The organism is Paracoccus nototheniae (assembly GCF_004335005.1).
GTDB classification, from domain to species: domain Bacteria; phylum Pseudomonadota; class Alphaproteobacteria; order Rhodobacterales; family Rhodobacteraceae; genus Paracoccus; species Paracoccus nototheniae.
In genome coordinates, this window is record NZ_RQRT01000002.1 from 1 (window position 1) to 56,772 (window position 56,772).

A 56,772-nucleotide genomic window follows, 5' to 3' on the forward strand; every position below is an offset into this window, starting at 1 on the left:
GTTCATCATGGTGCCCGCGATGATCTATCTGCTGGGGATGCCGACCAAGGTCGTGGTGGGCACCTCGTTGTTCCAGATCACCTTCGTGACCGCTTTCACGACGCTGATGCATGCGGTCAGCTATAACACCGTTGATGTGATGCTGGCGCTGCTGCTGATCGTGGGCGGCGTGGTCGGTGCGCAGATCGGCACGACGCTTGGCGCGCGGCTGCGGGCGGAACAGCTGCGCATCCTGCTGGCGCTGCTGGTGCTGGCGGTCTGCGGCAAGCTGGCGCTGGATCTGTTCCTGCGGCCCGACGATCTGTTCGCCATCACCACAAGGGGGCAATGATGCGCGCGGTCGTCCTGTCCCTGATCCTGTCGCTGACCGCCCCGGCGGCTTTCGCGCAAGGCGCGGGATCGACCATGCCTGCCGATCCGGATGCGGGCCTGATCCCGCAGGTGCCCGCGACCGACACATGGCTGCTGTTCCCCGATTCCGGCAGCCGCGCGGTCCCCGCCACCGACGAGGTCGAGGCCCCGCCCGAACAGGTCGTGGCGGGTCTGTCGAACAGCTCGGTCGCGATCACGACCAGCTTTGACGGGTCGGACATCCTGATCTATGGCGCGGTCAAGCGCGAGACGCCGATCCCCGGCGGCCCGCTGGACGTGATCGTGACGATCGAGGCGCCCTCGCAGCCGCTGACGATCTGGCAAAAGCAGCGCCGCGCGGGCATCTGGATCAACACCGACCGGGTCGATGTCGGGGCAGCGCCCAGCTTTTACGCGGTGGCCACGACCCGGCCTCTGGACCAGATCCTGTCCAGCGATTGGGACAACCGCTATCGCATCTCTCTGCCTCTGGTGCTGCGTGCCTTTGCGGGCGCCCCCGAGGTCACCGACACGCTGCCCTATACCGAGGCGCTGATCCGCCTGCGCGAACAGAACGGCCATTACCGGCTGGAGGAAGGCGCCGTTACGCTGGTCGAGGATACGCTGTTCCGCACCGACATCCGCCTGCCCGCCAACCTGATCGAGGGCGATTATCGCGCCCGCATCTTTCTGCTGCGCGAGGGGGCGGTGATCGACGCCTATGGCGCCGCGATCGAGGTCCGCAAGGTCGGGCTGGAACGCTGGCTGTACCGTCTGGCCTTCGATCAGCCGCTGCTTTACGGCCTGATGTCGCTGGCCGTCGCGGTGTTTGCGGGCTGGGGCGCTTCGGCGGCATTCAGGAAACTGAGGCGCGCGTAAGGGCAGGGCGCATCCCCGGCCATCGGACCGGCAGGGGGCCCCACGGCATCGGTCAGGGGGGCGATGGGTCCGATGGAGGGTGCAGGCCGGACGCTCTCGGGCAGCCAGATCCCGTGATTCTGCTGAAACCACGCGAAACACGCCTCATTGGCATTGCCCCGGCCGCGCCCCTTCAATGCATAATCCAGCAGCGCCGCGCGGCGGCCCACGCGCCCTTCTGCCGGATGCAGCCCTTGGGGATTCAGCCAGATCCGGACCCCGTTGACGGCCAGACAGCCCGACAGCCAGGGATCGTCGACGGTCCAGATCAGCTCGGGGATGTCGAAGGCGAAATCGGGAAGGAAATCCGGGCGCAGCAAGGCCCCGCCATATCCCTTGAACACATCGACATGGCCCGAACGGGTCCATGCGGTGGGCTTGTATCTGCCGCAGGTCACGATGCGCTTGCAGCGATAGGCGATATCCTTTTTCCGCGCCCCGGCCTTGGGGTCGGCGGTCCCGTCATGGCCGGGCACGAACCGACCGGCCTCGGCAATGACGCAATCGGGATGCTGCCGCCGCGCTGCCAGAAACCGCGCCGTCCATCCGGGATCATAGATCCGGTCATCGTCGCACAGCAGCAACTCGACATCCTGCCTCCGGCCATCGCGCAGGGCGGGCAGGATCTTGGTGGCGGGGCCGAAATCCGCGTCGCAGCGCGTGATGGTGATGCCGGGCGGAACCTGGGGCAGGGTGCCGTCCCAATCGGGAAAGCGGCGATAGCGCGCGGGAATGTAAAGCCGGATCTCGTCCGGTGCGACGGTCTGCCCCAAAAGGGACTTCAGCGTCGGGCCAAGCCCCGAAAAGCGCGGCGGGATCGAAGACAGCGTAACAACTAGCGACAATCGCGCCCCCAGAGACTGCGGGATTTCTCGATCTTCTCCTTAGCGCAAGCCGCGCGGCTGACCAGCGTCAAAATGCCACCCCCGGACACGTTCCGGCGAGAAGCCGCCCTGCGCGCGCCGGAAAGGCGCTTCGCCGCCCGGAAGGGCAGGGCCCGTCGCCTTCACTGGCCACCGGCCCCGCCCGACGCCCGGCAAAACCAAACCGGCCCCGCGATCGCTCGCGGGGCCGCTCCTCCCTCATGTGCAGCCTGTCCCCCTCCACTGGTCCGGGCTGCGGGGGTCTGTCAGGCGCCGATCAGATCGGATTGGCGCAGCGTGACTTCGGCCTGCTTGATCGAGGCGATATCGACCAGACGACCCTTATAGACGGTGGCGCCCGCGCCCTCGAACCGGGCCTGTTCCATCGCGGCCAGAATTTCGCGCGCCTCGGTCACGGCGGCCTCGCTTGGCGAAAAGACCTCGTTGGCCAGGGCGATCTGGCTGGGATGGATCGCCCATTTGCCGACCATTCCAAGCGTGGCCGAGCGTCGCGCCTGCGCGACGAACCCTTCGGCATCGCTGAAATCGCCAAAGGGGCCGTCGACGGGCAGCAGCCCATGCGCCCGGCAGGCGGCGACGATGGCGGTCTGCGCCCAGTGCCAGGGATCGGGCCAGTATTTCTGCCCCTCGCGGATCATGTAGTAATGTTCCTGCGTGCCGCCGATGCCGGTCGTGGCCATGCCCATCGAGGCCGCGAAATCCGCAGCCCCCAGACTGATCGCCTGCAGCCGGGGCGAGGCTGCGGCGATCTCCTCGACATGGCAGATCCCGGCGGCCGATTCGATGATCACCTCGAAATTCAACGCCTTGGTCCGGCCCTTGGCCCGTTCGATCGCGGTCACCAGCGCGTCCACGGCATAGATATCGGCGGCGCAGCCCGCCTTGGGGATCATGATCTGATCCAGCCGGTCGCCCGCCTGTTCCAGCAGATCGACCACGTCGCGATACCAGAAGGGCGTGTCCAGCCCGTTGATCCGCACGGACAGCGTCTTGGTGCCCCAGTCCACATCGCCGATGGCCTGAATGATGTTGCGCCGCGCCTGATCCTTGTCGCCGGGCGAGACCGAATCCTCCAGATCCAGATTGATCACATCGGCCGCCGACCGGGCCATTTTTTCAAACAGCGCCGGGCGCGAGCCGGGCCCGAACAGCTGGCAGCGGTTCAGTCGGGCAGGGGGCAAGGGCTGCAATCGAAAACTCATGGCAGGGTCCAGTTCGACAAGGGATGGGCCGTCCGGCGGTAATAATCTTGCGCGATGGCTACGGCAAGTGTTTTTTCCGCACTGCAGCGCGGGGACCGCTTCTTGACCCCTTGGCGCTTTCGGCGCAGGTGTCGCTGCGCGATCATAACGGAGGCGACGATGACGCGGACGGTTTACGTGAATGGCGACTATGTTCCCGAGGATCAGGCCCAGGTGTCGGTCTTTGACCGGGGCTTTCTGATGGCGGATGGCGTCTACGAGGTCGTCAGCGTGCTGGGCGGCAAGCTGATCGATTTCGACGGCCATATGGTGCGGCTGAAACGGTCGCTTGCGGAATTGTCGATCACCAACCCCCTGACGGACGAGGCCTTTCTGACCGCCCATCGCGAGCTGCTGACGCGGAACGCGATCACCGACGGGCTGGTCTATCTGCAGGTGACGCGCGGCAATCCCGGCGACCGCGATTTCGTCTATCCGCCCGCCGACACGCCCCCCACGCTGATCATGTTCACCCAGGCCAAGCCCGGCCTGGCCGATGCCCCGGCGGCAAAGACCGGCTGGTCGGTCGTCAGCGTCGAGGATCTGCGGTGGGGCCGGCGCGACATCAAGACGGTGCAGCTGCTCTACCCTTCGATGGCCAAGATGGAGGCGCGGGCGCGCGGCGCCGACGATGCCTGGATGGTCGAAGATGGCCATGTGACCGAAGGCACCTCGAACAATGCCTATATCGTCAAGAACGGCACGATCATCACCCGCCAGCTGAGCCATGACATCCTGCACGGCATCACCCGCGCCGCCGTCCTGCGCTTTGCCCGCGAGGCGCAGATGAAGGTCGAGGAACGCCCCTTCACCATTACCGAGGCGCAAGAGGCCGATGAAGCCTTTATCACCTCGGCCTCCTCTTTCGTGATGCCGGTGGTCCGCATCGACGACGCGCCCATCGGGGGCGGCAAGGTCGGCCCGGTGGCCACCCGCCTGCGCGAGATCTATCTGGAAGAAAGCCTGAAGCTGGGCGTCTGACCCCGTTTGCGCCCCGCGCCCGCCGGGGGCTTCGCGCACGGCGCCGGCTGGTTCAGCCAAGATGAAGCCGAACGCGGCGCCGCTTTCATCTTGGCTGAAATATCCCGGGGGGAATCGCGGAACGCGATGGGGGGCTGGCCCCCTCCTGCGACTGTGACGTCAAAGCCCGCTGTCGGTCAGAACGCGGTCGATCACCGGGGCCAGCCGTGCCGCCCAGATGGACTGACCTTCCGGCGTGGCGATCAGATCGTTGCGAAGCTCGATCAGCAGGTTGGGACGCCCATGGGACAAGGCGTGGCGGTCGATGCTGTCACCCTGCAAATGGCCGTCATAGGGCTGGTTGTCGCCGGTGATCCAGCCCTCGTTCCGGCAGGCGGCAACCATCGCGGGGCCAAGCCGGGCATCGGCGTGGGAATAGAGGATGCCGACCTGCCAGGGCCGGGGCGGGCGACCGCGCAGCTGCGGGGTAAAGCTGTGGATGGCGCAGATGCCGCGGGCCGGATGATCTGCCGCCAGCTGTTCCAGGGCTTGGTGATAGGGTCGGTGCAGGCGGGTCAGGCGGCGCTCCCGCTCGGCTGCATCGGCGTTCTTGTTGGCCGGGATGACCGTTCCGTCGTAAAGGCGCATCAGCAGCGTCGGGTCGTCCTCGCCCCGGTTCGGATCGATCACCAGCCGCGAGAAATCCGACAGGATCGCGGGCGCGTCCATCAGGGCCGACAGCGCCTCGGTCAGGCCCGCCGCGCCCACGTCATAGGCGATGTGGCGCGCCATGTCGGCGGGTGCGATCCCCAGATCGCCGCCCGCCACCCAGTCCGGCACGCGGTTCGTCGCATGGTCGCAGGTGATCAGCCAGCGCGAGGCGCCGTTCCTGTTCAGGCTGCGAAACGGGCAATTGGTCATCAAGGGGTCATCGGTCATGATGCAGGCTGTCTACGACGGATGGCGGGCAGACGCCAGTTGCCGCCACGTCGCTTATGCGGCATAGCTAGCGCTAAACCTGAGACGAGGGCAGGACGAATGAGACGACATCGCAATGTGAAGATCGTGGCAACCCTGGGACCGGCCTCTTCCACCAAAGAGATGATCCGGGCCCTTTTCGACACCGGCGCCGACGTGTTCCGCCTGAACATGAGCCATGGCAGCCATGCGGACCACCGCGCCCGCTATGACACGATCCGCGAGATCGAAGCCGAGACGGGGCGCCCGATCGCCATTCTGGCCGATCTTCAGGGCCCCAAGCTGCGCGTCGGCCCCTTTGCCAAGGGCGCCCATGATCTGGCCGTTGGCGACCGGTTCCGGTTCGATCTGTCGCCCGAGCCGGGCAGCCAGACCCGTGTCAGCCTGCCCCATCCCGAAATTTTCGCCGCTCTGATCGAAGGGTCCGAGCTGCTGGTCAATGATGGCAAGATCCGCCTGACGGTCGATGCCTGCGGCGCTGATTTCGCCGATTGCACCGTGACGGTCGGCGGCACGATCAGCGACCGCAAGGGCGTGAACGTCCCCGATGTCGTGCTGCCGCTGGCCGCGCTGTCGGACAAGGACCGCGCCGATCTGGAATTTGCCTGCGAACTGGGCGTGGACTGGCTGGCCCTGTCCTTTGTCCAGCGCGCCGAGGATGTCGAAGAGGCCAAGCTGCTGGCCAAAGGGCGTGCCGCGATCCTGTCCAAGATCGAGAAACCCGCCGCCGTCCGCGCCTTTGACGAGATCCTCAAGGTCTCGGACGGGATCATGGTCGCGCGGGGCGATCTGGGCGTGGAGCTGCCGGTCCATTCGGTGCCGCCGATCCAGAAACGTCTGGTGCGCCTGTGCCGCAGCGCCGCCAAGCCGGTCATCGTGGCGACTCAGATGCTGGAATCGATGATCGACAGCCCGATGCCCACCAGGGCCGAGGTCAGCGATGTCGCCAATGCCATCTACGAGGGCGCCGATGCGGTCATGCTGTCGGCCGAAAGCGCTGCGGGCAGCTTTCCGCTGGATGCCGTGCGCACGATGGACAATGTCGCACGCTCGGTCGAGGCCGATCCCAACTATCGCTCGATCATCGAGGCGGCGCGCAAGGCCAGCCTCTCCTCGGTTCCCGATGCGATCGTGACCGCCGCCCGCGAGATCGCCGAGACGACCGAGGTCGCCGCCATCTGCGCCTTCAGCCAGTCGGGCACCACGATCAGCCTGATCGCCCGCGAACGTCCGCGCGTGCCGATTCTGGCGCTGAGCCCGGTCGAGGCGGTCACCCGCCGCATGGTGCTGACCTGGGGGACGCATTGCGTCATCACGCCCCGCCTGTCGCGCTTCAAGGAGGCCGTGGTCAATGCCACCCGCGCCGCCCGCGATTACGGCTTTGCCGACGAGACGCAGCAGATCGTCGTGATGGCCGGTGTGCCCTTCAACGTGGCGGGTTCGACGAACATCCTGCGCATCGCACCCTGCGATGACCGCTTGATCTTCGCCACCGACCCGGAATAACGCTGAAGGCTGCACGAAACCTGACGGGGTGATCCATGTCCGATGTTCTTTTGCTGGCAGGGGTTGCCCTGTGTCTGTCGTCCATCGTGCTGGCGGTGGTCCAGCTGCTGCAGACGCAACCGCCCCGCGCGGCGGCGCTGGCCTTCGTGGCGGGCGTCTTTCTGCTGTTCGTGGGCGCCTGGACCAGCCCCGAACCCTTTGGCCCCGGCACGATTCCGGCGGCGCTGCAATCGGTCACGGGCGGCGCAGTCACGCCCTGACCCCTCTTGCCAATCCCGGCGGGCGCCCCTATACGGCGCGCTTGCCTAACCCGTGGGGCCGGCCGATCTGGCATTGCCGAGCCTCATGTTCACGTCGACGAAGGAGATGAAAATGCCGAAGATGAAGACCAAATCCGCTGCCAAAAAGCGGTTCTCGATGACAGCTTCGGGCAAGGTCAAGGCAGGTCAGGCCGGCAAACGCCACGGCATGATCAAGCGTTCGACCAAGTTCATTCGCGACGCGCGCGGCACCACCATCCTGTCGGATGCGGATGCCAAGATCGTCAAGAAATACATGCCCTACAACCGCTGATCCGAGGACTGAAACATGGCACGAGTTAAATCCGGCAAGGTCACCCACGCCCGCCACAAGAAAGTCCTTGAGCAAGCCAAGGGCTATTATGGCGCGCGGTCGCGCAACTTCCGCACCGCGACGCAGGCGGTCGACAAGGCCAACCAATACGCCACCCGCGACCGCAAGAACCGCAAGCGCAACTTCCGCGCGCTGTGGATCCAGCGGATCAACGCCGCCGTCCGCGCGTTGGACGCCGAAATGACCTATTCGCGTTTCATCAACCTGCTGGCGAAAGCCGGGATCGAGGTGGATCGCAAGGTTCTGGCCGATCTGGCCGTCAACGAGCCCGACGCCTTCGGCGCGATCGTGGCTCAGGCCAAAGCCGCCGCCTGATCGCGGCGATCTCAAGACCGGAAGGCCCGTTCCCGCAAGGGGGCGGGCCTTTTGCATTGGTGCCTGCGCGGGCTGGCCGCCGGGGCGGGGCAGACGGGCATGGCGGTCCTGTGCGAAGTGCCGATCGCGCTTTTTCAGAGCCGCGCCGTCGCTCAGCAATTAGGCGCGGCGCGCGCGGATGAGGCGGCAGGTCTGGCTGATGCCACAAGGAGGTTGTCGGCGGCAAGGCGGTCGAGCTAGCCTGTGGGTTGCAGACTGGGACAACAGGGTATGAACGTGAAAGCATCTCAATTCTTTGCCGCCGTCGCGGTGGTGGCCTCGCTTGGGGGCATGGCCGCCGCGCAGGACATGTCGTTTTTCCGCATCGGCACGGGCGGCACCGCGGGCACCTATTATCCGATCGGGGGGTTGATTGCGAATGCCATCTCGAACCCGCCGGGATCGCGGGCCTGCGATGATGGCGGGTCGTGCGGGGTGCCGGGGCTGGTGGCGACGGCGGTGGCCTCGAACGGGTCGGTCGGCAATGTCAACGCGATCAACGGCGGCGCGATGGAGGCCGGGTTCAGCCAGTCCGATGTCGCCTATTGGGCGCAGACCGGCACCGGCCTGTGGGACGGTCAGCCCGCCGTCGAAAAGCTGCGGCTGATCGCCAACCTCTATCCCGAAAGCATCCATCTGGTGGCCCGGGCGGATGCGGGGATCGCTTCGGTCGCGGATCTGGCGGGCAAGCGCGTGTCGCTGGACGAACCCGGATCGGGCACGCTGGTGGATGCCAAGATCATCCTGGAGGCCTTCGGTTTGACCGAGGCCGACATCACCCCCGAATATCTCAAGCCCGATCAGGCGGCAGACCGGATGCGCGACGGGGCGATGGATGCATTCTTTTTTGTCGGTGGTTTTCCGGCGGGCGCGATTGCCGAACTGGCCAGCCAGCAGGACGTGACGCTGGTGCCCATCGAGGGCCCCGAGATCGACGCCCTGTTCGAAACCTACAGCTTTTTCGCCACCGACACGCTGCCCGCTGGCACCTATGAGGGGCAGGAGGCCGATGTCGCGACCGTCTCGGTCGGTGCGCAGATGGTCACTTCGGCCGATCAGCCCGACGATCTGATCTATGCGATCACGCAGGCCATGTATAACGACAGCACGCAGGCGCTGTTCGCGGCAGGCCATGCCAAGGGCGCCGCGATCACGCTGGACAATGCCACGACGGGCGCGGGCATTCCCTTCCATCCGGGCGCCGAACGGTATTACCGCGAGGCGGGCGTTCTGGAATGATCAAGGCCCCGACGGCCTGAGCCGACCTTGGAACCAGACCGGACAGGCGGGCCAGCGGGCCTGCCTGTCCCGACCCCTGCCTGTCCCGACCCATGACACCAGTTTTCAGGACGACCCCATGACCGATGCCGCCCGCCCGCTGTCCGAGGCCCAATTGCGCGCGGTGGAGGAGGAATACGACCCCGAGGCCCGGTTCCGCACGGTCCTGAAACCGGTTGCGCTGCTGACCGGGGCGATCCTGTTCCTGCTGTCGATCTATCATTTTTATACCGCAGGCTATGGCATCCCCCGCGCCACGACGCATCGCGGCGTGCATATGGGCGTGTCGCTGTTTCTGGTCTTTCTCAGCTTTGCGGCCTTTCCGGGGCGGCGGCACCGGACGGACGGCTTCGCGGTTCTGGGCATTCCCGTCACCGACTGGATCATGGCCGTGACCGCCCTGATCGCGGCGCTTTACGTGCCATGGATTTATGACCAGCTGGCCTTTCGCGTCGGCAATCCGCTGCCCATCGACATCGCGATGGGCACGCTGCTGCTGGTGACCCTGCTGGAGGCCGTGCGCCGATCGATGGGGTGGCCCTTGCCATTCATCGCGCTGCTGTTCATCGCCTATGCCTGGTTCGGGCGGTCGATGCCCGGCATCCTGGTTCATCCGGGGGCGGATTGGGCCAATATCATCAATCACTTGTACCTGACATCTCAGGGCATCTATGGGACCGCGCTTGGCGTCATCGCGACCTATGTGTTCCATTTCGTGCTGTTCGGGGTGATGGCGCAGCGGATCGGGCTGGGGCAGCTGTTCATCGATCTGGCCACCGCGCTGACGGGGCGGTTTTCGGGCGGCCCCGCCAAGGTGTCGGTCCTGTCCTCGGCGCTTTTGGGAACCATCTCGGGGTCGTCGATCGCCAATACGGTCACGACCGGCGCCCTGACCATTCCTGCGATGATCAGGATCGGCTTTCAGCGCCATTTCGCGGCGGCGGTCGAGGCGGCCTCGTCCACCGGTGGCCAGATCACCCCGCCGGTCATGGGGGCGGTGGCCTTTCTCATGGTCGAATATCTGGGCATTCCGCTGCGCACGATCCTGATCGCCGCGGTGGTCCCGGCCTTCATGCATTTCTTCGGCGTGCTGGTGCAGGTCCATCTTGAGGCGAAACGCCTTGGCATCCGTGGCCTGACCAAGGAAGAACTGCCGCGGGCCGGAAAAGTCCTGCGCGAGGGGTGGCTGTCGGTGGCGCCGCTGATCCTGCTGGTCTGGATGCTGATGTCGGGCCGCACGCCGTTCCTGTCGGCTTTCTGGGCGATCACCGCCTGCATGGCCGTTTATCTGATCCAGCGCATCCGGGACGAGGGGCTGACGGGTGGCATCCGCGCCACCGCCACCGGCATCTATGACGGCTTTGTCGCGGGCGCGCGCCAATCGCTGGCGGTCACGGCTGCGGCCGCGCTGGTGGGCGTGGTCATCGGCGTCGTCACCCTGACCGGCGTGGGGTTCAAGATCGCCTTCATGGTCACCTCGGTCGCGGCCGAGTGGGCCGGGGACGTTCACGGCCTGCTGGGCTTTCTGCCGTTCGAGCTGTTCACGATCGACACACTGACCTTGCTGTTCACGCTTGTCATGACGGCGGTCGTCTGCGTGCTGATGGGCTGCGGCGTGCCCACGACGGCCAATTACATCATCATGGTGGCCGTCGCGGCCCCGGTTTTGGGCCTGCTGAATGTCGAACCGCTGGTCGCACATTTCTTCGTCTTTTACTTCGGCGTGCTGGCCGATGTGACCCCGCCGGTGGCGCTTGCCGCCTATGCCGCCGCCGGCATCGCCGGGGCGAACGGGTTCAAGGCAGGCAATACCGCCTTCCGGCTGTCGATGGGAAAGGCCATGGTGCCGTTCATTTTCGTCTTTTCGCCATCACTGCTGATCGTGACCGAAGGGGCGACGCTGCAGGGTTTCCTGCTGGCTTTTACCGGCGCGGTTCTGGGCATCGTGGCCCTGTCGGCGGCGATCACGAACTGGCTGCTGGCGCCTTTGTGGCGGATCGAGCGGATTGCCCTGACCGGCGCTGCGCTGCTGCTGATCGCCCCCGAGGTCGTCTCGACCGCCCTCGGCGCAGGGGTTCTGGTCGCGGTGCTGGCGCGGCAGATCCATGCCACGCGCAAGGGGCCTGTGGCAGCCGTTCAGGGGCAGGGCTGACGCAAGCCGCCTTTGGGGCAGGGGTCGTTGGGCGGTTGCCTTCGGCAGATGAAAAGCGGAACAAGGCGCCATGAACAATCCCGAACATTCGCGCCGCTTCGGCCTTGTGGGTATCCTGCCCGCGGGGGTGATCGCGATGATGGTGGCGTTCGAATACACCGCCTCTGCCCCCTTCGCATGGGCCGCCTCGGTTCTGGCGATTGCCACCGTCGCGATCCTGACGCCCAAGGTGCGCGCCTCGCGCAAGGCCTTCGTGCTGATCGGCATCGCGCTGGTGATCTGGTCCGCGCTGAGCCTTTCGGACTGGGGACAGGCCACCGCCATCGCCGCGCAGCGGGGGGCGATGGTCATGGCGCTGTTCACCGCGCTGACCGCGATCCGCAATGCTGCCATGACCTCGCCCCAGATCATCGAATGCGGGCGGTTTCTGGCGCGGCAGAGGCCGGGGCTGCGCTATAGCGCGCTGACCATCGGCGGGCATCTGTTCGGGCTGATCCTGCTTTATGGCTCGATCTCTCTGTTGGGCACGCTGGCCACGGAAAGCACGGCGCGCGAGCCGGACCGCCGGGTCCGGGTCCAGCGCACCCGGCGCATGATGATTGCGATCCAGCGCGGTTTCGCCTCGACCCTGTGCTGGTCGCCCCTTGGGTTTTCGCTGATCGTCACGATTTCGGTCGTGCCGGGGGCCAGCTGGGCGGCGGCGGCTGTGCCGGGGATCGTCACCGCGCTGATGATGCTGGTGATCGGATGGGGTCTGGACGCGCTGTACAAACCGCAGCGGTTGGCGCCGGTCAACGCCGCCCCGGCGACCGACACGGGCCGCTGGTCGGTGCAGCTGCGCCCGCTGCTGATCCTGCTGGCGGTCGTGCTGCTGGGGGTGGCTGTTCTGCATTGGGTGACCGGGGTCGAGGTGATCGGCGCGGTCATGTCGCTGGTCCCGGTAGTCGCCGCCCTGTGGGTCGCCCTGCAGACCCCGCCCGAGGGCGCCAGCCGGGCCGCCCATGTCGGCCAGCGGGCGGTGCAATTCGTGACCCGCGAACTGCCCTCCTATCGCGGAGAGATCGTGCTGTTGTTCATGGCCGGGTTCATCGGCTCTTTGGGGGCGTTTCTGCTGGTGCCTCTGGTGCAGGGGCTGGGGCTGGACCTGCAGGGCATCCCGGCCTGGATCATCGTCGCCGCGATGGTCTGGATCATTCCGCTGACCGGACAGCTGGGCATGAACCCGATCCTTGCCGTGTCGCTGCTGGTCCCGGTTCTGCCCACGCCCGAGACGATGGGCATTCCCCCCACGGCCCTTGTCGTGGCGATCACCGGGGGCTGGGCGCTCAGCGGCGCGACCTCGCCCTTCACCGCCTCGGTGCTGCTGGCTGCCGCGCTTGGCAAGGTGTCGCCGCAGCGGGCGGGCATCGGCTGGAACGGCGTCTATGCGCTGGTCGCGGGCAGCGCGATCACCCTGTGGGCGCTGGTATTGCTGATCGCATTGTAAGGGCCTCGGGGACCGGCGCGTCCGGCCCCCGAGGCATTTGGTCCCCGTCCCTGTCCGTCAGACGCCCGGCATCCGGATCTGGATCTTGACGTCGGTGTCGCGGGCCTCGACGGCGCGGTCGAAGGCCTCGATGCTGTCGGCAAAGGGCAGCGTCGCCGAGATCAGCGGGTTCAGATCGACCTTGCCCGCCGCAATCAGCGAGATCGCCCGGTCATAGACATTGGCATAACGGAACACCGTCTCGATCCGCAGTTCCCTGGCCTGCAGGCCGACGATATCGACCGGAACCGGATCGACCGGCATGCCGACCAGCACCACCGTCCCGCCGGGCCGCGCCAATCCGGGCAGGCCCAGGATCGCGGGCGCTGCGCCCGAACATTCAAAGACCACATCGGCCCCCCATCCGCCGGTGGCCCGGGCAATCGCCTCGGCAGCCGGGGTCTGGCGGATGTTGATCGTCTCGATCCCCGGATAGGCGCCGATGATGTCCAGCTTGGGCTGGGCCAGATCGGCGACATAGACCTTGGCGCAGCCCCCGGCCAAGGCGGCCAGCGCGGTCATCATGCCGATGGGACCGGCGCCGGTGACCAGCCCGATATCGCCCGGCGTGATGCGCGCGCGGGCGGCGGCCTGCATGCCGATGGCAAAGGGTTCGACCATCGCGCCTTGTGCAAAGGACACCGCATCGGGCAGCACATAGGTATAGGCCGCCGGATGCACGACCCGGGGCGTCAGGCAGCCATGGATGGGCGGCGTCGCCCAGAACCGCACCGCAGGATCGACGTTGTAGATCCCCAGTTTCGCCGCACGCGATGTCGGATCGGGGATCCCCGGCTCCATGCAGACGCGGTCGCCGACCTTCAGATGGGTGACCTGATCGCCGACCTCGACGATCGTGCCAGACGCCTCGTGGCCCAGCACCATGGGTTGATCGACGACGAAGGGGCCGATCTTGCCATGGGTGTAATAATGCACGTCCGATCCGCAAATGCCCACGGTATGGACCGCGATGCGCACATCGGTGGGCGTCATCGTCTGATCCAGCGCGATCTCGCGCAGGGCCAAGCGGCCCTTTTCTTCCAGCACCAGTGATTGTTGCATGTCCTCTCCCTCGGATCGCGGCGCGTGCAGTCCAACCCGCCGCACCGCCCGGTGTAAATCCTTTCCCGCCCCGGTGCCCGTAAAATAGTGCAGGGCGGACCAAACCGAGGATCGCAGGAGGGGTCCGGGATCGACCGGCGTCAGGGGCGGATCGGGGGCCTTCGGGACGGGCAGGGCGCCCGGTCTCACGCAGTGTTGAGCGGGCGGGGCGGCACTGTTGATCACGGGCGCCTCGGATTTGGGCGCAAAGGCGGTATGATTTCCCGACAGCACGCCCGGTCGCCCCGACCGGACCCGCAGGGAGACCGCAAGATGAGCGACCGTCTGACCACCCGCCGGACCCTTCTTTGCGCGGCGGGGGCCGTCGCGGCCACGGGCCTGTCCGGCCTGATCGTGCCCGCCCGCGCACAGGGCCTTGCGCCGACGCCGACGATGCGCGGCGGGGCGAACAATTACCGCCCCGGCGCGCCCGTGGTGAACCGGATCGGCGGCGGCGGGTTCTGGATGACCGGCACGGTGCGCCGCGCGGGCGACGGCGCGCCGCTGGCAGGCCAGCGCATCCAGATCTGGGCCCACACAACCGAGGGGCAAGAGCGTGACCCCCAAAGTCACGGTGCCACGCTGACCGATGCGGACGGGGTCTTTCGGCTAGAGATGCCGCAGATCATCCCGGCCTTTGGGCAGGCCCACGGGCATCTGGCCTATGACAGCGGCGACTTCCAGACCGTGTTCCTGCGTCCGGTGATGGCATCGGCCAGCGATACCAGCCTCAGCGCCGATTTCGTCCTGCAGCCGGCCTGAGGCCGCGTGGCGTTGCACGGCACCGGTCGCATCGTTCTGATCTGGGGTGCGGTCGGGCTGGCCATCGCGGTGCCGGTGGTCATTGCCGCCACCAGCCCGCTGCTGGCATGGCGCGATCCGGTCTATATCCTGGCCGGTCTTGCCGGTGTCATCGGGCTGGCGTTGTTGCTGCTGCAACCGCTGCTGGCCGCAAGGCTGCTGCCGGGCCTGTCGGCCATGGCTGCCGCGCGGGTGCATCGCTGGATCGGGACGGCGCTGGTCGGGGCGGTCGTGCTGCATGTCGCGGCCCTATGGGTCACCAGCCCGCCCGATGTGGTCGATGCGCTGCTGTTCCGGTCGCCGACGCCGTTTTCGGTCTGGGGCGTCATCGCCATGTGGGCGGTCTTTGCCTCGGGCCTGCTGGCGGTCGGGCAGCGGCGGCTGCGCCTGCGTCCCCGGACATGGCGGCGGGCGCATGTCGCGGCGGCGGCGGTGATCGTGGGCGGGACCGTGCTGCATGCGCTGCTGATCCAGGGAACGATGGGGGTCATCTCGAAAACGGTGCTGTGCCTGCTGGTGCTTGCGGCAACGTTATGGGTGATCGCCGCACCCTTGCGGCGGCGCTGACGCCCGCCTCGGCCCGCGACCGACACCCCGGCAGGGGGCGCCGTTCGCGGATGATGGTCCGGGTTGACCCGTTCAGAACGCGATCTGAACCTTCATCGCCCGACTGCGGTCCGAGGCCAGCGCGAACCCCTCGGACGCGCGCTCCAGGGGCAGGGTGTGGCTGATCAGCGGGGTCACGTCGATCAGCCCCTGCCGCATCAGCGCGACGCCGGTGGCGAATTCGGTGTGGAACCGAAAGCTGCCGCGCAGGTCCAGCTCCTTGGCGGTCAGCATCATCATCGGCAGGCTCATGTCGCCGCCTAGACCCAGCTGCAGCACGATGCCGCGCGGGCGCATCGCCGCGATCCCCGCAACCAGCGCAGGCTGCGCGCCCGAGCATTCGTAAAGCACATCGAAATGGCCCTTGCCCGCCGCATAGCCCGCCAGCCCGTCCGGGGCGTCCTTCAGGTTCACGGTCGTGTCGGCGCCGACCTGCCGGGCCAGATCCAGCGTGTAATCCGACAGATCGGCGGCGACGATCTGCGCGGCCCCCGCGCGGCGCGCGGACAGGATCGACAACAGCCCGATCGGCCCGCAGCCGGTGACCAGCACACGTGCGCCCAGCATGTCGCCCGCGCGTCTGGTGGCGTGCAGGGTGACGGCCAGCGGCTCGGCCATGGCGGCCTGTCCCGGTGTCAGCCCGGTCGCATCCACGCATTGCGCCACATCCGCGACCAGCAATTGCCGGAAGGCACCCTGCACATGCGGAAAGGGCATGGCCGAGCCGTAAAACCGCATGTTCAGGCAATGGTTTGGCAGCCCCTGATGGCAGAACCCGCAAGCCCCGCAGGGCCGCGAGGGCGACACGGCGACCAGCTGGCCCGGCGTGAACCCGGTCACATCCGCGCCCAAGGCCTGCACATGGGCCGAAACCTCGTGCCCCAGAATCATCGGCTCGCGCAGGCGGATCGCACCAAAGCCGCCGTGATTGACGTAATGCAGATCGGACCCGCAGATTCCACCCATCGCCAGGCGCAGCAGCAGCTGGCCGGGGCCGGGAATGGGGTCGGGACGGTCCTCGATGCGCAGATCATGGGCGGCGTGGATCACAAGCGCCTTCATCACAAGACCTCCGAAATCAGGGGGCGGCCGGCAAAATGCGCCTCCAGATTGTCGCGCAGCAACTGGCCCATGGCGTGGCGCGTCTCATGCGTGGCCGAGCCGTGATGCGGCTGCAGCAGCACGTTGTCCAGCGCCGCGAAACGGGGGTTCAGGGCGGGTTCGCCCTCGAACACGTCCAGCGCGGCGCCGCCGAGGCGACGCTGTTCCAGCGCGTCCAGCAGGGCGGCCTCGTCAACATTGGCAGCGCGAGAGATGTTGACCAGCATGCCGTCGGGGCCAAGCGCCCCGATCACCTCGGCGTCGACGATATGGCGGGTGGCGGCGGATGCGGCCAGCGCGACGAACAGCACATCCGATTGCGCGGCCAGCGCCACCGGATCGGCCACGAACTGCCAGTCGGGCGGGGCATCGTCATGGGGCGTGCGGGCGCCATAGGCGATCTGCATGTCGAACCCCTGCAGGCGCCGGGCGATGGCGGTGCCGATCCGGCCCAGCCCCAGAATGCCCGCGCGCTTGCCCCAGACCCGGCGCTGCAGCGGATAGGCTCCGCGGCCCGCCCATGATCCGTCCCGCACCCATCTGTCGGCGCCGGTCACGCCGCGTCCCTGTGCCAGCATCATCGCGACCGCCAGATCGGCGACATCGCCGGTCAGCACATCGGGCGTGTTCGTGACCCGGATGCCGCGCGCGCGGGCCGCGTCCAGATCGACCGCATCGGTGCCCACGCCATAGACGCTGATGATCTCCAGCTGCGGGCAGGCGGCGATCATCGCGGCACCCGCGCCCAACTCTCCTCTTGTGGCGATGGCGCGGATATGGGGGCCGTGCCGGGCCATGAAGGCGGCGCGATCATCGGCCTGAAACAGGCGGTGCATGGTGAACCGGGCGTCCAGCGGACCCTGATCCCATGCGGGATAGGGGCCGGTCTGCAGGATCTGGGGCAAGATCTGGGGCAGGATCTGGGACTGGGTCATGGCGTCTCCGGGCGGCGTGGCTTGACAGGGATTGGTATCGATACCATAACCAGTTGACGCCCGCCCTGTCGAGAGGCAACTGTAGGGCCGGGCGGGATATCGGAGGACATCATGAGCCACGCAATTTTCGATCTGACCGGGCGCCGCGCGCTGATCACCGGTTCCTCGCAGGGGATCGGGCTGGCTTTGGCACGGGGTCTGGCGGATGCGGGCGCGCAGGTGGTGCTGAACGGGCGCGACGCGGCCAAGCTGGCGCAGGCGCAGGCAGGCATTCCCGGCGCGCAGGTGCTGGTCTTTGACGTGACCGACCATGCGGCGGTGCGCGCGGCGGTGGACGGGTTCGAGGCCGATCACGGCCCCATCGACATCCTTGTGAACAATGCCGGCATGCAACACCGCGCGCCTCTGGAGGATTTCCCGGCCGATGCGTTCCAGCAATTGCTGCAGACGAATGTCGCCTCGGTCTTCAATGTGGGGCAGGCGGTGGCGCGGCACATGATCGGGCGCGGCGCGGGGCGCATCATCAATATCGCCAGCGTCCAGACGGCGCTGGCCCGGCCCTCGATCGCGCCCTACACGGCGACCAAGGGGGCGGTGGGCAACCTGACCAAGGGCATGGCCACGGACTGGGCGCGGCACGGGCTGACCTGCAACGCCATCGCGCCGGGCTATTTCGACACGCCGCTGAATGCGGCGCTGGTGGCCGATCCCGAGTTCACCGCCTGGCTGGAAAAGCGCACCCCCGCAGGCCGGTGGGGCCGGGTCGGGGAACTGGTCGGGGCCTGCGTGTTTCTGGCCTCCGACGCCGCCAGCTTTGTCAACGGGCATGTGCTGTACGTCGATGGCGGCATCACGGCGTCGCTGTGATGCTGCGCGTCGTGATCATGGGTGTGTCGGGGACCGGCAAGACCAGCGTCGGGCACGCGCTGTCGGCGCGTTTGGGCATTCCCTATCTGGACGGCGACGATCTGCATCCGGCGGCGAATGTGGCCAGGATGGCGGCGGGCATTCCGCTGACCGATGACGACCGCTGGCCGTGGCTGGACCGGGTCGCCGCGATGCTGGCGGACCGCCCGCCGGTCATCATCGGATGCTCTGCCCTGCGCCGCGTCTATCGCGACCGGCTGCGGGCGGGGGCGGGGGGCGCGGTGCAGTTCCTGCATCTGACCGGCCCGCGCGACATTATCGCCGCCCGCATGGCCCTGCGTCAGGGGCATTACATGCCCACCGCCCTGCTGGACAGTCAGCTCGCCACGCTGGAACCGCCCACCGCGCTTGAGGCGACGCCGCTGGACATCACCCTGCCGCTGGAGGCGCTGGTCGAGGCCGCCGCCCAGGCCCTGCACAAGGATCACCCATGACCCTGCCCGAATTTCTGACCAAAGCCGAATCCCTGACCAAAGCCGACGCGACGGATGCCGCGCCCCGCACCGTCGCCCTGATCGGGGCAGGCGCCATGGGCGGTGCCATCGGTGCCCGGCTGGCCCAGACCGGCACCATCCTGCGCGTCTTCGACCGCAACCCCGCGCAGATGGCGCCGCTGAGCGCCCTTGGCGCCACCGCGACCGCCAGCGCCGCCGAGGCCGCAACAGGCGCATCCGCCATCATCTTGTCCCTGAACGCGCCGCAGATCGTGCATGCGGCGGTCTTCGGCCCCGGCGGCGTGGCCGAAGGCGCGGCACCCGGCACGCTGATCATCGACATGTCCTCGATCGATCCGACCGCCACGCAGGATCTGGCGCGCGAGGCCGGCGCGCGCGGGCTGCGATGGGTGGACAGCCCGCTGTCGGGCGGGGCGCCCAAGGCCGCCACCGGCCAGCTGACCCTGATGCAGGGCGGGGCGCCGGGCGACGTGGCCGAGGCGCAGCAGGTGCTGGCCCGGGTCGCCGCGAACCAGACCCGGATGGGCGATGCGGGGGCGGGCCAGACGACCAAGCTGATCAATCAGGTGCTGTGCGGGCTGAACTTTCTGGCCGTGGCCGAGGCGACCGCCCTGGCCGAGGCGGCGGGCGTCGATGCCGCCGCCATCCCCGCAGCGCTGGCCGGGGGCCGCGCCGACAGCGCCATCCTGCAGGAATACATGCCCCGGTTCAGCGCCCGCGATTACCGCCCCACGGGCCGGATCGACAATATGGTCAAGGATCTGAACGGCGCACAGGATCTGGCGCGGCTGTCCCACACCCCCATGCCGCTGACCGCGCTTTGTGCCGAGGTTCATCGCCTGCTGACCGCCAAGGGCCTGGGCGATCAGGATCAGGCCGCGCTGATGGAATTCTTCCCCAACCCGCTTGCCAGAGAGGCCACCCGATGATCACCCGCTTTGCCCTGTTCGAGGGCCGCATCCATGACGGCCAGACAAAGGCCTTTCGTCAGGCGATCCTGGACCGGGTGCTGCCCGAATGGAACGCCTTTCCCGGCGCGCTGGCCGTGCGGGTGAATTTTGCCGAGGCCCGTGACGAGGGCGCGCCGGAATTCCCGATGATCCTGGCGATCAGCTATCCCGATCTGGCGGCGGTCGAGGCGGCTTTGGCCAGCCCGGTGCGCGCCCGTGCCAAGGCCGCGACCGAGGCCGTGCTGGCGCAGTACTTTGACGGCCGCATCCATCACCATGTGACCACCGCGCATGACCATGATCTGACCGCTTGAAAAGCCCCGCGATCCCGCTCTAGTGGCGGGATCGTTACCATCACGCCCCCGCCCGTCAGAAAGCCCCGCCATTGCCCCGCCGCGCGCCCACCATGATCGACATCGCCCGTCTGGCGGGGGTGTCGCCGATGACCGTAAGCCGCGCCTTCAAGGCCGACGGCACGGTCAGCGAGGCGGCGCAGGCCGCGGTGATGAAGGCCGCCGAGGAACTGGGCTATGTGTTCGACAGCACCGCATCGGCCCTGCGGTCGCAGCGCTCGGATTTCGTGGCGGTGACGATCCCCTCGATCAACAACGCCAACTTTGCCGACACGCTGCGCGGACTGTCCGAAGGCTTGCGCGCGCGGGGCCTGCAGATCCTGTTGGGCTATACCGATTACGACGTACTGGCCGAGGAAACGCTGATCGCCCAGCTGCTGCGCCGCCGCCCCGAGGCGATGGTCGTCACCGGCGGCACCCATACCGACCGCGCCCGCGCCCTGCTGGACAAGGCCGCCATTCCGGTGGTCGAGATCTGGGATCTGCCCGCCCGGCCCATCGGCCATGTGGTGGGCTTTTCCAATGCCGCCGCGATGGGCGCAGTGGTCGATCATCTGGTGGCCGAGGGTCGGCGTCGCATCGCCTTCATCGGCGGCGACGCGGCCCGCGACACCCGCGGCACCGACCGCAGGCGGGGGTTTGTCGCCGCGATGGATCGCCATGGGCTGGATGCGACGCGGCTGATCGATGCCGGCCCGCCGCCGATCTCGATGGCCGAAGGCGCGGCGGCGATGGCCGATCTGCTGGCGCGCCTGCCCGATACCGATGCGGTGGTCTGCGTGTCCGACCTGTCGGCCTTTGGCGCGCTTACCGAATGCCAGAGGCAGGGCATCGCCGTTCCCGACCGCGTCGCGGTGGCAGGCTTTGGCGATTACGAGATCGCCGCGATCTGCGTACCCCCCCTGACCACGATCAACCCCTTTCCCCACCGCATCGGGCAAGAGGCCGCAGCCCTGATCCTGCAGGCGCTGGACGGGAAATTGACCGCCGCAACCACGATGCGGATCACACCCGAATTGCGGGTCAGAACCAGCAGCGACGGGGCCTGAAGGGACCGGGGCGGACAGCCGCCCCGGTCGCCGGGCTTATTCGGCGGTGATCGCGGTCACGACCGCATCGCCATTTTCGGCGATGAAGCTGTCCCAGACCGGGCGCACGGCCTCTTGGAAGGCAGCGGCATTCACGTCGCGGTTGATCTGCATGCCCTTTGATTCCAGATCGGCCAGCATCTCTTCTTCGCGGTCCTGCGCCAGATCGCGCTGCATGGCGACGGCCTCGGATGCGACCTCGGCGATCAGGGCTTGCTGATCCTCGGGCAATCCGTCGAATTTGTTCAGGTTCATGGCCAACGCCAGCGGCGAATAGGCATGCTGGGTCAGCGACAGGTAATCCTGAACCTCTTCGAACTTAAAGGATTGCACGATGCCCACCGGGTGATCCTGCGCGTCGACCACGCCGGTTTCCAGCGCGGTATACAGCTCGGCCACCGGGATCTGCTGGGGCGTGGCGCCCAGCAGCTGGAACATGTCGGACAAGGCTTTCGAGTTGTTGACCCGCATCTGCAGCCCCGCGACATCGGCGGGTTCGACGATGGGACCGCGATTGTTGGTCATGTTGCGATAGCCGTTTTCCGGATAGCCCAGCATCTTCAGCCCATGGCCTTCGAACTGGGTGCCGATCTGCTGGCCGACCTCGCCGTCGAGCACGGCATAGGCATCGGCGCGGGTGGGAAAGATGAAGGGCAGCTCGAACGCGCCGGCATCGGGGACAAGGCCGGTCAGGTTGTTCAGGCCGGTCATCACCACATCGATGATGCCCGACCGGGTGCCGTCGACCATCGCGGTGTCATTGCCCAACTGCCCTTGGGGAAAGATCGTGACGGTGATCTCTCCGCCGCTGCGGTCCTCGAGCTGGTCCTTGAAAAAGGTCGCAAGGGTCTGTTGCAGATCGGTTTCGGGGGCGGCATGGGCCAGACGCAACGTGGTCTGGGCCTGAGCCGCGATGGCTGCCAGCGACAGGGTTGCCGCCAGACAGGTGGTGCGAAGCAAAGTGGTCATCAGTTCCTCCCTCAAGGATATCAGGTCAGCCGCCCATGAAGCGGGCGGGCACGGTGATCAGTTGCGGAAACAGGATGAACAGGCCCAGCAGGACGACATAGCCCAGAACAAAGGGCCCGACGCCGCGCACGGCCTGGCTCATGGGGACGCGGCCCACGCCGCAGACGACGTTCAGGACCGTGCCCACCGGCGGCGTGATCAGGCCGATGGAACAGTTCAGGATGAACATCAGCCCGAAATAGACCTCGTCGATGCCCGCCATGCGCACGACGGGCATCAGCAGCGGCACAAGGATCAGGACGGTCGGCGACAGGTCCATCACCATGCCCACGCACAGGACCAGCACCATGATGACCAGCATCAGCAGGCGCGGGCTGTCGATCAGCGGCTGCAGCAGGGCGGCCAGCTGCTGGGGCAGTTGCGCCACCGTGATCAGCCATGCGGCGACCATGGCGCAGCCGACAAGGAACATGACCATCGCGGTGGACCGCCCGGCATGGATCAGCACCTCGACAAAGCCCCGCAGCGTCATCTCGCGATAGACCACGGTCGAGATGACGATGGCATAGACGGCGGCAACCACGGCGGCCTCGGTGGGCGTGAAGGCGCCGGAGCGGATGCCGCCGATGATGATGACCGGCAGCAGCAGCGCCCAGATCCCTTCGCGCAAAGCCTTCCAGCGTTGGGCGGGGCTGGCCTTGGGCAGCGTCTCGATTTCCTCGCCGCGCATGATCAGGGTCCAGATGGTGACCAGCACGGCGGCCATCATCAGCCCCGGCGCGATCCCCGCCAGAAACAGCTTGGCGATCGAGATATTGCCCGCCACCCCCACCAGGATCAGCGGCAGCGAGGGCGGGATGATCGGTGCGATGATCCCGCCCGAGGCCAGAAGGCCCAGACTGCGCCCCTCGGGATAGCCCGCCTTGCGCATCATCGGATACAGGATCGACACCAGCGCCGCCGCATCGGCCACCGCCGATCCCGACAGGCCCGCCAGCACGATGGCGGTCAGGATCGCGACATAGCCCAGACCCCCGCGCCGGTGCCCGACCAGCGCCATGGCCAGCGCGACGATGCGGGTGGACAGCCCGCCCCGCGACATGACCTCGCCCGCGACCAGAAAGAACGGCACCGCCAGCAGCGGAAAGCTGTCCACCCCATTGATCAGCGATTGCGCCAGAATATCGGCGCTGAACAGGTTCATGTGCAGCATCAGCGCCATCGACGACAGCAGCAGCGAAAACGCCACTGGCAGGCCCGCCAGAATGCCGATGAACAGCACGCCCAGAAAAATGATCAGGGTCATGTCAATGCTCCGGTGGGCGGGTGCCGGCGGGACCACGGTCGGGACCGAAGATCCGCACCAGCGCCACCGCCGCCATCAGCGCCGCCGAGACGACGCCCGACAGATACAACAGCCCCGAGGGCAGGCCGGTCAGCTGCGAGATATTGTTCCAGTTGGCCAGCGTCTGCCGCCATGCCCCCACGAACAGCATGATCACCGCGACCAGCACGATGGCCCAGCAGATCCGCCGCAGGATGGGGACAAAGCGCGGCATCAGCGCCTCGGAAAATTCGGACAGTTGCAGATGTTCACCCCGGCGCAGCACCACGGCGGCGCCCAGCATGACGACCCAGACAAACCACAGGCGCGACAGCTCGATCGTGACGCGCAGCCCGCTGGAAAAGCCATAGCGCATGACGACGTTCAGAAAGACCAGCGCGATCATCCCCGCCAGCAACACGGCCATGATGATGTCGATGGCGCGCCACAGCGCCTCGATGGCAGCCCGCATGAAGATCCTCCCCCCTCGAAAGCATCCGTTCCTGGCAGCAATGATATCGTTACCATTGGGTCTGTCAAGGGTCCATGCGCGCTGTCCGAGAGGCGCGGTCGGGGAGGGGGCAGATGGGAAGCATCGGGGCAGGGTGCCCCGGTCGGGTTGCGGTCGGGTCGCCGTCAGGCCCCGGTCAGGCTCAGCCCGAGACGATGCTGCGCACCGCCTCGGCGGCCAGAGGGGCCATGCGGCGGCGGAAATCCTCGGGGTTCCATTCGGACAGGGATGCGGCGATGTGGATCGCCGCGACCGGGCGACCGGCGCTGTCGGGAATGGCCACGCCAAGCGCGATCTCGCCCATCAGGATCTGTTCCAGCGCCAGCGAATGGCCGTTCTGGCGCGCCAAAGCGATCTGGTCGCGGATGGCCTGGGGGTCGGTCAGGGTCCGGGGGGTCAGCGGGCGCAGGTCGGCGGCGGCCAGAATCGCGTCAACCTCGGGCGGGGGCAGCATCGCCATCACTGCCCAGCCCCCCGATGTGCAGGTCGTGGGCACGCTGTTGCCGACCAGAGTGGCAAAGAACGTCTCTCGTTTGCTTTGCATCCGGGCGGCATAGACCATGCGCTGACCGTCGAACAGCGACAGGTCCACGCGTTCGCGCACGTTGCGGCGCAGCTCCAGCAGGATGGGGCTGGCGCGCCGGACCAAGGGGTTCAGGCGCAGATAATCATGGGTCAGATCCAGAATCGGCAGGTCCAGCCGGAAGCCGCGCCCATCCTCGGCCGGGGTCACATAGCCCAGCTTGCGCAGGGTGTGGACAAGGCGCTGCGCGGCGCTGCGGGTCAGCCCGGCGCGGGCGGCGATCTGCGCCAGACTCAGCGCGCCCTCGGCCTCTCGGAAGGCTTCCAGAACGCTTATTCCGCGGGCAAGGGACTGGACGAACAGGGCATCGTTCGGCGGCGCGGGGTCGGGCATCGGACTTTCCTGCGGCATCGCGGTCTCCGGCGTTGACATCTTGAAATCGGCACCAATACACTCATTTTACAATGCAACTGTATCGGATGGCAATACATTGCTGACAAGCTTAACCAAAGCCAAGGCCCCCCGCATCGCTCTTGCGGGAATCGTGCATGAAAGCAATTCTTTTGCCCCCAGCCCGGCCGACATGGCGGCGTTCGAACAGGGCGGCGGCTATCTGCCCCTGTGCCGGGGACAGGCGATTCTGACCGGCGCGCGCGATGTGAACCTGCCGGTGGCGGGCGCGATCGCGGTGGCCGGGGACTGCGGATGGGATCTGGTACCGCTGATCTGGGCGGGGGCGGTGCCCTCGGCCCCGGTCACGGCGGATTGTTATCAGGCGATCAGCGACGAGATCATCGCGGGCCTGCGCGACGCCCTGCCGCTGGATGGGGTGTTTCTGGACCTGCACGGCGCGATGGTCGCCACAGGCGCCCCGGATGGCGAGGGCGCGCTGCTGGCGCGGGTGCGCGCCGTGGTCGGACCCGATGTGCCGGTCGTGGCGGCGCTGGATCTGCACGGCAATCTCAGCCCGCAGATGGTCGACAAGGCCGACCGGATGGTGGGGTTTCGGACCTATCCGCATGTGGACATGGCCGAAACCGGGCGGCGTGCGGCGCGCGAACTGGACCGGCTGCTGGGCAAGGCGGCCAATGCCAAGGCCTTTCGGCAGCTGGATTTCCTGATCCCCATCGCCTGGCAATCGACCGATCTGCAACCCGCCGCCGCGATCTATGACCTGTTGGACGACGCGGATCGGGCGGGGGTCAGCGCGTCGATCTTCATGGGCTTTCCGGCGGCGGATTTCGCCGATTGCCGTCCCTCGGTCATCGCCTATGCCGGGACGCAGGATCAGGCCGATGCCGTGGCAGACCGCATCGCACAGGCGCTGCGCGATGCGGAAAGCGCGTTCCGGGGCCGGTCCCATGATCCCGCCGAGGGCGTGGCCGAGGCGCAGCGCATCGCCGCCACCGCCCGGCGGCCGGTGGTGCTGGTCGATACGCAGGATAATCCCGGCGCGGGCGGCAATTCCGACACGACGGGCATGCTGCGCGCGCTGATCGATGCCGATGCCCAAGGTGCGGCCATCGGGCTGATCACCGACCCCGCCGCCGCAGTCGCCGCTCATCAGGCGGGCATCGGCGCCACGATCACGCTGTCGCTTGGCGGCAGGTCGAACATTCCGGGCGATGGCCCCCTGACCGCGGCCTTTGTCGTCGAGGCGCTGTCGGATGGCGCCTGCCACGCCACCGGCCCTTATTACGGCGGCGCGCATCTGCGGCTTGGGCCCTGCGCCTGCCTGCGCATCGGCGGGGTGCGCATCGCGGTGGCGTCGGAAAAGGCGCAGATGGCCGACCGGCAGATGTTCGCCTTTCTGGGCATCGTCCCCGAGGATCAGGCGATGCTGGTCGTCAAAAGCTCGAACCATTTCCGCGCCGATTTCGCGCCCATCGCCGAAACCATCCTGACCTGCACCGCGCCCGGCCCCATGCCGCTCAGTCCGGCCAGCCTGCCCTTTCGCCATCTGCGTCCCGGCATCAGGCTGGAACCGGGCGGCCCCGCCTTCAACCCACCCGCGCAAGGCTGACGCCAAGATCAGCCCCCGCGACCCCGTTCAACAGAGAGGACATCATGTTCAACCGTCTTTCCCCCAGACTGACCACCGCCACCCTGTTGGCATCGACGATGCTGGCGGGGGCCGCATGGGCCGACACCACCGTCAAGGCGGTGATGCATTCCGGCCTGCGCGTGCTGGACCCGGTCATCACCACCGCCCATATCACCCGCAACCATGCCTATATGATCTATGACGTGCTGATCGCGCAGGATGCGGAATTCCAGCCGCAGCCGCAGATGGCCGACTGGACCATTTCCGACGACATGCTGACCTATACCTTTACCCTGCGCGAGGGGCTGGTCTTTCACGACGGCGCGCCGGTGACGGCGGCGGATGCGGTGGCATCGCTGCAGCGATGGGGCCAGAAGGACGCGGGTGGACAGGTCATCATGGACCGCACCGCCAGCCTTGAGGCGACCGATGATAGCACCATCACCTGGACCCTGACCGAGCCGTTCGTGCCGATGCTGGACGTGCTGTCCAAGCAATCCGCGCTGCCGCCCTTCATCATGCCCGCGCGGGTCGCCGAAACCTCGGCCGATGAGGCGATCACGGATTACACCGGCTCCGGCCCCTTCCGCTTTGTCGAGGCCGAGTTTCAACCCGGCCTGATGGTCGTCTATGAGAAATTCGACGAATATGTTCCGCGCGACGAACCCGCCGACTGGATGGCGGGCGGCAAGGTCGTGAATGTGGACCGTGTCGAATGGGTCAACATGCCCGACATCCAGACCGCCGTGAACGCCCTGTCGGGCGGCGAGATCGACTATATCGAGGCGATGCAAGTCGATCTGATCCCGCTGCTGGAGGGCGATCCGAATCTGGTCGTGGAAACCCGCGAGCCGACCGGCATGCAGACCATGGCGCGGATGAATTTCCTGCATCCTCCCTTCGACAATCCGGCGCTGCGTCAGGCGGCGATCAAGGCGGTCTCGCAGGAACCGGTTCTGGCGGCGATGGTCGGCAATCCCGACTATTATCAGGTCTGCGGCGCCGTTCTGGGCTGTGGCACCCCCCTGGCCAGCGAGGCGGGGGCCGAAACCCTGACCGCAGGCGGCGGGGGCGAGGCCGCGCGCGCCCAGCTGGACGAGGCCGGATATGACGGCACCCCCGTCCTGCTGATGGCGCCGACCGATCTGGTGGCGCTGGCGACCCAGCCCGTCGTCGTCTCGCAAATGCTGCGCGAGGCCGGGTTCGAGGTGGATATGCAGCCGATGGACTGGCAGACGCTGGTCACCCGCCGCGCCAGTCAGGCGGCCCCCGCGGATGGCGGCTGGAACCTGTTCATCACCAACTGGATGGTCCCCGAGATTTCGAACCCCATCTCGAACCCGATGCTGGGCGGACGCGGCAGCGATTCGTGGTTCGGCTGGCCCGACGACGCGGCGGTCGAGGCGCTGAAGGAAGAGTTCATCGACGCCCCCGACGCCGATGCGCAGGTCGAGGTCGCCGAACGGATCCAGACCCATGCGCTGGACAATGGCCTGCTGATTCCGCTTGGCCAATACACCCTGCCGCAGGCGCGCCGCACCACGATCACCGACATGATCCAGTCGCCGGTGCCGGTCTTCTGGAACATGCAGAAGGCCGAGTGAAGACCCCCTGACTGTTCGGGGGGGCGGCTCGCCCCGTGCCGCCCCCTCAGCTAACCCTCCGATCCGGGAGATCGCGATGCTGGGCTATATCCTGCGACGCATTCTGGCCGTCATTCCGGTGATGCTGCTGGTTGCCGTCTTCGTCTTTCTGCTGCTGCGCCTGACGCCGGGCGATCCGGCGGCGATCATCGCGGGCGACATGGCCACCCCCGCCACGCTGGAACGCATCCGCGAGGCGATGGGCCTGAACCAGCCGCTGCATATCCAGTTCATCACCTGGGTCGGGCAGTTGCTGCGCGGCGATCTGGGCGTCTCGCTGATCTCGAATACGCCGGTGTCCACGATGGTCGCGGACCGGGTGGGGCCGACCTTTTCCATCGCGATCCTGACCATCCTGATGTCGGTCGCGATGGCCGTGCCGATGGGCGTGCTGGCCGCGTGGAAACATCGCAGCGCCGCCGATTACGCGGTGATGACCTTTTCCGTGCTGGGCTTTTCTGTGCCGGTCTTCGTCATCGGATATCTGTTCATCCTGATCTTTTCGCTGAAGCTGGGCTGGTTCCCGGTGCAGGGATACCAGCCGATCGGCGCGGGGATCGGGGCGTTTCTGTCCAACGCCTTCCTGCCCGCGCTGACGCTCAGCACGATCTATATCGCGCTGATCGCCCGCATGACCCGCGCCAATATGCTGGAGGTCTTGGGCGAGGATTACATCCGCACCGCCCGGGCCAAGGGCGCCCCCGAACGCACCGTCCTGTTCCGCCACGCGTTGAAAAACGCCGCCGTGCCGATCCTGACGGTCATCGGGTCGGGCTTTGCGCTGCTGATCGGCGGCGTGGTGGTGACGGAAACCGTCTTCAACATTCCGGGCATCGGGCGGCTGACCGTCGATGCCATTCTGGCACGCGATTATCCGGTCATTCAGGCGATGATCCTGCTGACCAGCTTTCTTTATGTGCTGGTGAACCTGCTGATCGACCTCAGCTACAGCTTTTTTGACCCAAGGATCCGGTACTGATGGCACAGATCCCCCAACCGACCTCGGCCATGCAGCCGGTGCTGCGCGCGCTGCGCCTGCCGCAATTCGGGCTTGGCAGCAAGATCGCGGCGCTGGTGCTGGCGGTCATCGTCGTCATGACCCTGCTGGCGGGCTGGATCGCGCCGCATGATCCGCTGACCATGAACCCGATGGTGCGCCTGCAGGGCCCGATCGAAGGCCACCCGCTTGGCACCGACAATTACGGGCGCGACATCTTCAGCCGGGTGCTGATCGGCGGGCAATTGTCGCTGATCATCGGCATCGCCACCGCCGCCGTTTCGGTCCTGCTGGGGCTGGTGATCGGGATGATCGCGGGGTTCTTCCGCACGGCGGATGCGATCATCATGCGGATGATGGATGCGCTGATGGCGATCCCTTCTATCCTGCTGGCCATCGCGCTGGTGGCGCTGAACGGGCCCTCGGTCGGGTCGGTCATCGCCGCGATCACCATCCCGGAAATCCCCCGCGTCGTCCGTCTGGTCCGCGCCGTGATCCTGTCCGCGCGCGAAGAACCCTATGTCGAGGCGGCGATCGCCCTGGGCACCCCCATGCACAAGATCCTGATCCGGCATCTGGTCCCCAACACCACCGCGCCGCTGATCGTGCAGGGCACCTATATCCTGGCCTCGGCCATCCTGACCGAGGCGATCCTGTCTTTCCTCGGTGCGGGCGTCAGCACCGAAACCCCGACCTGGGGCAATATCATGGCCGAGGGGCGGCTGTTCTTTCGCATCAAGCCGGAACTGATCCTGTATCCCGGGATCGCGCTGTCGCTGTGCATCCTGTCGATCAACCTGCTGGGCGATGCCGCGCGCGACATGCTGGACCCCCGGCTGAAGAAAAGGGCGGGCTGAGACATGCTGTTCAAGACACGCAATTTCGACGATGCGCCCGTGGTGCTGCAGGCCCGCGATCTGACCGTCAGCCTGCCCGACACGCCGGGTAATCCGCAGGTGCTGACATCCATCGACGTGACCATCCGCGCGTCGGAAACCGTCTGCCTTGTGGGCGAATCCGGCTCCGGCAAATCGGTCACCTCGCTGGCCATCATGGGGCTGTTGCCGCAGGCGCTGAAGGTGTCCTCGGGCACCATCCACCTGCAGGGCCGCGATCTGCTGCCGCTGTCTCAGGCACAGATGCGTGAATTGCGCGCGGCCCGCGTGGCGATGATCTTTCAGGAACCGATGACCGCGCTGAACCCGGTCCTGCGCGTCGGCGATCAGATCATGGAAGTGATGGAGTTGCACACCGACCTGCCCGCCGCGGAACGGCGGGCCCGTGCGCTGGCGATCATGGAACAGGTGCATCTGCCCGATGTGCCGCGCATCTTCGCGTCATACCCGCATCAACTGTCGGGCGGGCAGCGTCAGCGGATCATGATCGCCATGGCGCTGGTGCTGGAACCGGTGCTGCTGATCGCCGACGAGCCCACCACCGCGCTGGACGTGACGACGCAGAAACAGATCCTGCTGCTGATCGACGAATTGCAGCAGAAACATGGCACGGCGGTCCTGTTCATCACCCATGACATGGGTGTGGTCGCGGAAATCGCCGACACCGTCTATGTCATGAAACAGGGCGAGATCGTGGAATCCGGCGCGGTCGAGCCGCTTTTGCGCAATCCTCAGGCCGATTACACCCGCAAGCTGCTGGCCGCCGTGCCCAGCCTGTCGCCCCGCGCGGCGCGGGCGGGCAGCGGCGATGCGGTCCTGCGGGTCGAACGGCTGAACAAGATCTATGGCGGCGGCGGTCTGCTGATCAAAACCGCCACCGCCCATGCCGCGAAAGATGTCAGCTTTACCCTGTCGCGGGGCCAGACGCTTGGGATCGTGGGCGAATCCGGGTCCGGGAAATCCACCGTCGCGCGCTGCATCATGCGGCTGATCGACCCCAGTTCGGGGCGCATCCTGCTGGATGATACCGACATCGCGGGCCTGTCGCGCGGCGCCCTTCGCCCGCATCGCCAGAAGCTGCAGGTGGTGTTTCAGGATCCGATGCGGTCGCTGAACCCGCGCTGGACCATCGCCGAAAGCCTGATCGAGGGGCCGCTGAACTATGGCACCTCGCGCAAGGACGCCTTGGCCGAGGCCGCGCGACTGATCGAGGTCGTGGGCCTGCCCACCGATGCCTTGGCCCGCTATCCGCATCAGTTCTCGGGCGGGCAGCGCCAGCGGATCGCGATTGCGCGGGCGGTGATGATGCGTCCCGACGTGCTGGTCGCGGACGAGGCCGTGTCGGCGCTGGATGTGTCGGTGCAGGCGCAGGTGCTGGATCTGCTGGACCAGTTGCAGCGTGATCTGGGCATCGCCATCGTCTTTATCACCCATGACCTGCGCGTCGCCGCCCAGATCTGCGACGAGGTGATCGTCATGCAGCGCGGCGCGGTCGTCGAACACGGACCCGCAGCCGAAGTGCTGGCAGCCCCCGCCCATGCCTATACCCGCGCCCTGATCGACGCCGCCCCCGGCCGGTCATGGGATTTCCAGAATTTCCGTGAAATGCGAGACATGACCCATGCCGAACCTGCCTGAGATCGACGCCAACACCCCCCAGCTGACCTCCATCTTTCGCGACCTGCACGCCCATCCCGAAATCGGCATGGAAGAGGTCCGCACCAGCGCCATCGTCGCCGCGAAACTGCGCGAATGGGGCGTGGATGAGGTGCACGAAGGCGTGGGCAAGACCGGTGTCGTCGGCATCCTGCGCGGCAAGGGGCAGGGCAACCGCCGCATCGGCCTGCGCGCCGATATGGACGCGCTGCCGATCCATGAGGCGACCGGGCTGCCCCATGCCTCGACCGCGCCCGGGACCATGCACGCCTGCGGCCATGACGGGCATACGACGATGCTGCTGGGGGCTGCGCAATATCTGGCCGCCAGCCGTCGGTTCGACGGCACGGCGGTGTTCATCTTTCAACCCGCCGAAGAAGGCCTGGGCGGCGCCCGCGCGATGATCGGCGACGGGCTGTTCCAGCGCTTTCCGGTGGATGAGGTCTATGGCATGCACAACCAGCCCACCGGGGAACTGTGCCGCGCCAGCCTCTGCAAGGGTCCGGCGATGGCGGGGGCATCCTTTTTCGATATCACCGTGACGGGCAAGGGCAGCCATGCCGCCATGCCCCAGCAATCGCGCGACGCGCTGGTCGTGGCCTCCGGCCTGGTGGGTCAGTTCCAGACCATTCTGGCCCGCAATCTGGCGCCTCTGGATCAGGCGGTGCTGTCGGTGACCCAGATCCACGCCGGCAGCGCCTATAACGTCCTGCCAGAAACCGCCACGCTGGCCGGCACCATCCGGTTCTTCAAACCCGAGATCCGCGATCTGATGCAGGCCCGGATGCGGGCGATCTGCGAGGGTGCGGCGCAGGGCTATGACATGATCGTCGATGTCGCGTTCCGCGAGATCTTCGACGTGCTGATCAATGATGCCGACCTGTCGGATGCCTGGACAGGGGCCGCCGCCGACATCCTTGGCGCGGACAAGGTCAGCGATACCCAGCAACCCGTCACCGGGTCCGAGGATTTCGCCGACATGCTGCAGATGATCCCCGGCGCCTATGGCAATGTCGGTCATGCAGGCACCGTGCCGCTGCACAATCCGGGCTTCGTGCTGGACGAGGGGATCCTGCCCATCGGCGCCTCGATCTATGCAAGGCTGATAGAACGTCGCCTGCCGGTGGCCGCATGAGCGCGCTGGATCTGCCCTTTGACGCCGATCAGATGCTGGCGGGCCTGCGCCCGTGGATCGAATGCGAAAGCCCGACATGGGATGCGGGCGCCGTCAGCCGGATGATGGATCTGGCCGCGCGCGATCTGACGGCGATCGGGGCTGTGGTCGAAACGGTGCCGGGCACCAAGGGGTTCGGCAGCTCGATCCGGGCGACCTTTCCGCATCCTGATCAGGGCCAGCCGGGCATTCTGGTGTCGGGGCATATGGACACGGTCCATCCCGTCGGCACGCTGGATAAGTTGCCCTTCCGGGTCGAGGCCGGGCTGGCCTATGGCCCCGGCATCATGGACATGAAGGGCGGCAATTACGTCTTTCTGGAAGCCATGCGCCAGATCGGGCGCGCGGGCCTGACCACGCCTTTGCCGGTGACGTTCCTGTTCACCCCCGATGAAGAGGTCGGCACCCCCGCCACCCGCCAGCTGATCGAAAATGCCGCGCGCGGTCAGCGCGCCGTGCTGCTGCCCGAACCCGCATCCCCCGATGGCGGCGCGGTGATCGGGCGCTATGCCATTGCGCGGTTCGATCTCTTGACCGAAGGGCGGCCCAGCCATGCCGGTTGGGCGCTGAAGGACGGGCGGTCCGCCATCTCTGCCATGGCCCGGCGCATCCTGCAGATCGAGGCGATGACCTCGGACGATTGCACCTTTTCGGTGGGGGTCATCCATGCCGGGCAATGGGTGAATTGCGTGCCCTCGTCCTGCCGGGCCGAGGTCTTGTCGATGGCCAAGACGCAAGAGGATCTGGACCGGGGCGTCGCTGCCATGCTGGCCCTGCAAGGCGAACAGGATGGGGTGGCGTTCACCGTGACGCGCGGCGTGACCCGCCCGGTCTGGGAACCCCAGCCCGGCACGATGGCGCTGTATGATCTGGCGCGCGGGCTGTCGGCGCAGATCGGGTTCGATCTGAGCGCGGGCAGCGCGGGCGGCGGATCGGACGGGAACTTCACCGGCGCGATGGGCGTACCGACGCTGGATTCCATCGGCGTGCGGGGCAAGGGTCTGCATACGCTGAACGAACATATCCAGATCGCCAGCCTGCCCGAACGCGCCCGTCTGGCGGCGGGCCTGCTGACCCAGATCACCTGACAGGACACCCCGACCGATGAGCAGACTGAACGAATTGACCGCCGCCGAGATGACCGACGGCTTTGCCAGCGGCGCGCTGTCCCCGGTCGAGGTGACGCGCGACGTGCTGGCCCAGATCGAGCTGTGCGAGGGGCAGCTGAACAGCTTGTGGACCGTCGATCCCGACATCGCCCTGACCGCCGCCTCGGCTGCCGAGGATCGCTGGCGGCGCGGCGCGCAGATCGTGGTGAACGGCGTCTCGCTGGACGGGGTGCCGGTCACGATCAAGGAAAACATCGCCACCGCGGGCGTGGCGATGCCGCTTGGCACGACTGTCAGCGACATGACCCCGCGCCCCACCGATGCGCCCCCCGCCGCCCGGCTGCGCGAGGCGGGGGCGGTCTTTCTGGGTCGCACCACCATGCCCGATTTCGGAATGCTGTCATCGGGCCTGTCCAGCTTTCACCGGCTGGCCCGCAACCCGTGGAACACCGCGATGAACCCCGGCGGCTCCAGCGCCGGGGCAGGGGTGGCGGGGGCGGCGGGCTATGGTCCGATCCATCTGGGCACGGATATCGGTGGCTCGATCCGGCTGCCTGCGGCATGGTGCGGGCTGGTCGGGCTGAAGCCCAGCCTTGGCCGCGTGCCGATCGATCCGCCCTTCATGGGTCGGGCGGCGGGGCCGATGACCCGCACGGTCCGCGATGCGGCGATGGCGATGGCGGTGCTGGCCCAGCCCGACAGCCGCGATTACCGCGCCCTGCCGCCCGCCGATATCGACTGGCTGGATCTGGACCGCGACCTGAGCGGGCTGCGCATCGGTTTGCTGATGGATGCCGGTTGCGGCATGGCCGTGGACCCGCAGGTGACGGACGCCGTCACCGCCGCCGCGCGGCTGTTTCAGGATGCAGGCGCGGTGATCGAGCCGCTGGCGCCCTGGATGTCGCCCGACCTGCTGCAGGCGCTGGATGATTTCTGGCGCACGCGCGCAGGCCTTGACGTGCAGGCGCTGGACCCCGCACAGCGTCAGGCGATCCTGCCGGTGATCCGCGAATGGGCCGAGACGGGCCTGGGGCGTTCGGGCGAGGATGTCTATCGCAGCTATGCCGCCACGGTCGAGATCCGCCGTCTGACGGTGGCCGCGACGGTCGCATTCGATCTGGTCCTGTCGCCCGTCTCGCCCAATGTCAGCTTTCCGGCGGACTGGGCCTATCCTGCCCAGAATGACGTGGCCCGCGCGATGGCGCATATCGGCTTTACCGCGCCCTATAACATCAGCGAACAGCCCGCCATCTCGGTGCCCTGCGGCCATGACGCGGCGGGTGTGCCGATCGGGTTGCAGATCAGCGGGCGCCGCTTTGACGATCTGGGCGTGCTGCGCGCCGCCCGCGCGTGGGAGGGGATCCGCCCGACCCCGCGCCCCTGGCCTTTCGCGGCGTCGTAACACAACGCCCCCCGCCGGGATCGGCGGGGGGCGTTTCTGCGGTCAGATTGCGCCGCTGTCAGAACGCCACGGTGTCGGCGCCTTTCAGGGCCAGCATCTCGCGGGCCTCGTCGGGGGTGGCGACCTCCAGCCCCAGACCCTCGATGATCTGGCGCACGGCGCGGACCTGCTGGGCGTTGGTTTCGGCCAGCTTGCCGGGACCGGCCCAGATCGAATCCTCCAGCCCGACGCGGACATGCCCGCCCATCGCCGCCGAAATCGCCGCGATGGGCAGCTGATTGCGCCCCGCGCCCAGCACCGACCAGCGATAGCTGTCACCGAACAGGCGGTCGGCGGTGCGCTTCATATGGCTGACATCGTCGGGATGCGCGCCGATGCCGCCCATCAGGCCGAACACGGTCTGGATGAACAGCGGCCCCTTGACCAGCCCGGCATCGACGAAATGCTTGAGGTTGTACAGATGCGCGGTGTCATAGCATTCGAATTCGAACCGCGTGCCATTCGCGCCAAGCGTCGTCAGGATATGTTCGATATCCTCGAAGGTGTTGCGGAACAGGATGCCCTTGTCGGACAGATAGCTGCGTTCCCAGTCATGCTGCAGCTGACCCTCGAACCGTTTCAGCATCGGGAACAAGCCGAAATTCATCGACCCCATGTTCAGCGAGGCCAGTTCCGGCTTCCACGTCGCGGCGGGGCGGACACGTTCGGCGATGCTCATCGTGGGGGCGCCTCCGGTGGTGATGTTGACCACGCAATCCGAACGTTGCTTGATGACCTGCAGAAAAGGCAGGAACGCCTCGGGCGTCTGGTCGGGGCGGCCATCCTGCGGATCGCGGGCATGTAGGTGGACAATCGCCGCGCCAGCTTCGGCCGCGCCGATCGCGGCCTCGGCGATCTGGCTTGCGGTGACCGGCAGATGCGGCGACATCGAGGGCGTGTGGATGGCCCCGGTCACCGCGCAGGTGATGACGACTTTGCGGGTGCTGGCCATATCAGAGATCCTTCGTTGGGGTGTTTTGATTGTCTTGGGTCAGATGCCGCGACAGCGCCGCCAGCCGCCGGTCACGCTGCTGGCTGAGCGCGGGCACCTGTAACGGGTCGGGCATGGCGGCGGCCACGATGTGGGCGGCCTCGGGCGTGAAGGCCTCGCCGCGCGCGGCATCGTCGGCCAGCCGCGCCATGGTCGGGCCATAGCGCTGCAGATAATCGATCACGCCGCCCGGCGCGTTCAGGTTGATCGTGGCCATCGGCCCCATCAGCGTCCAGCGCCGCCCAAGCCCGTGGCAGATCGTGTCATCCAGACCCTGCGGGGTTACGATGCCCTCTTCGATCATCGACAGGGCCTCGGCCAGGACCACGGCCTGCAGGCGGTTCAGCACAAAGCCGTCGATCTCTCGCGTCATGCGCACCGGCACCTGCGCCACATCGCGCATCAGCGCCTCGGCGCGGTCCATCACGTCCGGATCGGTATCGGGCGAGGGGCAAAGTTCCACCACCGGCACGACATGGGGCGGGTTGACCGGATGGGCCACCAGAATACGCGCCCGCCCGGCCAGATCGCCCGAGAAACTGGAGGCGACCAGCGCCGAGCTGGAGGTCGCAAGGATCGTGCCCGGCGCGGCGATGGCATCCATGCGAGCGTAAAGGTCGCGCTTGACCTCCAGCCGTTCGGGGCCGTTTTCCTGCACCCATTCGACGCCGTCCAGCGCCTGTTCCAGCGTGTCGCAGACCGTCACATGGTCCAGCGCCGCAGGGTCGTCACCGCTGATCCGGCAGGTCTCGGCCAGCTGGGCCATGACGCCTGCGCGCACCTCGGGGACCGCATCCCACAGGCGGACGCTGCATCCGGCGCGGGCAAAGACGACGGTCCAGGCCCGTCCGATCAAGCCGCTGCCGATGACGGCGATGGTTCGTGTCATGTCTGTCTCTCCTCCTCGAAACTTCTGTGTGCGCCCGACCGGGTCAGGCGGACCGCTTGCGCCGCAGGGCGGTCTCCTCGCCTGCCTCGCGCTGGCTCAGCGTGCCGGTCAGGTCGGCGGCGGCATCGCTGATGTCGCGGATGATCGCCGCCTGCAGCGCCACGGCATCGCCCCGGCGCAGAGCCGCCATCGCGTCGTCATGGCTGGCCATCGAGCGGTCGAAATGCAGCGGCGCGGTGACGGCGATGCGGATCAGCGGTCCGACCCGCAGCCACATCCCCGCGATCATCGCCATCAGCACCGGACGGTCGGCGGCCTGATAGATCAGCGAATGGAACCGCCAGTTGTTTTCCAGATACATGTCCGCATCGCTGGCATCGGCGGCGCGCTGCATCAGCTGGCAGGCATTGTCGATCAGGCGCAACTGGGCGGGGCGGATGCGCTCCATCGCCTGCAGGGCGGCAAAACCTTCCAGATTCAGCCGGATGTCGCGGATATCGATCAGTTCCGCCGGGGTCAGGATCGGCACACGCAGCACGCGGTTGCCGCCGAACACCTCAAGCCCGCCATCGCTTTCCAGCTGGCGCAGCGCCTCGCGCACGGGGGTGACGCTGGTGCCCATGACGGCGGCGGCGCGGCGCAGGCTGATTTCCTCGCCCGGGCGAAAATAGCCGCTGATCAGCGCCTCGCGCAGGGTGGCATAGATCTGCGCCTGCGTCGTCGCCCCTTCCTGCAGGGCCAGCGGCCCAAGGCGCGACCAACCGTCCTGTGCCATCGGCTGTGTCTGATCGGTCATTTCCGTGATCTCACTTTACACGCGCTTTTTGGAAACATGCCGGGGCATTGGATATATGTCCAGCATTTATTGATGGCATGAAACTGTTGACGCCGCGGTCTGTTGTCCGCTACCTAAACCGAGGTCACAGTTTATGGCCGGACGGATCGGGGGAGGCCGGTCCGCCAAAGCATCCAAGGGAGGGTTCGACAATGCGGAAATTCACATTTGCGACGACGGCTGCGCTGATGGCGTCGGTCTGGGGCGGCGCGGCACTGGCACAAGAGACCCGCGAATTCGAGGTCAGCCTGCCACTTGGCCCCGAATCGCATCAGGCCGTCGGCGTGCTGAAATTCGGCGAAGAGCTGGAGCGGCTGTCCGAAGGCCGCCTGACCATCCGCCCCCAATATGACAACGCCCTGGGCGCCGAACGCGAGGTGGTCGAGGGAATGAGCTTTGGCCTGATCGACATGGGCATCACCTCGACCGGTCCGATGGGCGGGTTCGTGAACGACTTCATGCTGTTCGATCTGCCCTATATCTTCACCACGGCGGATGCGGCCTATGCCTTCCTTGACAGCGAACACGGCACCGCACTGGCCGACAAGCTGGAGGCCGAAACGAACGTCAAGATCCTCGGCTGGATGGAAAACGGCTTTCGCCACAACACCAACAATGTCCGCGCCCTGAACACGCCCGAGGATCTGGCGGGCATCCGTCACCGCACGCAGGAAAGCCGCGTGCAGGTGGATACCTGGACGGCGCTTGGGGCCAATGCATCGCCCATGGCCTGGACCGAGGTGTTCACCGCATTGCAGCAAGGTGTGATGGACAGCCAGGAAAACCCGGTGCCGACCATCTATGACGTGAAATTCTATGAGGTGCAGGAATACCTGAACCTGACCCAGCACGTCTATTCGCCCGCCCCGCTGATGATGGGGGCGGATCTGTTCAATTCGCTGTCCGAGGCCGATCAGACCATCGTGCTGGAGGCGGCAGCCATCGCCACCCCGGTGCAGCGCGAGGCCTCGCAGCAGATGGAACAGGATCTGGTGGCCGAGCTGGAGACGCTTGGCATGACCGTGACCCGTCCCGATCTGGCGCCTTTCAAGGAACGCGTGCAGCCGGTGATCGCACAGTGGAAAGACACGGTCGGGGCCGAACTGGTCGACGCCGCGCTGGCCACCGCGCCCTGAGGCGCACCATCGGCCGGACAGCGCGTCCGGCCGATCATCTTTCCCGGGGGAGGTAAGGAATGCAGGGTCTTCTGACGGCGCTGGTGCGCGGGGTTGACGGGATCAACTGGATGATCGGCTGGCTGATGGCCGCTTTGATGGCGGTCATGACGGTGCTGATCAGCTGGCAGGTCTTTGCCCGCTATGTGATGGGCGATTCCCTGACCTTTTCCGAAGAGGTGGCGCGGTTTTCCACGGTCTGGCTGACCATGCTGGGCGCGGCCTATGCCTATCGGCAGGGGTCGCTGATCGCGGTCGATCTGCTGTCTGGCCTTGCCGGGCCGCGCATGGCGATCGCGCTGCGCGTCACGGTGGCGCTGGCCACGGCGGTCTTTGCGCTAGTTTTGTTCCGGTACGGGCTGGCGATCACCGAACGCGTCATGTCCCAGACCGCCCCCAGCACGCGTGTGTCGATGGGCTGGCTTTACGGCGCGATGCCTGCGGGGGCGCTGATGATCCTCATCAACTCCGCCGCCGTCATCGCCGACTGCTTTCGCCCGCAGGAGGGCTAGATCATGACCGCATTGCTTTTCGGATTGCTGCTGGTCCTGCTGCTGGCGGGCGTCCCGGTGGCCTTTGCCCTGGGGCTGGCCGCCATCGCGACCATCTGGCAGGGCGAGATCATGCCCATGCTGATCGTCCCGCAGGAAATGATCCGCTCGATCAACTCGTTTCCGCTGCTGGCGATCCCGTTCTTCATTCTGGCGGGCAACCTGATGCAATCGGGCGGCATCTCGAAACGGCTGGTGGTCTTTTCGCGCACGCTGGTCGGCAGCATGAATGGCGGGCTGGCGATGGTGGCGATCATCACCTCGGCCTTTTTCGCGGCGATCTCGGGGTCGGGGGCGGCGACGACGGCGGCGGTGGGCGCGATCCTGATCCCGGCGATGGTCGCGCAAGGCTATAACGCGTCCTATGCGGCGGCCAATCAGGCGGCCTCGGGCGCGCTTGGCGTCATCATTCCGCCCAGCATTCCGTTGATCCTCTATGCCATCTCGGCCAATCAGTCGGTGGGCGACATGTTCGCGGCGGGGTTCCTGCCGGGCTTTGTCGTGGTCGGTGCGCTGCTGATCTTTGCGTATCTTCATGCGATGCGCCACCCCTCGACCCGGGACGCGCCCTCGACCTTGGGCGACATGGTCCGCGCCGGGCGCAAGGCGATCCTGGCGCTGCTGATGCCCACGCTGATCCTGGGCGGCATCTATGGCGGCATCGTCACCCCGACCGAGGCGGCGGTCGTCGCCGTGGTCTATTCGCTGCTGGTCGGCGTCGTCATCTATCGCGAACTGCCCTTGCGAGAGCTGCCGGTGATTTTGCGCGACAGCGCCATCACCTCGGCGGTGGTGCTCAGCATCATCGCGGCGGCGGGGCTGTACGGGCGCATCATCCTGTCGCTGCAGGTGCCCGCCGCGATTTCCGAATTCGTGATCGGCGCCATCGACAGCCCGTGGGTGTTCATCATTCTGGTCAATATCCTGCTGCTGTTCGTCGGCATGTTCCTGGAGGCGGCGGCGGCGATCCTGATCTTTACCCCGATCCTGTTGCCGATCGCGCTGAATTTCGGCATCCATCCGGTGCATTTCGGGATCATCATGGTCGTCAATCTGGCCATGGGCATGTTCACGCCGCCGGTCGGTCTGAACCTGTTCATCGCGGCGCAGATATCGCGGCTGTCGATCGCGCAGTTGTCGCGGGCGGTGCTGCCCTTTGTCGTGCTGATGCTGATCGCGCTGATGATCATCAGCTTTATCCCCTGGCTGTCGCTGGCCCTGACCGGCGCCTGACGCGCCCGCAATCGAAAGGATACCCCCCCTCATGGATCTTCAGCTTCAGGGCGCCCGCGTCATCGTCACCGCCGGGGCGGGCGGCATCGGGCGCGCCATCGTCGACGCCTTTCTGGCCGAAGGCGCGCAGGTAACCACCTGCGACATCGATCAGGCGGCGCTGGACAGCCTGCCCAAGACCGTCAAGGCGCAGCGGGTGGACGTGTCCGATCACGCGGCGCTGGCGGCCTTCATCGATCAGGCGGCGGATCGGATGGGCGGTATCGACTGTCTGGTCAACAATGCCGGCATCGCCGGTCCCACCGGCCGGATCGAGGATCTGGACGTAACGGAGATCGAACGCTGCCTGTCGGTCTGTCTGACCAGCCAGTTCATCACCACGGGCCGCGCCGTGCCGCATCTGCGTGCCAGCGCCAATCCGTCGATCGTGAACATCTCGTCACTGGCGGGCAGGCTGGGGTTCCGGCTGCGCAGCCCCTATGCGGCGGCGAAATGGGGGGTGATCGGGCTGACCAAATCCATGGCGGCGGAACTGGGCCCCGACCGCATCCGCGTCAATGCGGTTCTGCCGGGACTGGTCGCGGGCGACCGCCAGCGCCGGGTGCTGGAGGCGCGGGCTGCGTCGCGCGGCATCGCCTTTGAACAGGCCGAGACCGAGGCGTTTTCATACACCTCGATCCGTGATTATGTGACGCCGCAGCAGATTGCCGATCAGATCCTGTTTCTGGCCAGCCCGCGCGGGCGCACCATCTCGGGTCAGGCGATCTCGGTCTGCGGGGATACGGGAATGCTGGGATAACGAATGACTGATGCACGCGCCTTTCTGACCGGACTGTTCGACGCCGCCGTGACCGCCGCCGATCCGCGCGCGGTGCTGAAAGGGCAGCTGCCCGATCCGCCCAAGGGGCGCACGGTGGTCGTCGGCGCCGGCAAGGGCGCCGCCCAGCTGGCCCGCGCCTTCGAGGAACTGTGGCCCGCCCCCTGTCAGGGCGTGGTCGTCACCCGCTATGGCTATGCCTGTCCGACAAGGACGATCAAGGTGATCGAGGCCGCACATCCGGTTCCCGACGCGGCGGGGTTGGCCGCATCGGCAGCGCTGATGGATGCGGTGTCCGGGCTGGGGCCCGACGATCTGGTCGTGGCGCTGATCTGCGGTGGCGGATCGTCGCTGCTGCCGCTGCCGCCCGGCGATCTGGACCTGGCGGACGAGGCGGCGCTGAACCGTGCGCTGCTGGCATCGGGGGCGCCCATCGGGGTGATGAACGCGATCCGCAAGCAGGTGTCGGGCATCAAGGGCGGGCGGCTGGCACTGGCGGCGGCCCCGGCGCGGGTGGTCACGCTGGTCGTGTCCGACGTGCCGGGCGACGATCCCGCGCAGGTCGCATCCGGCCCGACCATCCCCGATCCGGCCGGCCGGGACGAGGCACGTCGGTTGGTGCGCGATTACCGCATCGCGCTGCCTGACCGGGTGGCGGGATGGCTGGCGGGCGATCAGGGGCTGGCGCCGCGCCCCGACGATCCGGGTTTCGACGGGCATGTGCACCGCGTCATCGCCTCGGCCCGCATCTCGCTGGAGGCGGCGGCGCGGGCGGCGGCGATGCCGGTGGCGATCCTGTCCGACAGCATCGAGGGCGAGGCGGCGGATGTGGGCCGCGTCCATGCCGCCATCCTGCGCGAGGTCGCGTTGCGCGACCGTCCCTTTGCGCGGCCCATCCTGATCCTGTCGGGAGGAGAGACCACCGTGACCCTGTCTGGCGATGGCGGCCGGGGCGGGCGCAATTGCGAGTTTCTGCTGTCGCTGGCCTTGGCCGCCGAAGGGGCGCGCTTTGACGCGCTGGCCGCCGATACCGACGGCATCGACGGGACCGAGGCGAATGCCGGGGCCTTTGCCGATGGCACCACCTGCGCGCGGCTGCGCCAGAGGGGGCTGGACCCGCGCGCGATGCTGCGCGGCCATGACAGCTGGACCGGGTTCGACGCGCTTGGCGATCTGTTCAGCCCCGGTCCGACCGGCACCAATGTGAACGATTTTCGCGCGATCCTGCTGCGCTGACGGGCCAGCAACAGCCTGCCACGTCCGCACCATCGGACAAGGGCCGGGGCACGCGCTCCGGCCCTTGTCCGTGTCCGGGTCAGATCATCCGCGCGGTGACAGTCATGCTGGTCAGATAGGCCTCGATGCCCTCGGACCCACCTTCCGATCCGAAGCCGGAATCGCGCACGCCGCCAAAAGGCGTTTCCGGCAGGGCCAGCGCGAAATGGTTCACGCCCAGCATGCCGGTCTGCACGCGGCTTTGCACCTGATGCAGGGTCGCCAGCCGTCCGGTGAACAGATAGGCGCCCAGACCCACGGGCAGGCGGTTCGCCTCGGCAATCGCTGCGTCCAGATCGGGGACGCGGATGACCAGCGCCAGCGGGCCAAAGGGTTCCTCGTTCATGGCCAGCATCGTGTCGGCCATGCCCGACAGGATGGTGGGGGCATAGAAATTGCCCGTCTGACCGATGCGATGGCCGCCTGTCTCGATCCGGGCGCCCTTGACCACCGCATCCTCGACCATGTCCGACACGGTGCCCAGCTGACCCGCCGAGGTCAGCGGCCCCATCTGAACGCCCTCGTCCACACCGCGGCCCACCGTCAGGGCGGCAGCGCCTTGGGCAAAGCGGCGGACGAACTCGTCATGGATGCTGTCATGCACGATGAAACGGGTGGGCGACACGCAGACCTGACCGCAATTGCGGAATTTCCACTGCACCGCCAGCGGGATCAACTGATCCAGATCGGCATCCGCCGCGACGATGACCGGGCCGTGGCCGCCCAGCTCCATCGTCACCTTCTTCAGATGCTTGCCCGCGCTGGCCGCCACGATCCGCCCCACCCGCGCCGATCCGGTCAACGAGACCTTGCGGATCTGCGGCGCCGCGATCAGCGCATCCGACAGATCCGAGGCCGCCCCCCACAGGACCGAGATCGCCTTTGGCGGCAGCCCCGCCTGCAGCAGGCATTTGCCGATCAGCCATGCGGTGCCCGGCGTGTCGGAGGCGGGCTTGACCACCACCGCGCAACCCGCGCCAAGCGCGGGCGCGACCTTTTGCATCGTGTTCCATGCCGGGAAATTCCACGGCGTGAAGGCCGCGACGGGACCGATCGGATGGCGCAGCACCTGGATCTGGATGTCGGGCGCGCGTGAGGGGACGACGCGGCCATAGACGCGGCGGCCTTCCTCGGCGAACCAGTCCAGCAAATCGGCCGATCCCATCCATTCGCCCCGCGCCTCGGTCAGGGGCTTGCCCTGTTCCTGCGACATGATCCGGGCCGCCTCGTCGGCGCGCTCGCGCATGATGTCGGCGGCGCGGCGCATGATCCTGGCGCGCTCGAAGGCCGACAGGGCGGCCCATTCGGCGCTGCCAGCCTCGGCGGCGATCACGGCCTCTTCGGCCTCGGGGCGGCCCGCGCGGGGCGCGATGGTCAATTGCGATCCGTCCGAGGGGTCGGACAGGATCAGGGTGCCGGCAGAGCCGTCGCGGCGCTCATCGCCGCCCACGATCAGGGTCAGGTCGGGATACATCGGTGTCTCCTGCAGGGATTGCATGTCAGCGGTCATTGTTCAGCATCATGTCAGCGCCCTTGGCGGCCAGCATCATCACGGCGGCCTGAGTGTTGCCCGACACCATTTCCGGCATGACCGAGGCGTCGATCACGAACAGCCCGTCCAGCCCGTGCACCTTCAGCGACGGGTCCACGACCGCCATCGGATCGGTGCCCATCCGGCAGGTGCCCGCCGCGTGATAGATGGTTTGGCCATTGGCGCGGGCAAAGGACAGCCAGTCGGCATCGCCGGTGCAACCGGGGCCGGGGTTCAGTTCCTCGACCCGGAACGCATCCATTGGCGCTTGGGCGATGATGTCGCGGGCCAGCTTCATCCCGTCGACCATGGTCTGGCGGTCGATCTCTTCGGCCAGAAAATTCGGCACGATGCGGGGCTGGTCGGCCAGATGAGGCGTCACCGCATGGATCGATCCGCGCGATTGCGGGCGCAGCTGCGTCACCCCCAGGGTCATGCCCGGAAAGGAATGCAGCTTGCGTTCGGCGGCATTGGCATAGCTGGCATGCATGAAAAAGAACTGCACATCGGGGCGATCCAGATCGGGGCGCGTGCGCAGGAACGCATGGTTCAGACCGGTGCCATAGGTCAGCACCCCCTTGCGCGACACGGCATATTTCAGCACCTCGGCCAGCAGGCGGGGGCCGCGCGTCAGCTCGTTCAGCGTCACCTTTTGCGAGACGCGCCAGTTCAGCCGGGTGCAGAAATGGTCCAGATAATTCTCGCCCACGCCGGGCAGGTCATGCAGCGGCGCGATCCCGGCAGCCGCCAGCCGCGCCGGATCGCCGATGCCCGACAGTTCCAGCAGATGCGGCGTCTGCACGGCGCCCGCCGCTATGATGATGCGGTTTGCCAGAACCGTGCGGTCGCCGCCCTTGCGGGTCAGGGTGATGCCGGTCGCGCGCTTGCCCTCCAGCAGGATGCGGGTCACACGGGCATCGGTCAGCACGGTCAGGTTCGCCCGGCCCCGCGCCGGTCGCAGCCATGCGCGGTCGGCGGAAAAGCGTTCGCCGCCCCGTTGGTTGACCTGATACCAGCCGACGCCCTCTTGGGTGCGGCCATTGTAGTCGGGATTGAAACGTTGGCCCTGCGCCTTTGCCGCCTCAATGAAGGCGGTGCCGATGGGGCTTTTCTCGATCACCTCGGCGATGGGCAAGGGGCCGTCATGACCGCGCAGATTGTCGGGATCGGGCAGATCCCACCGCTCGATCGCCTTGAAATACGGCAGGACGCCCGCCCAGTCCCAGCCCCGGGCGCCGCGATCCTGCCACAGGTCGTAATCCTGCGGCTGGCCGCGCACATAGATCATGCCGTTGATCAGGGTCGATCCGCCCAGACCCTTGCCGCGCGGAATGGCGATACGGCGGTAATTCGTGGCCTCTTCCTCGGCGCTCCAGAAGCCCCAGTTATAGCGCTTGTTGACCAGCAGCTTGTAAAACCCCGCCGGAATGCGCACCCAGGGCGACCGGGCCTCGCCGCCCGCCTCGCACAGCAGCACGCGCTGGCGGCCCGACCGGGTCAGTGCCTCGGCCAGAATGCAGCCTGCCGTGCCGCCGCCGACGATCACCACGTCATATTGCGCGTTATCGGGGATATCCTGTGCCATGGATCAAGCGCTTTCTGCGGGGGAGGGGGGGGCGCCCATATGCAGGGCCATCAGGCGGATCTGATGGCGCAGCATGGGGCGACCGAAATGGATGCGCACGCCACGCGCCTGCGCCAGCGCCAGAAGCGGGGTCAGCTCGGGCTCCATGATCGCCTCGGCGACGATCTGGCCCGGGCGGAAGGCGTGATCGTCTAGCGGCAGTCCGTCGCCCGCCCGCAGCCCAAGCGATGTCGCGTTCACGATCAGATCATGGCGCGGGGTGTCGGGCAGACCCGCATCAACCCGGGTGCCGGGATAGGTGTCCGTGACGCGCCGGGCCAGATCGCGGGCCTTGTCCAGCGAACGGTTGTTGATGGTCAGCCGCGCCACGCCCGCCTCGGCCAGGGCAAAGGCGATGGCGGCACCCGCCCCCCCCGCGCCCAGCAGGCAGGCATCCATGCCGGTCAGGCTGACGCCTTCGGCCTGCAGGCCGCTGACAAAGCCGCGCCCGTCCAGCATGGCGCCGATCAGGCGGCCATCGGGATCGCGGCGCACGGCATTCACCGCCCCGATGCGCGCGGCGTCGCCCACGACCTCGTCACAGATCGCCAGCATGGCGGTCTTGTGCGGCACGGTCGCGATCAGCCCGGCAAAGTTCTGCACGGCCCGCATGGCGTCCATAAAGGGTGCCAGTTCGGGCGGGCGGACGTGGAAAGGGATCAGCACCCCGTCATGGCCGAGGGCGGCGAAATGGGCGTTCATCTCCTCGGGGGTTTTGACGTGATGGATGGGGTCGGCGACGATGCCGTAGATGCGGGTATGGCCGGTGATCATCTGTGCCTCAGGTCATGTACAGGCCGCCAGCCACATCGATGGTCTGGCCGGTGACAAAGCTGGATTCGGTCGAGGTCAGCCACAGCGCGACATCCGCGACCTCGGCCGGGGCGCCAAGGCGGCCCATGGGGGTCAGGCGGACCTGTTCGGCGTTGACCGATGCTGCGACGCCCGCGACCATCGGCGTCTCGATCCGGCCCGGCGCCATCGCGTTCACGCGGATGGAATAGGGGCCCAGTTCGGCGGCCAGATGCTTGGTGAAGCCGATCACCGCCGATTTGGTTGCGGCGTAATGGCAGGCCACGACCGGCGAATAGGTCTTGCCCGCCACGGACGAGGTGTTGACGATCCAGCCCCGCCGCGCCTGCACCATCGCGGGCGACAAGGCGCGGATGGCGTTGAAGCTGCCGGTCAGGTTCACATCGACCACCCGGCGCCATTCGTCGGGCGGCATCTGCCAGACCTTCAGCGCGACCCCGTCGGTTTTGGGCGAGATGCCGGCATTGTTCACGATCGTGTCGAAATCAAGGCCGGTGGCGCGCAGGGCGGCCTCCAGCGCATCGTAATCGGTCACGTCGCAGGGCAGGGGCACGGCGCGCCCCGGCCCGGTGGCGTTCAGCTCGGCGCAGGCTTGGGCCACCGCTGCCGGATCGATGTCGCAGATCGCGACGGTGGCGTGGCGTTCGACAAAGGCTTCGGCGATCGCCCGCCCGATGCCGCGCGCGGCCCCGGTGACCAGCACGGCGCGCCCCGCATGGGACGGGCGCAGGCGGATAGCGTCGGGGGTGATTTCGGTCATCTCCATGGCTCAGATCCCCAGATAGGCGCGGCGGATGTGGTCGTTCTTCAGCAGCGCGGCTGCGGTGTCGGCCAGAACGATGCTGCCGTTTTCCAGCACATAGCCCCGGTCCGCGACGCTGAGCGTGGTGAAAACGTTCTGTTCCACGATCAGGACCGTCGTGCCGGTGGCCGCGATCTGGCGCACCACGTCGAAGACCTGCGTGACGATGATCGGCGCCAGCCCAAGCGAGGGCTCGTCGAACATCAGGATCGTGGGCTTGGCCATCATCCCCCGCGCAATGGCCACCATCTGCTGTTCGCCCCCCGACAGGGACGCGGCATTCTGGTCCAGCCGTTCCCGGACGCGGGGGAACAGGGTCAGAACCTCTTCCAGACGGCTTTCCTGATCGGCGCGGGCAGATTTGCGATAGGTGCCCATCTGCAGATTTTCGCGGACCGTCATGTCGGGGAACAGCTGGCGCCCCTCGGGGACCAGAATGATGCCCCGGTCGACGACCTCATGGGCGTGCAGGCGGGTGATATCCTCGCCCTGAAAGGTGATCTTGCCCCGGCGCGGCAGGATCTGGCCCACGATGGTGCGCAGGGTCGTCGTCTTGCCGGCGCCATTGGCGCCGACGATGGTGACGATTTCGCCGGCCTTCACGTCAAGGCTGACATCCTGAAGGATGGTGGTCGGACCATAGCCCGCGTCGATGTTTTCAAGCGTGAGCATGGGCAAACTCCTTTCCCAGATAGGCCTCGATCACCTGCGGATCGCGCACGACATCCTGCGGACGCCCCTGGGCGATCACCTCGCCCGAGGCCAGCACGATCACCCGGTCCGACAGCGACATGACCGCCTGCATGACATGTTCGATGGCGATGATGGACACGCCCCCGTCGCGGATCGACAGCATCAGGTCGATGGCGCGGCGCACATCGGTCTGATTGATGCCCGCCATCACCTCGTCCAGCAGCAGGACGCGCGGCTCCATCGCCATGACGCGGGCGACCTCCAGCCGCTTGAGACCGCCGATGGTCAGGCCACGCGCCTCGGTCTGCAGCAGCGGGCCAAGGCCCATCTTCCATGCGGTCTGGCGTGCCGCCTCGCGGGCGTTCTTTTCGTCATGATGGCGGTGGAAGGCGCCGACCATGATGTTTTCCTCGACCGACATGGCGGCAAAGGGCTGCACGATCTGGAAGGTCCGGCCCAGACCGATGGCAGCAAAGTCGGCGGGGTTGTTCGGCTGATGGAACTGCCCGTCGGGGCCGCGCATCGACACGGTTCCCGAATCCGGCGCCAGGAACCCCGAGATCATGTTGAACACGGTTGTCTTGCCCGCGCCATTGGGGCCGATCATGCCCAGAACCTCGCCCTCGCGCAGGGTGAAGTTCACGTCGCGGGTGACGGCAAGACCGCCGAAGTTCTTGTTCAGCCCTTCGACCCGCAGGATGTCCTGACCGATGCCCGCACGATCGGGCGAGGGCGTCGCATAGGCTTTGGCAGGCGCGGTGATCGGGCCGGTCTCTGTCGTGACCGGTTCGTCTGTCGTGTCACCCGCAGGGGTCTTGGGGGTGATGAAGCGCTTGATGACGCTCATGATGCCGTTGGGCATGAACAGGACGAACCCGATCAGCACCAGACCATAGACAAAGCCGTGCAGGCCAAGCGCGGATGAGCCAAGCGAGGCGCGCGCCCATTCGGTGATCGGCACCAGCAGCACCGCACCCAGCAGCGGACCCGTGACCGTGCCGATGCCGCCGATCAGCGCGAACATCGCGATCTGGATCGAGAAGACCAGCGAGAACATCGCCGCAGGTTCGATGAAGGTCAGATACATCGCATGGAACGTGCCCAGCATTGCGCAGAGCGCCGATGAGATGGCGACCGCGATCAGCCGCACCCGCACGGTGCGCACCCCTGCCGCCCGGGCGGCGGATTCGCGTTCGCGGGTGGCGACCAGATGAAAGCCTAGGCGCGACCGGCGCACGGCCCCCGCCACGGCCAGCGTGACCAGCAGCATCCCGAACACGATCAGCAGCGACGGCCAGCGTTCGCGGAACACCATCCAGGTCCAGCCAAGGCGCAGGTCGATCATCATGCCCGTCGCGCCGCCGGTGACGCTGGTGAACTGCAGCGCCAGCACGCGCATCACCTCAAGGAAAGCGATCGAGGCCAGCGTATAGAACGGCCCCTTGAGCCGGAAGCAGGGATAGGAGATCACCATGCCCACCACGGCGGCCAGCGCGGCGCCGACGAACATGCTGAGCCAGGGGGTGATGCCCATCTGGAACATGATCATGCCGACATAGGCGCCAATGCCATAGAACATCGCATGGCCAAGCGACATCTGCCCGGCAAAGCCGCCGACGATGTTCCAGGCCGTGGACAGGGCCGCGAACAGGCAGATGGTGATGAAGATATGCGAAACGAAGGCGTTGTCGATCACCAGCGGAACGACCAGCAGGGCGGCCAGCAGGCCTGCCAATGCGATCTGGCCGCGGCGCGAGGGCGCCTTGCCGGGGGGCGTCTGCGGCCCGGCGGAAGGGTCTGAATTGCTCATGACGGATCCTCAGGACAGGTGCGACAGGGTCATCCGCTTCCCGAACAGCCCCGAGGGCCGAAGGATCAGGATGACAAGGAAAAGGCCGAAGACGACGGCTTCGCGCAGGCCGGAACCGATGTAATATCCGGCGGCGCTGTCGACGATGCCAATGACCATCGCGCCGAAGAAGGCGCCGGGGATCGACCCCAGACCGCCCAGCACCACGACCACAAAGGCGGTCAGCACGAAATAGGTGCCGATATTGGACGAGGTCGGATAGAGCGGCGCGATCAGCACGGCGGCCAGACCGACGCAGGCGGCGCCCAGACCGAAGCTGAGGATATAGATGCGCGGCACGTTCACACCCATCAGCTCGGCGGCGACCCGATGCTGGGCCACGGCGCGGATGGCGCGTCCGGTCTGGCTGTTCTTCAGGAACAGCTGCAGGGCTGCGACCAGCGCGATGGCGGCCAGAAAGATGTACAGCTGCCCGGTCAGGATGCGCACCGGCCCCAGCTCGATGGGCGCGCGCAGCCCGAAGGTCGGCGTGTTGGCGATATCGGCGCCATAGGTCAGCAGCGCCAGGTTCATCAGCGCGGTGGACAGGCCCACGGTGGCAAAGATCTGGACGTGGTCATCCTCGGCCCCCATCAGCGGCTGGATCAGCAGCCGCTGCGTCAGCGCGCCCATGATGAACATGGCCGGGACGACCAGAATGACCGAGGCATAGGGGTGATATCCCATCCGCGTGGTGATCATCCAGGTCAGGAACATCCCGACCATCAGGAACTCGCCATGGGCAAAGTTCACGACCTTGACGATCCCGAAAATCAGGGTCAGGCCGATCGCGACGATCGCGAACAGGCCCCCCAGCATCAGGCCGTTCGTGATGATTTGAAGAAAGGTTGTCATATCTGGCGTCCCCGGTCAGGGGGGGCGGCACGAATGGCCGCCCCGGCAGGATCAGTTGTCAAAGCGGATCGGGGCGACGGCGGCGCTTTCGGGATAGATCGTCACCAGACGTCCGTCCTGCCATTGCATGCCCATCATCGCGGCGCGTTCGTTCTGGTTGTTTTCGCCGAACTTGACGCCGTGGCCTGCGGCGGTCGCGCCGTCGGGAATGTCTATGGCCTTCAGGGCGGCGACGATCTGGTCGGGCTCGGTGCCTTCGCCCGCCGCGATGCCGTCAAGGATCGCCTTGGCGCCGACATAGTTGACCAGCGAATGGCCCGAACGCGGCGGCGTGCCGTATTTTTCCTGATAGGCGGCCGAGAATTCCTCAAGGCCGGGCGTGGCCTCGGTGTTCACGGCGAACTGGGTGAAATCGACATCGAAGACGCCGTCGATGATGTCATGGCCGACCGCGTCGGCGGTGGGCTGCATCGAATAGCCGCCGCCGCCGCCGATGATCGCCAGCGGATCGTATCCGGCCTCGTTCGCCTGCTGCAGAAACAGCACGGAATCGTTCTGGTACGAGGTCTGCAGCACGACATCGACTCCCGCCTCGCGCAGGCCCAGCACGATGGAGGACATGTCCACGCTGTTGGCCGCGTAATGGGCTTTCATCGCGACGTTCAGCCCGGCTTCCTTGGCATGCGTTTCCTGATGGCCCGCAACCGAAGTGCCATAGGACGAGTCCTCGTAGATGATGCCCAAGGTCAGGTCTTCGGGGGCCTTGCCCAGTCCCGGCGCGATGCTGTCGACCAGCAGCCGGATGGAATCGGCGCCCATGTTGGCGGCGGTGGGGTTGGTGCGGAACAGGTATTCCAGACCCCGGCCCGTGACCTCGTCGGCCACCGCGCCCAGTTCGAAATAGGGCACGCCCGCCAGTTCGCTGACCTGCGATGCGGCGATCGCGCGGGCCGAGGAATAGCTGCCGAAGATGCCCTTGACGCCGACAAAGGAAATCAACCGCCGCGCCTCGCCGGTGGCCTGATTGTTGTCGACCGCATCGCCGCGTTCCAGAACGACCGGCTCGCCCTGCAAGCCGCCAGCGGCGTTGATCTCGTCGATGGCGATTTCCAGACCGCGCGCGCTTTCCTCGCCCAGCAGGGCCAGCGGGCCGCTGATGGGATAAAGCGAGCCGAACTTGACCTCGGCAAAGGCGGGCGAGGCAAGGGCCAGCGCAAGGGCCGTGCCTGTCAGATAGGTCTTGATGGTCATGATGGTCTCCTCCCAGATGTGATCAGTAATTCAGGGCCTGTTTGCCGGTGAAGCTGGTGACAGGCGGATAGGCGCGTTCGTCGGTCACCACGTCGATGACGCTGACGGTGCCGGATGCCAGCGCGTCGCGCAGCGCCGGGGCCAGCTGGTCGGGGTGGTCGATGCGGACCCCAGTGGCACCGCAGGCCCGGGCGATGGCGGCATGATCGACGGGGTCGAAATGCACGACATCGGTATGGCTGCCGAACAGGCTGAGTTCGGCATGCTTCTGATAGCCGAGGATCTGGTTGTTCAGCACCACCACCACGACCGGCAGGGCCATGCGGCGCGCGGTTTCCAGTTCCGCCCAGACATGGGCGAACCCGCCATCGCCGGTCAGGCAGATGACCGGCGCGTCCGGGCGCGCGGCCTTGGCCCCGATGGCATAAGGCAGGCCCCAGCCCAGCCCGGCCAGCCCGCGCGGCGTCAGCACCCGCTGGCCCGGCTTGCGGATGGTGATGCCGTCGGCCACCCAGATCGAGGAATAGGACGCATCGGCCACCACGATGGTATCGGGGGTGATCAGGCGGTCGATCTCGGCCACGACACGCTCGGGGCGCAGGGGCGTGGCGTCGGAACCGGCCTGCGTGCGGGATGCGCTGCCAAGGGCGTCGCGGATCCGGCTTTCGGTCGCGGCGCGCGCAGTCTGGCGGGCGGTCAGATCCTGACCCGCCAGCGCGGTCACCAGACCTTGCAGCCCAAGACGCGCATCGCCGACCAGACGCAGCGCGGGATAGTTGCGCCCGACCTCGGTCCCGTCGATGTCCAGTTGGATATAGCGGGCGTCGCGGGGATAAAGGCTCCAGCTGTCGGTGCCGTTCTGATTGGTCCGGGTGCCGGCCAGCAGGATGACATCAGAATCGGCCACCATCGGCGCAAGGGCCGCCGCCCGCGCGCCCGGTCCCATGAAATAGCCCACGACGCCAAGGGACAGGGGATGGGTTTCATCGACCGCGCCCTTGCCCATGACGGTGGTGGCGACCGCAAAGCCCAGATCCTGCAGCTGCGCCAGCGCCGCATGGGCGCCTGCCGAATGCACGCCGCCGCCCGCGATGATCAGGGGACGCTGGGCGCCTGCCAGCAGGGCTGCCGCCTCGGCCAGACGGGCCGGGTCGGGGGCGGTGGGATCTAGCGGGTATTGGCCGAAACCCTCGCGCGAGGCCGGGTCGGGGGTGGTCTCCTCGTCGAACAGATCGACCGGCACCATCAGCACGGCCGGGCCCGCCCGCCCCGTGGCGGCCGCGACAAATGCCATGTCGATGTAATCGTCCAGCCGCGAGATTTCGGACACCCGCCGCACCCATTTGGCGACGCCCTGAAACAGCGCCAGATGGTCCAGTTCCTGAAATGCGTTGCGGTCTGTGTTCTGGCGGTGAACATCCTGCACGATGGCCACGATGGGGATCGAGGCCTTCAGCGCCTCGGCCAGACCGGGCACCAGCAGGGTCGCGGCCGGGCCGTTCTGCGCCGTCACCACCGCCACGCGGCCCGACAGGCGGGCATAGGCATCGGCCATCGCGGCGCCGGCGTTTTCGGTGCGATAGCCGATCTGCGTGATCCCGTAATCGGGCGCCGCCAGAAACAGCGCCGAGGGGATCGACTGGCCAAAGACCTGCGTCACGCCGTGGCGCTGCAGGGCGCGGGCCATGATCTGCGCTCCGGTCCGGGTGGTGGGGCTGGCATCTTTCACGGCGTCACTCCTTGGGGCAGGGGGGCTTTGTCGCAGGCGGGGGTTGTCAGGATGATCTTGCCGGTATGGGCCGAGGCCTCCAGCCGGGCATGGGCCGCGCGCACATCGTCCAGATCAAAGGTGGAATCGATCATCGGGCGGGCCTGCCCGTTGCGGATCAGCGGCAGGACGTGGTCCTCGACCGCGCGGGCCAGCGCCGCCTTCATTGCCAGAGGCCGCGCGCGCAGGGTCGATCCGGTCAGGGTCAGCCGCTTGAACAGCAGCGGGCCCATGTTCATCTGCGCCTGCGATCCCTGCTGAAAGGCGATCTGGGCGATGCGCCCGTCTTCGGCGACCAGATCCAGATTGCGCTGCATATAGGGGCCGCCGACCATGTCGAGGATCACCTCGGGGCCGCGCCCCTGGGTCAGCGCACGCACCTCGGTCACGAAATCGCTGTCGCGGTAATTGATCGACGCGCTGGCCCCGATCCGTTCCGAGGCGCGGCATTTCTGGTCGCTGCCGCAGGTCGTGATGACCCGCGCGCCAAGGGCGGTGGCCAGCAGCGTCGCGGTGACGCCGATCCCCGAGGTGCCGCCATGGATCAGCACCGTTTCCCCTGCGGTCAGACCGGCGCGCTGGAACAGGTTGCTCCAGACGGTGAAATAGGTTTCGGGAATGCCTGCGGCCTCGATCATGGACAGACCGTCCGGGACGGGCAGGCAGGCATCGACCTGCACGATGGCCTCATGCGCATAGGCGCCGCCCGCGACCAGCGCCATGATCCGGTCGCCGGGACGAAAGCGGGTGACATCGGGGGCGGTTGCCATGACCTCGCCCGACAGTTCCAGCCCCAGAACATCGGTCACCCCGGCGGGCGGGGGATAGGCCCCCTCGCGCTGCATGGCATCGGGGCGGTTGACGCCCGCGGCATGGACGCGCACGCGCATCTCGCCGGGGCCAAGGTCGGGCAGGGTGCGGTGAACGATGTCCAGCACCTCGGGGCCACCGGGTCGTGTCGCCACGACCGAGGGGATCTGCATCTGGGTCATTCGGGGGTCTCCTGCGGGAACAGCATCACTTTCTGGGCGGCGCGGCTGCGCGCCAGATCAAAGCCCTGCCGCGCCTGCGACAGCGGCAACCGGTGCGAGATCATGCCCGCGTACAGTCCGGGGTCCGCCGCCAGCCGGGCAATCGCCTCGGCAAAGGTGGCGGGCGTGGAATCATGGGTGCCGCGCAGCTGTTTCTTGCCGCGCACCAGCAGGTTCAGGTCCAGAGAAAGGCTGTCGTGATGAATGCCCGCCACGGTGACCACGCCGCCCGACCGGACGGTCTGCAACGCATCGGTGACGCTTTGCGGATGGCCCGTCGCCTCGATCACGGCATCGGGGGCGCGGCCCAGATGGCGGACGGCGGCGTCCTGCAGGGGGCCGTCGCGCAGATCGGCACAGGCGGCGATGCCCATGGCGCGGGCGCGGTCCAGCCGGGGCCCGTCGTCCAGACCAACCAGCAGGACATGGGCGCCGCGCGCCTGCGCCACCAGTGCGATGCCCAGCCCGATGGGGCCGGGGCCCAGCACCGCCACCCGGTCGCCGGGACGCAGCCCGGACACATCGACGGCGGTGATGGCGACGGCCAGAGGCTCGGCCAAGGCGGCCACGTCCAGCGCCAGATCGCGGGGCAGGGCGTGGGCATTGGCGGCGGGGATCGATGCGACGGGGGCAAAGCCGCCATCCAGATGCAGCCCGATGATGCGCCGCGCGGTGCAGCCTTGCGGATCGCCCGCCCGGCAGGCCGCACAGGTGCCGCAGGTCAGGGTGGGCGCGCAGACGACCGGATCGCCGACGCCCAGACCGGTCACGCCCGCGCCGACCGCCGTCACATGCCCGGCGAATTCATGCCCAAGCGTCAGCGGCAGGCAGGGCGCCATGAACCCGTAAGAGGCGTCCCAGCCTTCGGCATGCAGATCGCTGCCACAGATCCCGGCGGCATGAACCGCGATCAGAACATGGCCCGGAGCCGGCGTGGCGGGTGCCGGTTCGTCGGTAAGTTGGATCCCCGCAGCGGGAATGATTTTGCGTAAGGCTAGCATTAGATCCCCCGATGGCGCATTTGGCTCCTCAACCGCATCATGCGCCGCGTTGCTGTTATAAGTAACTTGTTATAACACTGAGTCAACCAGAAACTGCCCACTTGGCAGCCAGAGGACTTGTACGATGACCGAACCCTTTGAGAACGGTTGGATAAAGCCGATCCAGCGCCAGAACCTGAGCGAGCTTGCCTATACCAATCTGCGCCGCGCCCTGATGGAGGGGCGGATGAAGCCCGGCGACGATCTGCCGTTGCGGCCGATTTCCAAAAGCTTCGGGATCAGCGCGACCCCCATGCGCGAGGCGCTGCTGCGTCTGGTGACCGAACGGGCGCTGGATATCGACGGCAAGGGGCGCATCTCGGTCCCGCATCTGACGCGCGCGACCCTGGTCGAGATCCGCACCG

The 56,772-nt window shown here is 67.1% G+C and carries 55 protein-coding genes (1 of these 55 only partly in view); 31 read left to right on the forward strand and 24 right to left on the reverse strand.

The genetic code is table 11. The annotated features are described in order from the left end of the window. Together EG885_RS00985 and EG885_RS00990 are read left to right on the forward strand one after the other, a co-directional pair. Nucleotides 1-331, forward strand: a 331-nt coding sequence (locus tag EG885_RS00985) for a sulfite exporter TauE/SafE family protein (RefSeq protein ID WP_131572608.1), incomplete at its 5' end; no start/stop codon positions are given. Then, entirely contained in the window at nt 328-1,230 is a 903-nt protein-coding gene (locus EG885_RS00990; protein ID WP_379107245.1) for a TIGR02186 family protein, read from the forward strand. The genes EG885_RS00985 and EG885_RS00990, both read left to right, overlap by 4 nt. Here EG885_RS00990 and EG885_RS00995 read toward each other — a convergent pair. Both EG885_RS00995 and EG885_RS01000 read right to left on the reverse strand, forming a co-directional pair. Further along, on the reverse strand, nt 1,149-2,114 hold the full coding sequence (locus EG885_RS00995) for a glycosyltransferase family 2 protein (protein ID WP_207392163.1): 966 nt from the start codon (nt 2,112-2,114) through the stop codon (nt 1,149-1,151). The genes EG885_RS00990 and EG885_RS00995 overlap by 82 nt on opposite strands. Nucleotides 2,115-2,398: 284 nt before the next feature. Next, nucleotides 2,399-3,355 carry an L-malyl-CoA/beta-methylmalyl-CoA lyase gene (locus EG885_RS01000; RefSeq protein ID WP_131572609.1) on the reverse strand — a complete coding sequence of 319 codons (957 nt, stop codon included), beginning with the start codon at nt 3,353-3,355 and terminating at the stop codon, nt 2,399-2,401. Nucleotides 3,356-3,514: 159 nt separating this feature from the next. Here EG885_RS01000 and EG885_RS01005 point away from each other — a divergent pair, with 159 nt between their 5' ends. Beyond that, nucleotides 3,515-4,375: a D-amino-acid transaminase gene (locus EG885_RS01005; protein WP_131572610.1), complete on the forward strand. Its 861-nt coding sequence runs from the start codon at nt 3,515-3,517 to the stop codon at nt 4,373-4,375. Between the two features lie 159 nt (nt 4,376-4,534). Here EG885_RS01005 and EG885_RS01010 read toward each other — a convergent pair whose 3' ends face one another. After that, nucleotides 4,535-5,275, reverse strand: coding sequence for an N-formylglutamate amidohydrolase (locus tag EG885_RS01010; protein ID WP_131572778.1), 741 nt, complete (start codon nt 5,273-5,275; stop codon nt 4,535-4,537). Between the two features lie 117 nt (nt 5,276-5,392). Between EG885_RS01010 and pyk the strand changes: the two genes are divergently transcribed. The 7 genes from pyk to EG885_RS01045 all read left to right on the forward strand — a co-directional run bounded on the left by pyk (nt 5,393) and on the right by EG885_RS01045 (nt 12,741). Next, entirely contained in the window at nt 5,393-6,838 is a 1,446-nt protein-coding gene (gene pyk / locus EG885_RS01015; protein ID WP_131572611.1) for a pyruvate kinase, read from the forward strand. Between the two features lie 35 nt (nt 6,839-6,873). Beyond that, nucleotides 6,874-7,098, forward strand: coding sequence for a hypothetical protein (locus tag EG885_RS01020; RefSeq protein WP_131572612.1), 225 nt, complete (start codon nt 6,874-6,876; stop codon nt 7,096-7,098). A 112-nt stretch (nt 7,099-7,210) separates the two neighbouring features. Then, a complete protein-coding gene (rpmI, locus tag EG885_RS01025; protein ID WP_131572613.1) occupies nt 7,211-7,411 on the forward strand; it encodes a 50S ribosomal protein L35 in 201 nt (66 codons plus the stop codon). A 15-nt stretch (nt 7,412-7,426) separates the two neighbouring features. After that, nucleotides 7,427-7,786: a 50S ribosomal protein L20 gene (rplT, locus tag EG885_RS01030; RefSeq protein WP_131572614.1), complete on the forward strand. Its 360-nt coding sequence runs from the start codon at nt 7,427-7,429 to the stop codon at nt 7,784-7,786. A 270-nt stretch (nt 7,787-8,056) separates the two neighbouring features. Then, nucleotides 8,057-9,064 (forward strand): TAXI family TRAP transporter solute-binding subunit, encoded by a 1,008-nt coding sequence (locus EG885_RS01035; RefSeq protein ID WP_131572615.1) that lies wholly within the window; start codon nt 8,057-8,059, stop codon nt 9,062-9,064. Between the two features lie 118 nt (nt 9,065-9,182). Then, nucleotides 9,183-11,255 carry a TRAP transporter permease gene (locus tag EG885_RS01040; RefSeq protein ID WP_131572616.1) on the forward strand — a complete coding sequence of 691 codons (2,073 nt, stop codon included), beginning with the start codon at nt 9,183-9,185 and terminating at the stop codon, nt 11,253-11,255. A gap of 70 nt (nt 11,256-11,325) precedes the next feature. Then, a complete protein-coding gene (locus EG885_RS01045) occupies nt 11,326-12,741 on the forward strand; it encodes a hypothetical protein (protein ID WP_131572617.1) in 1,416 nt (471 codons plus the stop codon). 57 nt (nt 12,742-12,798) lie between these two features. Here the strand turns inward: EG885_RS01045 and EG885_RS01050 are convergent, their stop codons facing one another. Next, nucleotides 12,799-13,842: an NAD(P)-dependent alcohol dehydrogenase gene (locus EG885_RS01050; RefSeq protein ID WP_131572618.1), complete on the reverse strand. Its 1,044-nt coding sequence runs from the start codon at nt 13,840-13,842 to the stop codon at nt 12,799-12,801. Between the two features lie 312 nt (nt 13,843-14,154). On the opposite strand from EG885_RS01050, the gene EG885_RS01055 reads away from it, so the two are divergent. After that, nucleotides 14,155-14,643: a peptidase associated/transthyretin-like domain-containing protein gene (locus EG885_RS01055; protein ID WP_131572619.1), complete on the forward strand. Its 489-nt coding sequence runs from the start codon at nt 14,155-14,157 to the stop codon at nt 14,641-14,643. 6 nt (nt 14,644-14,649) lie between these two features. Then, nucleotides 14,650-15,249 (forward strand): ferric reductase-like transmembrane domain-containing protein, encoded by a 600-nt coding sequence (locus EG885_RS01060; protein WP_379107250.1) that lies wholly within the window; start codon nt 14,650-14,652, stop codon nt 15,247-15,249. A gap of 72 nt (nt 15,250-15,321) precedes the next feature. On the opposite strand, the gene EG885_RS01065 is transcribed toward EG885_RS01060, so the two are convergent. Beyond that, complete coding sequence (locus EG885_RS01065) at nt 15,322-16,350, reverse strand: L-idonate 5-dehydrogenase (RefSeq protein ID WP_131572620.1); 1,029 nt, start codon at nt 16,348-16,350, stop codon at nt 15,322-15,324. Beyond that, nucleotides 16,350-17,324 (reverse strand): 2-hydroxyacid dehydrogenase, encoded by a 975-nt coding sequence (locus EG885_RS01070; RefSeq protein WP_131572621.1) that lies wholly within the window; start codon nt 17,322-17,324, stop codon nt 16,350-16,352. Before EG885_RS01070 ends, EG885_RS01065 begins: the two co-directional genes overlap by 1 nt. A gap of 111 nt (nt 17,325-17,435) precedes the next feature. Between EG885_RS01070 and EG885_RS01075 the strand changes: the two genes are divergently transcribed. From EG885_RS01075 to EG885_RS01095, 5 genes are all read left to right on the forward strand, one after another. Then, complete coding sequence (locus EG885_RS01075) at nt 17,436-18,191, forward strand: SDR family oxidoreductase (RefSeq protein ID WP_165570995.1); 756 nt, start codon at nt 17,436-17,438, stop codon at nt 18,189-18,191. Then, complete coding sequence (locus EG885_RS01080; protein WP_131572623.1) at nt 18,191-18,685, forward strand: gluconokinase; 495 nt, start codon at nt 18,191-18,193, stop codon at nt 18,683-18,685. The genes EG885_RS01075 and EG885_RS01080 overlap by 1 nt, the downstream gene beginning before the upstream one ends. After that, a complete protein-coding gene (locus EG885_RS01085) occupies nt 18,682-19,635 on the forward strand; it encodes an NAD(P)-dependent oxidoreductase (protein ID WP_131572624.1) in 954 nt (317 codons plus the stop codon). The genes EG885_RS01080 and EG885_RS01085 overlap by 4 nt, the downstream gene beginning before the upstream one ends. Then, on the forward strand, nt 19,632-19,970 hold the full coding sequence (locus EG885_RS01090) for a hypothetical protein (protein WP_131572625.1): 339 nt from the start codon (nt 19,632-19,634) through the stop codon (nt 19,968-19,970). Before EG885_RS01085 ends, EG885_RS01090 begins: the two co-directional genes overlap by 4 nt. Before the next feature lie 92 nt (nt 19,971-20,062). Continuing rightward, complete coding sequence (locus EG885_RS01095) at nt 20,063-21,058, forward strand: LacI family DNA-binding transcriptional regulator (RefSeq protein WP_131572626.1); 996 nt, start codon at nt 20,063-20,065, stop codon at nt 21,056-21,058. A gap of 36 nt (nt 21,059-21,094) precedes the next feature. On the opposite strand, the gene EG885_RS01100 is transcribed toward EG885_RS01095, so the two are convergent. The 4 genes from EG885_RS01100 to EG885_RS01115 all read right to left on the reverse strand — a co-directional run bounded on the left by EG885_RS01100 (nt 21,095) and on the right by EG885_RS01115 (nt 24,817). Continuing rightward, nucleotides 21,095-22,066 (reverse strand): DctP family TRAP transporter solute-binding subunit, encoded by a 972-nt coding sequence (locus EG885_RS01100; protein ID WP_131572627.1) that lies wholly within the window; start codon nt 22,064-22,066, stop codon nt 21,095-21,097. 25 nt (nt 22,067-22,091) lie between these two features. Further along, complete coding sequence (locus EG885_RS01105) at nt 22,092-23,372, reverse strand: TRAP transporter large permease subunit (protein ID WP_131572628.1); 1,281 nt, start codon at nt 23,370-23,372, stop codon at nt 22,092-22,094. Nucleotide 23,373: 1 nt separating this feature from the next. Beyond that, nucleotides 23,374-23,862 (reverse strand): TRAP transporter small permease, encoded by a 489-nt coding sequence (locus EG885_RS01110; RefSeq protein ID WP_131572629.1) that lies wholly within the window; start codon nt 23,860-23,862, stop codon nt 23,374-23,376. Nucleotides 23,863-24,043: 181 nt separating this feature from the next. Beyond that, nucleotides 24,044-24,817, reverse strand: a complete 774-nt coding sequence (locus tag EG885_RS01115) for an IclR family transcriptional regulator (protein ID WP_242679451.1) — start codon at nt 24,815-24,817, stop codon at nt 24,044-24,046. 97 nt (nt 24,818-24,914) lie between these two features. On the opposite strand from EG885_RS01115, the gene EG885_RS01120 reads away from it, so the two are divergent. The 8 genes from EG885_RS01120 (at nt 24,915) to EG885_RS01155 (ending at nt 35,345) form a co-directional block, all read left to right on the forward strand. After that, entirely contained in the window at nt 24,915-26,447 is a 1,533-nt protein-coding gene (locus EG885_RS01120; protein ID WP_242679452.1) for a M81 family metallopeptidase, read from the forward strand. A gap of 44 nt (nt 26,448-26,491) precedes the next feature. Beyond that, nucleotides 26,492-28,072 (forward strand): ABC transporter substrate-binding protein, encoded by a 1,581-nt coding sequence (locus tag EG885_RS01125; protein WP_131572631.1) that lies wholly within the window; start codon nt 26,492-26,494, stop codon nt 28,070-28,072. Between the two features lie 76 nt (nt 28,073-28,148). Then, the gene (locus EG885_RS01130) at nt 28,149-29,090 is read left to right on the forward strand and encodes an ABC transporter permease (protein ID WP_131572632.1); all 942 of its coding nucleotides are present in this window, start codon (nt 28,149-28,151) and stop codon (nt 29,088-29,090) included. Then, entirely contained in the window at nt 29,090-29,965 is an 876-nt protein-coding gene (locus EG885_RS01135; RefSeq protein ID WP_131572633.1) for an ABC transporter permease, read from the forward strand. The genes EG885_RS01130 and EG885_RS01135 overlap by 1 nt, the downstream gene beginning before the upstream one ends. A 3-nt stretch (nt 29,966-29,968) precedes the next feature. Next, nucleotides 29,969-31,642, forward strand: a complete 1,674-nt coding sequence (locus tag EG885_RS01140; protein WP_131572634.1) for an ABC transporter ATP-binding protein — start codon at nt 29,969-29,971, stop codon at nt 31,640-31,642. Continuing rightward, on the forward strand, nt 31,626-32,795 hold the full coding sequence (locus tag EG885_RS01145; protein ID WP_131572635.1) for a M20 aminoacylase family protein: 1,170 nt from the start codon (nt 31,626-31,628) through the stop codon (nt 32,793-32,795). The genes EG885_RS01140 and EG885_RS01145 overlap by 17 nt, the downstream gene beginning before the upstream one ends. Next, nucleotides 32,792-33,922, forward strand: coding sequence for a M20/M25/M40 family metallo-hydrolase (locus tag EG885_RS01150; RefSeq protein ID WP_131572636.1), 1,131 nt, complete (start codon nt 32,792-32,794; stop codon nt 33,920-33,922). The genes EG885_RS01145 and EG885_RS01150 overlap by 4 nt, the downstream gene beginning before the upstream one ends. Nucleotides 33,923-33,938: 16 nt before the next feature. Then, nucleotides 33,939-35,345 carry an amidase gene (locus EG885_RS01155; protein WP_131572637.1) on the forward strand — a complete coding sequence of 469 codons (1,407 nt, stop codon included), beginning with the start codon at nt 33,939-33,941 and terminating at the stop codon, nt 35,343-35,345. A gap of 58 nt (nt 35,346-35,403) precedes the next feature. On the opposite strand, the gene kce is transcribed toward EG885_RS01155, so the two are convergent. The 3 genes from kce to EG885_RS01170 are packed head-to-tail and all read right to left on the reverse strand — an operon-like array spanning nt 35,404 to nt 38,060. Continuing rightward, complete coding sequence (gene kce, locus EG885_RS01160; protein ID WP_131572638.1) at nt 35,404-36,336, reverse strand: 3,5-dioxohexanoate:acetyl-CoA acetone transferase; 933 nt, start codon at nt 36,334-36,336, stop codon at nt 35,404-35,406. Between the two features lies 1 nt (nt 36,337). Beyond that, entirely contained in the window at nt 36,338-37,264 is a 927-nt protein-coding gene (locus tag EG885_RS01165; protein ID WP_131572639.1) for a 3-hydroxyacyl-CoA dehydrogenase NAD-binding domain-containing protein, read from the reverse strand. A gap of 43 nt (nt 37,265-37,307) precedes the next feature. After that, the gene (locus EG885_RS01170; RefSeq protein WP_131572640.1) at nt 37,308-38,060 is read right to left on the reverse strand and encodes a GntR family transcriptional regulator; all 753 of its coding nucleotides are present in this window, start codon (nt 38,058-38,060) and stop codon (nt 37,308-37,310) included. A gap of 191 nt (nt 38,061-38,251) precedes the next feature. Between EG885_RS01170 and EG885_RS01175 the strand changes: the two genes are divergently transcribed. From EG885_RS01175 to EG885_RS01195, 5 genes are read left to right on the forward strand one after another with little or no spacing between them, the layout of a single operon-like run. Next, nucleotides 38,252-39,235 (forward strand): DctP family TRAP transporter solute-binding subunit, encoded by a 984-nt coding sequence (locus EG885_RS01175; protein WP_131572641.1) that lies wholly within the window; start codon nt 38,252-38,254, stop codon nt 39,233-39,235. A 59-nt stretch (nt 39,236-39,294) separates the two neighbouring features. Further along, nucleotides 39,295-39,786 (forward strand): TRAP transporter small permease, encoded by a 492-nt coding sequence (locus EG885_RS01180; RefSeq protein WP_131572642.1) that lies wholly within the window; start codon nt 39,295-39,297, stop codon nt 39,784-39,786. A 3-nt stretch (nt 39,787-39,789) separates the two neighbouring features. Then, nucleotides 39,790-41,058 (forward strand): TRAP transporter large permease, encoded by a 1,269-nt coding sequence (locus EG885_RS01185; protein WP_131572643.1) that lies wholly within the window; start codon nt 39,790-39,792, stop codon nt 41,056-41,058. A 31-nt stretch (nt 41,059-41,089) separates the two neighbouring features. Continuing rightward, nucleotides 41,090-41,857, forward strand: coding sequence for an SDR family oxidoreductase (locus EG885_RS01190; protein ID WP_131572644.1), 768 nt, complete (start codon nt 41,090-41,092; stop codon nt 41,855-41,857). Nucleotides 41,858-41,860: 3 nt separating this feature from the next. Beyond that, nucleotides 41,861-43,111: a glycerate kinase type-2 family protein gene (locus tag EG885_RS01195; protein ID WP_131572645.1), complete on the forward strand. Its 1,251-nt coding sequence runs from the start codon at nt 41,861-41,863 to the stop codon at nt 43,109-43,111. A 79-nt stretch (nt 43,112-43,190) separates the two neighbouring features. Here EG885_RS01195 and EG885_RS01200 read toward each other — a convergent pair whose 3' ends face one another. Genes EG885_RS01200 through EG885_RS01245 form a run of 11 tightly spaced genes read right to left on the reverse strand, consistent with a single transcriptional unit; the run spans nt 43,191 to nt 56,368 of the window. Then, complete coding sequence (locus EG885_RS01200; protein ID WP_242679453.1) at nt 43,191-44,648, reverse strand: NAD-dependent succinate-semialdehyde dehydrogenase; 1,458 nt, start codon at nt 44,646-44,648, stop codon at nt 43,191-43,193. 1 nt (nt 44,649) lies between these two features. Then, nucleotides 44,650-46,266, reverse strand: coding sequence for a GMC family oxidoreductase (locus tag EG885_RS01205; protein WP_131572646.1), 1,617 nt, complete (start codon nt 46,264-46,266; stop codon nt 44,650-44,652). A gap of 3 nt (nt 46,267-46,269) precedes the next feature. Continuing rightward, a complete protein-coding gene (locus tag EG885_RS01210; RefSeq protein WP_131572647.1) occupies nt 46,270-47,079 on the reverse strand; it encodes a shikimate dehydrogenase family protein in 810 nt (269 codons plus the stop codon). 7 nt (nt 47,080-47,086) lie between these two features. Next, nucleotides 47,087-47,884, reverse strand: coding sequence for a 3-oxoacyl-ACP reductase FabG (gene fabG, locus EG885_RS01215; protein WP_131572648.1), 798 nt, complete (start codon nt 47,882-47,884; stop codon nt 47,087-47,089). A 3-nt stretch (nt 47,885-47,887) separates the two neighbouring features. Then, a complete protein-coding gene (locus EG885_RS01220) occupies nt 47,888-48,592 on the reverse strand; it encodes an ABC transporter ATP-binding protein (protein ID WP_131572649.1) in 705 nt (234 codons plus the stop codon). Further along, on the reverse strand, nt 48,579-50,423 hold the full coding sequence (locus EG885_RS01225) for a branched-chain amino acid ABC transporter ATP-binding protein/permease (protein WP_207392164.1): 1,845 nt from the start codon (nt 50,421-50,423) through the stop codon (nt 48,579-48,581). Before EG885_RS01225 ends, EG885_RS01220 begins: the two co-directional genes overlap by 14 nt. 9 nt (nt 50,424-50,432) lie before the next feature. Next, nucleotides 50,433-51,317 carry a branched-chain amino acid ABC transporter permease gene (locus EG885_RS23025; protein ID WP_207392165.1) on the reverse strand — a complete coding sequence of 295 codons (885 nt, stop codon included), beginning with the start codon at nt 51,315-51,317 and terminating at the stop codon, nt 50,433-50,435. Between the two features lie 51 nt (nt 51,318-51,368). After that, nucleotides 51,369-52,568 (reverse strand): ABC transporter substrate-binding protein, encoded by a 1,200-nt coding sequence (locus tag EG885_RS01230; RefSeq protein ID WP_131572650.1) that lies wholly within the window; start codon nt 52,566-52,568, stop codon nt 51,369-51,371. Nucleotides 52,569-52,590: 22 nt separating this feature from the next. Beyond that, complete coding sequence (locus tag EG885_RS01235; protein WP_242679454.1) at nt 52,591-54,297, reverse strand: acetolactate synthase catalytic subunit; 1,707 nt, start codon at nt 54,295-54,297, stop codon at nt 52,591-52,593. After that, nucleotides 54,294-55,328 carry an NAD(P)H-quinone oxidoreductase gene (locus EG885_RS01240; protein ID WP_131572651.1) on the reverse strand — a complete coding sequence of 345 codons (1,035 nt, stop codon included), beginning with the start codon at nt 55,326-55,328 and terminating at the stop codon, nt 54,294-54,296. Before EG885_RS01240 ends, EG885_RS01235 begins: the two co-directional genes overlap by 4 nt. Continuing rightward, nucleotides 55,325-56,368: a zinc-dependent alcohol dehydrogenase gene (locus tag EG885_RS01245; RefSeq protein ID WP_131572652.1), complete on the reverse strand. Its 1,044-nt coding sequence runs from the start codon at nt 56,366-56,368 to the stop codon at nt 55,325-55,327. The genes EG885_RS01240 and EG885_RS01245 overlap by 4 nt, the downstream gene beginning before the upstream one ends. Before the next feature lie 124 nt (nt 56,369-56,492). Between EG885_RS01245 and EG885_RS01250 the strand changes: the two genes are divergently transcribed. After that, nucleotides 56,493-56,772, forward strand: partial view of a GntR family transcriptional regulator gene (locus EG885_RS01250; RefSeq protein WP_131572653.1) — the 5' end (the start) only. Its footprint extends 398 nt past the window's final position; only the first 280 of its 678 coding nucleotides appear in the window; its start codon is at nt 56,493-56,495; its stop codon lies off the right edge, out of view.

Coding starts and splice junctions, on each gene's coding strand:
- EG885_RS00990 (WP_379107245.1), top strand. CDS start 328: ATGATGCGCGCGGTCGTCCTGTCCCTGATCCTGTCGCTGACCGCCCCG.
- EG885_RS01000 (WP_131572609.1), bottom strand. CDS start 3,355: ATGAGTTTTCGATTGCAGCCCTTGCCCCCTGCCCGACTGAACCGCTGC.
- EG885_RS01005 (WP_131572610.1), top strand. CDS start 3,515: ATGACGCGGACGGTTTACGTGAATGGCGACTATGTTCCCGAGGATCAG.
- EG885_RS01010 (WP_131572778.1), bottom strand. CDS start 5,275: ATGACCAATTGCCCGTTTCGCAGCCTGAACAGGAACGGCGCCTCGCGC.
- pyk (WP_131572611.1), top strand. CDS start 5,393: ATGAGACGACATCGCAATGTGAAGATCGTGGCAACCCTGGGACCGGCC.
- EG885_RS01020 (WP_131572612.1), top strand. CDS start 6,874: ATGTCCGATGTTCTTTTGCTGGCAGGGGTTGCCCTGTGTCTGTCGTCC.
- rpmI (WP_131572613.1), top strand. CDS start 7,211: ATGCCGAAGATGAAGACCAAATCCGCTGCCAAAAAGCGGTTCTCGATG.
- rplT (WP_131572614.1), top strand. CDS start 7,427: ATGGCACGAGTTAAATCCGGCAAGGTCACCCACGCCCGCCACAAGAAA.
- EG885_RS01035 (WP_131572615.1), top strand. CDS start 8,057: ATGAACGTGAAAGCATCTCAATTCTTTGCCGCCGTCGCGGTGGTGGCC.
- EG885_RS01040 (WP_131572616.1), top strand. CDS start 9,183: ATGACCGATGCCGCCCGCCCGCTGTCCGAGGCCCAATTGCGCGCGGTG.
- EG885_RS01045 (WP_131572617.1), top strand. CDS start 11,326: ATGAACAATCCCGAACATTCGCGCCGCTTCGGCCTTGTGGGTATCCTG.
- EG885_RS01050 (WP_131572618.1), bottom strand. CDS start 13,842: ATGCAACAATCACTGGTGCTGGAAGAAAAGGGCCGCTTGGCCCTGCGC.
- EG885_RS01055 (WP_131572619.1), top strand. CDS start 14,155: ATGAGCGACCGTCTGACCACCCGCCGGACCCTTCTTTGCGCGGCGGGG.
- EG885_RS01065 (WP_131572620.1), bottom strand. CDS start 16,350: ATGAAGGCGCTTGTGATCCACGCCGCCCATGATCTGCGCATCGAGGAC.
- EG885_RS01070 (WP_131572621.1), bottom strand. CDS start 17,324: ATGACCCAGTCCCAGATCCTGCCCCAGATCTTGCCCCAGATCCTGCAG.
- EG885_RS01075 (WP_165570995.1), top strand. CDS start 17,436: ATGAGCCACGCAATTTTCGATCTGACCGGGCGCCGCGCGCTGATCACC.
- EG885_RS01080 (WP_131572623.1), top strand. CDS start 18,191: ATGCTGCGCGTCGTGATCATGGGTGTGTCGGGGACCGGCAAGACCAGC.
- EG885_RS01085 (WP_131572624.1), top strand. CDS start 18,682: ATGACCCTGCCCGAATTTCTGACCAAAGCCGAATCCCTGACCAAAGCC.
- EG885_RS01090 (WP_131572625.1), top strand. CDS start 19,632: ATGATCACCCGCTTTGCCCTGTTCGAGGGCCGCATCCATGACGGCCAG.
- EG885_RS01095 (WP_131572626.1), top strand. CDS start 20,063: ATGATCGACATCGCCCGTCTGGCGGGGGTGTCGCCGATGACCGTAAGC.
- EG885_RS01100 (WP_131572627.1), bottom strand. CDS start 22,066: ATGACCACTTTGCTTCGCACCACCTGTCTGGCGGCAACCCTGTCGCTG.
- EG885_RS01105 (WP_131572628.1), bottom strand. CDS start 23,372: ATGACCCTGATCATTTTTCTGGGCGTGCTGTTCATCGGCATTCTGGCG.
- EG885_RS01110 (WP_131572629.1), bottom strand. CDS start 23,862: ATGCGGGCTGCCATCGAGGCGCTGTGGCGCGCCATCGACATCATCATG.
- EG885_RS01115 (WP_242679451.1), bottom strand. CDS start 24,817: ATGCCCGACCCCGCGCCGCCGAACGATGCCCTGTTCGTCCAGTCCCTT.
- EG885_RS01125 (WP_131572631.1), top strand. CDS start 26,492: ATGTTCAACCGTCTTTCCCCCAGACTGACCACCGCCACCCTGTTGGCA.
- EG885_RS01130 (WP_131572632.1), top strand. CDS start 28,149: ATGCTGGGCTATATCCTGCGACGCATTCTGGCCGTCATTCCGGTGATG.
- EG885_RS01135 (WP_131572633.1), top strand. CDS start 29,090: ATGGCACAGATCCCCCAACCGACCTCGGCCATGCAGCCGGTGCTGCGC.
- EG885_RS01140 (WP_131572634.1), top strand. CDS start 29,969: ATGCTGTTCAAGACACGCAATTTCGACGATGCGCCCGTGGTGCTGCAG.
- EG885_RS01145 (WP_131572635.1), top strand. CDS start 31,626: ATGCCGAACCTGCCTGAGATCGACGCCAACACCCCCCAGCTGACCTCC.
- EG885_RS01150 (WP_131572636.1), top strand. CDS start 32,792: ATGAGCGCGCTGGATCTGCCCTTTGACGCCGATCAGATGCTGGCGGGC.
- EG885_RS01155 (WP_131572637.1), top strand. CDS start 33,939: ATGAGCAGACTGAACGAATTGACCGCCGCCGAGATGACCGACGGCTTT.
- kce (WP_131572638.1), bottom strand. CDS start 36,336: ATGGCCAGCACCCGCAAAGTCGTCATCACCTGCGCGGTGACCGGGGCC.
- EG885_RS01165 (WP_131572639.1), bottom strand. CDS start 37,264: ATGACACGAACCATCGCCGTCATCGGCAGCGGCTTGATCGGACGGGCC.
- EG885_RS01170 (WP_131572640.1), bottom strand. CDS start 38,060: ATGACCGATCAGACACAGCCGATGGCACAGGACGGTTGGTCGCGCCTT.
- EG885_RS01175 (WP_131572641.1), top strand. CDS start 38,252: ATGCGGAAATTCACATTTGCGACGACGGCTGCGCTGATGGCGTCGGTC.
- EG885_RS01180 (WP_131572642.1), top strand. CDS start 39,295: ATGCAGGGTCTTCTGACGGCGCTGGTGCGCGGGGTTGACGGGATCAAC.
- EG885_RS01185 (WP_131572643.1), top strand. CDS start 39,790: ATGACCGCATTGCTTTTCGGATTGCTGCTGGTCCTGCTGCTGGCGGGC.
- EG885_RS01190 (WP_131572644.1), top strand. CDS start 41,090: ATGGATCTTCAGCTTCAGGGCGCCCGCGTCATCGTCACCGCCGGGGCG.
- EG885_RS01195 (WP_131572645.1), top strand. CDS start 41,861: ATGACTGATGCACGCGCCTTTCTGACCGGACTGTTCGACGCCGCCGTG.
- EG885_RS01200 (WP_242679453.1), bottom strand. CDS start 44,648: ATGCAATCCCTGCAGGAGACACCGATGTATCCCGACCTGACCCTGATC.
- EG885_RS01205 (WP_131572646.1), bottom strand. CDS start 46,266: ATGGCACAGGATATCCCCGATAACGCGCAATATGACGTGGTGATCGTC.
- EG885_RS01210 (WP_131572647.1), bottom strand. CDS start 47,079: ATGATCACCGGCCATACCCGCATCTACGGCATCGTCGCCGACCCCATC.
- fabG (WP_131572648.1), bottom strand. CDS start 47,884: ATGGAGATGACCGAAATCACCCCCGACGCTATCCGCCTGCGCCCGTCC.
- EG885_RS01220 (WP_131572649.1), bottom strand. CDS start 48,592: ATGCTCACGCTTGAAAACATCGACGCGGGCTATGGTCCGACCACCATC.
- EG885_RS01225 (WP_207392164.1), bottom strand. CDS start 50,423: ATGAGCAATTCAGACCCTTCCGCCGGGCCGCAGACGCCCCCCGGCAAG.
- EG885_RS23025 (WP_207392165.1), bottom strand. CDS start 51,317: ATGACAACCTTTCTTCAAATCATCACGAACGGCCTGATGCTGGGGGGC.
- EG885_RS01230 (WP_131572650.1), bottom strand. CDS start 52,568: ATGACCATCAAGACCTATCTGACAGGCACGGCCCTTGCGCTGGCCCTT.
- EG885_RS01240 (WP_131572651.1), bottom strand. CDS start 55,328: ATGACCCAGATGCAGATCCCCTCGGTCGTGGCGACACGACCCGGTGGC.
- EG885_RS01245 (WP_131572652.1), bottom strand. CDS start 56,368: ATGCTAGCCTTACGCAAAATCATTCCCGCTGCGGGGATCCAACTTACC.